Origin of the sequence: Burkholderia sp. Ac-20379, assembly GCF_017104645.1 — a bacterium.
GTDB lineage: Bacteria > Pseudomonadota > Gammaproteobacteria > Burkholderiales > Burkholderiaceae > Burkholderia.
Window position 1 is genome coordinate 1 of record NZ_JAAGPF010000016.1, and the last position, 48,048, is coordinate 48,048.

Annotated in this window: 50 protein-coding genes and 1 tRNA gene; 16 read left to right on the top strand and 35 right to left on the bottom strand. The window is 64.1% G+C overall.

What is annotated here, in order from left to right; translation table 11 throughout:
- From G3N92_RS03765 to G3N92_RS03785, 5 genes are all read left to right on the top strand, one after another.
- A partial coding sequence (locus tag G3N92_RS03765; protein WP_206126112.1) for a hypothetical protein occupies positions 1-251 on the top strand: 251 nt, incomplete at its 5' end.
- Positions 252-443: 192 nt separating this feature from the next.
- Positions 444-1,661 carry a DUF2863 family protein gene (locus G3N92_RS03770; protein WP_206126113.1) on the top strand — a complete coding sequence of 406 codons (1,218 nt, stop codon included), beginning with the start codon at positions 444-446 and terminating at the stop codon, positions 1,659-1,661.
- A gap of 179 nt (positions 1,662-1,840) precedes the next feature.
- Positions 1,841-2,677, top strand: coding sequence for a response regulator transcription factor (locus G3N92_RS03775; protein ID WP_206126114.1), 837 nt, complete (start codon positions 1,841-1,843; stop codon positions 2,675-2,677).
- Between the two features lie 60 nt (positions 2,678-2,737).
- Positions 2,738-3,412 (top strand): energy-coupling factor ABC transporter permease, encoded by a 675-nt coding sequence (locus G3N92_RS03780; protein WP_206126115.1) that lies wholly within the window; start codon positions 2,738-2,740, stop codon positions 3,410-3,412.
- Positions 3,413-3,572: 160 nt separating this feature from the next.
- Positions 3,573-4,202, top strand: coding sequence for a hypothetical protein (locus G3N92_RS03785; RefSeq protein ID WP_206126116.1), 630 nt, complete (start codon positions 3,573-3,575; stop codon positions 4,200-4,202).
- Positions 4,203-4,283: 81 nt separating this feature from the next.
- Here G3N92_RS03785 and G3N92_RS03790 read toward each other — a convergent pair whose 3' ends face one another.
- Both G3N92_RS03790 and yaaA read right to left on the bottom strand, forming a co-directional pair.
- Positions 4,284-5,435: a M14-type cytosolic carboxypeptidase gene (locus G3N92_RS03790; protein WP_206126117.1), complete on the bottom strand. Its 1,152-nt coding sequence runs from the start codon at positions 5,433-5,435 to the stop codon at positions 4,284-4,286.
- A 69-nt stretch (positions 5,436-5,504) separates the two neighbouring features.
- A complete protein-coding gene (yaaA, locus tag G3N92_RS03795) occupies positions 5,505-6,287 on the bottom strand; it encodes a peroxide stress protein YaaA (RefSeq protein ID WP_206126118.1) in 783 nt (260 codons plus the stop codon).
- 57 nt (positions 6,288-6,344) lie between these two features.
- Between yaaA and G3N92_RS03800 the strand changes: the two genes are divergently transcribed.
- Together G3N92_RS03800 and G3N92_RS03805 are read left to right on the top strand one after the other, a co-directional pair.
- On the top strand, positions 6,345-6,836 hold the full coding sequence (locus tag G3N92_RS03800) for a putative toxin-antitoxin system toxin component, PIN family (protein ID WP_206126119.1): 492 nt from the start codon (positions 6,345-6,347) through the stop codon (positions 6,834-6,836).
- Positions 6,837-6,898: 62 nt separating this feature from the next.
- The gene (locus tag G3N92_RS03805) at positions 6,899-8,071 is read left to right on the top strand and encodes a pyridoxal phosphate-dependent aminotransferase (protein ID WP_206126120.1); all 1,173 of its coding nucleotides are present in this window, start codon (positions 6,899-6,901) and stop codon (positions 8,069-8,071) included.
- A 19-nt stretch (positions 8,072-8,090) separates the two neighbouring features.
- On the opposite strand, the gene G3N92_RS03810 is transcribed toward G3N92_RS03805, so the two are convergent.
- Positions 8,091-8,744, bottom strand: coding sequence for a glutathione S-transferase (locus G3N92_RS03810; protein WP_206126121.1), 654 nt, complete (start codon positions 8,742-8,744; stop codon positions 8,091-8,093).
- A gap of 183 nt (positions 8,745-8,927) precedes the next feature.
- Here G3N92_RS03810 and G3N92_RS03815 point away from each other — a divergent pair, with 183 nt between their 5' ends.
- From G3N92_RS03815 to G3N92_RS03830, 4 genes are all read left to right on the top strand, one after another.
- The gene (locus tag G3N92_RS03815; protein WP_206126122.1) at positions 8,928-9,719 is read left to right on the top strand and encodes an enoyl-CoA hydratase; all 792 of its coding nucleotides are present in this window, start codon (positions 8,928-8,930) and stop codon (positions 9,717-9,719) included.
- Between the two features lie 7 nt (positions 9,720-9,726).
- On the top strand, positions 9,727-10,446 hold the full coding sequence (locus tag G3N92_RS03820; protein ID WP_206126123.1) for a histidine phosphatase family protein: 720 nt from the start codon (positions 9,727-9,729) through the stop codon (positions 10,444-10,446).
- Positions 10,447-10,473: 27 nt separating this feature from the next.
- Entirely contained in the window at positions 10,474-11,586 is a 1,113-nt protein-coding gene (locus tag G3N92_RS03825) for a phosphotransferase (RefSeq protein ID WP_206126124.1), read from the top strand.
- 96 nt (positions 11,587-11,682) lie between these two features.
- Positions 11,683-12,903 (top strand): acyl-CoA dehydrogenase family protein, encoded by a 1,221-nt coding sequence (locus tag G3N92_RS03830; RefSeq protein WP_206126158.1) that lies wholly within the window; start codon positions 11,683-11,685, stop codon positions 12,901-12,903.
- 73 nt (positions 12,904-12,976) lie between these two features.
- Here G3N92_RS03830 and G3N92_RS03835 read toward each other — a convergent pair whose 3' ends face one another.
- The 25 genes from G3N92_RS03835 to rpsO form a co-directional block, all read right to left on the bottom strand.
- Complete coding sequence (locus tag G3N92_RS03835; protein ID WP_206126125.1) at positions 12,977-13,480, bottom strand: MaoC family dehydratase; 504 nt, start codon at positions 13,478-13,480, stop codon at positions 12,977-12,979.
- Complete coding sequence (locus tag G3N92_RS03840) at positions 13,477-13,935, bottom strand: MaoC family dehydratase (protein ID WP_206126126.1); 459 nt, start codon at positions 13,933-13,935, stop codon at positions 13,477-13,479. The genes G3N92_RS03835 and G3N92_RS03840 overlap by 4 nt, the downstream gene beginning before the upstream one ends.
- Before the next feature lie 271 nt (positions 13,936-14,206).
- Entirely contained in the window at positions 14,207-14,629 is a 423-nt protein-coding gene (locus tag G3N92_RS03845) for a DUF1178 family protein (RefSeq protein ID WP_206126127.1), read from the bottom strand.
- A 266-nt stretch (positions 14,630-14,895) separates the two neighbouring features.
- On the bottom strand, positions 14,896-15,480 hold the full coding sequence (locus G3N92_RS03850) for an NUDIX hydrolase (protein WP_206126128.1): 585 nt from the start codon (positions 15,478-15,480) through the stop codon (positions 14,896-14,898).
- Positions 15,481-15,516: 36 nt separating this feature from the next.
- The gene (locus tag G3N92_RS03855; protein ID WP_206126129.1) at positions 15,517-15,816 is read right to left on the bottom strand and encodes a DUF2818 family protein; all 300 of its coding nucleotides are present in this window, start codon (positions 15,814-15,816) and stop codon (positions 15,517-15,519) included.
- Positions 15,817-17,289: an NADH-quinone oxidoreductase subunit NuoN gene (gene nuoN, locus G3N92_RS03860; protein ID WP_277396134.1), complete on the bottom strand. Its 1,473-nt coding sequence runs from the start codon at positions 17,287-17,289 to the stop codon at positions 15,817-15,819.
- A gap of 24 nt (positions 17,290-17,313) precedes the next feature.
- Positions 17,314-18,807 (bottom strand): NADH-quinone oxidoreductase subunit M, encoded by a 1,494-nt coding sequence (locus tag G3N92_RS03865; RefSeq protein WP_206126130.1) that lies wholly within the window; start codon positions 18,805-18,807, stop codon positions 17,314-17,316.
- Positions 18,808-18,828: 21 nt separating this feature from the next.
- Positions 18,829-20,871: an NADH-quinone oxidoreductase subunit L gene (gene nuoL / locus G3N92_RS03870; RefSeq protein WP_206126131.1), complete on the bottom strand. Its 2,043-nt coding sequence runs from the start codon at positions 20,869-20,871 to the stop codon at positions 18,829-18,831.
- 17 nt (positions 20,872-20,888) lie between these two features.
- A complete protein-coding gene (nuoK, locus tag G3N92_RS03875; RefSeq protein ID WP_206126132.1) occupies positions 20,889-21,200 on the bottom strand; it encodes an NADH-quinone oxidoreductase subunit NuoK in 312 nt (103 codons plus the stop codon).
- Positions 21,201-21,218: 18 nt separating this feature from the next.
- A complete protein-coding gene (locus G3N92_RS03880) occupies positions 21,219-21,881 on the bottom strand; it encodes an NADH-quinone oxidoreductase subunit J (RefSeq protein ID WP_206126133.1) in 663 nt (220 codons plus the stop codon).
- Positions 21,882-21,995: 114 nt separating this feature from the next.
- Positions 21,996-22,484 carry an NADH-quinone oxidoreductase subunit NuoI gene (gene nuoI / locus G3N92_RS03885; RefSeq protein WP_206126134.1) on the bottom strand — a complete coding sequence of 163 codons (489 nt, stop codon included), beginning with the start codon at positions 22,482-22,484 and terminating at the stop codon, positions 21,996-21,998.
- 16 nt (positions 22,485-22,500) lie between these two features.
- A complete protein-coding gene (gene nuoH / locus G3N92_RS03890) occupies positions 22,501-23,565 on the bottom strand; it encodes an NADH-quinone oxidoreductase subunit NuoH (protein WP_206126135.1) in 1,065 nt (354 codons plus the stop codon).
- Positions 23,566-25,896, bottom strand: a complete 2,331-nt coding sequence (gene nuoG, locus G3N92_RS03895; RefSeq protein WP_206126136.1) for an NADH-quinone oxidoreductase subunit NuoG — start codon at positions 25,894-25,896, stop codon at positions 23,566-23,568. It lies immediately after the preceding gene.
- An 82-nt stretch (positions 25,897-25,978) separates the two neighbouring features.
- On the bottom strand, positions 25,979-27,298 hold the full coding sequence (nuoF, locus tag G3N92_RS03900) for an NADH-quinone oxidoreductase subunit NuoF (RefSeq protein ID WP_206126137.1): 1,320 nt from the start codon (positions 27,296-27,298) through the stop codon (positions 25,979-25,981).
- Positions 27,295-27,780: an NADH-quinone oxidoreductase subunit NuoE gene (nuoE, locus tag G3N92_RS03905; protein ID WP_206126138.1), complete on the bottom strand. Its 486-nt coding sequence runs from the start codon at positions 27,778-27,780 to the stop codon at positions 27,295-27,297. The genes nuoF and nuoE overlap by 4 nt, the downstream gene beginning before the upstream one ends.
- A 166-nt stretch (positions 27,781-27,946) precedes the next feature.
- The gene (locus tag G3N92_RS03910) at positions 27,947-29,200 is read right to left on the bottom strand and encodes an NADH-quinone oxidoreductase subunit D (protein ID WP_206126139.1); all 1,254 of its coding nucleotides are present in this window, start codon (positions 29,198-29,200) and stop codon (positions 27,947-27,949) included.
- Positions 29,201-29,209: 9 nt separating this feature from the next.
- The gene (locus G3N92_RS03915; protein ID WP_206126140.1) at positions 29,210-29,812 is read right to left on the bottom strand and encodes an NADH-quinone oxidoreductase subunit C; all 603 of its coding nucleotides are present in this window, start codon (positions 29,810-29,812) and stop codon (positions 29,210-29,212) included.
- Positions 29,813-29,831: 19 nt separating this feature from the next.
- Entirely contained in the window at positions 29,832-30,311 is a 480-nt protein-coding gene (locus G3N92_RS03920) for an NADH-quinone oxidoreductase subunit B (RefSeq protein WP_004186402.1), read from the bottom strand.
- A gap of 66 nt (positions 30,312-30,377) precedes the next feature.
- A complete protein-coding gene (locus G3N92_RS03925) occupies positions 30,378-30,737 on the bottom strand; it encodes an NADH-quinone oxidoreductase subunit A (protein WP_206126141.1) in 360 nt (119 codons plus the stop codon).
- Positions 30,738-30,890: 153 nt separating this feature from the next.
- A tRNA-Leu gene (locus tag G3N92_RS03930) sits at positions 30,891-30,975 on the bottom strand.
- A gap of 110 nt (positions 30,976-31,085) precedes the next feature.
- Positions 31,086-31,487: a preprotein translocase subunit SecG gene (gene secG / locus G3N92_RS03935; protein WP_206126142.1), complete on the bottom strand. Its 402-nt coding sequence runs from the start codon at positions 31,485-31,487 to the stop codon at positions 31,086-31,088.
- An 84-nt stretch (positions 31,488-31,571) separates the two neighbouring features.
- The gene (tpiA, locus tag G3N92_RS03940; protein ID WP_206126143.1) at positions 31,572-32,327 is read right to left on the bottom strand and encodes a triose-phosphate isomerase; all 756 of its coding nucleotides are present in this window, start codon (positions 32,325-32,327) and stop codon (positions 31,572-31,574) included.
- 136 nt (positions 32,328-32,463) lie between these two features.
- Entirely contained in the window at positions 32,464-33,483 is a 1,020-nt protein-coding gene (locus G3N92_RS03945; protein WP_206126144.1) for an NAD(P)H-quinone oxidoreductase, read from the bottom strand.
- 110 nt (positions 33,484-33,593) lie between these two features.
- A complete protein-coding gene (gene pnp, locus G3N92_RS03950; protein ID WP_206126145.1) occupies positions 33,594-35,729 on the bottom strand; it encodes a polyribonucleotide nucleotidyltransferase in 2,136 nt (711 codons plus the stop codon).
- A gap of 319 nt (positions 35,730-36,048) precedes the next feature.
- A complete protein-coding gene (gene rpsO / locus G3N92_RS03955; RefSeq protein ID WP_206126146.1) occupies positions 36,049-36,318 on the bottom strand; it encodes a 30S ribosomal protein S15 in 270 nt (89 codons plus the stop codon).
- Between the two features lie 308 nt (positions 36,319-36,626).
- Between rpsO and G3N92_RS03960 the strand changes: the two genes are divergently transcribed.
- Positions 36,627-37,127 carry a hypothetical protein gene (locus G3N92_RS03960; protein ID WP_206126147.1) on the top strand — a complete coding sequence of 167 codons (501 nt, stop codon included), beginning with the start codon at positions 36,627-36,629 and terminating at the stop codon, positions 37,125-37,127.
- Between the two features lie 58 nt (positions 37,128-37,185).
- On the opposite strand, the gene G3N92_RS03965 is transcribed toward G3N92_RS03960, so the two are convergent.
- The gene (locus G3N92_RS03965; protein WP_206126148.1) at positions 37,186-37,428 is read right to left on the bottom strand and encodes a hypothetical protein; all 243 of its coding nucleotides are present in this window, start codon (positions 37,426-37,428) and stop codon (positions 37,186-37,188) included.
- Positions 37,429-37,529: 101 nt separating this feature from the next.
- Here G3N92_RS03965 and G3N92_RS03970 point away from each other — a divergent pair, with 101 nt between their 5' ends.
- Positions 37,530-38,201, top strand: a complete 672-nt coding sequence (locus G3N92_RS03970) for a carbonic anhydrase (protein WP_206126149.1) — start codon at positions 37,530-37,532, stop codon at positions 38,199-38,201.
- 64 nt (positions 38,202-38,265) lie between these two features.
- Positions 38,266-39,798 carry a SulP family inorganic anion transporter gene (locus tag G3N92_RS03975; RefSeq protein WP_206126150.1) on the top strand — a complete coding sequence of 511 codons (1,533 nt, stop codon included), beginning with the start codon at positions 38,266-38,268 and terminating at the stop codon, positions 39,796-39,798.
- Between the two features lie 133 nt (positions 39,799-39,931).
- On the opposite strand, the gene G3N92_RS03980 is transcribed toward G3N92_RS03975, so the two are convergent.
- The 6 genes from G3N92_RS03980 to G3N92_RS04005 form a co-directional block, all read right to left on the bottom strand.
- Positions 39,932-41,473 carry a 2-isopropylmalate synthase gene (locus G3N92_RS03980; protein WP_206126151.1) on the bottom strand — a complete coding sequence of 514 codons (1,542 nt, stop codon included), beginning with the start codon at positions 41,471-41,473 and terminating at the stop codon, positions 39,932-39,934.
- A gap of 327 nt (positions 41,474-41,800) precedes the next feature.
- Positions 41,801-42,667 carry a CDP-diacylglycerol--serine O-phosphatidyltransferase gene (gene pssA / locus G3N92_RS03985; RefSeq protein ID WP_206126152.1) on the bottom strand — a complete coding sequence of 289 codons (867 nt, stop codon included), beginning with the start codon at positions 42,665-42,667 and terminating at the stop codon, positions 41,801-41,803.
- Between the two features lie 15 nt (positions 42,668-42,682).
- Complete coding sequence (locus G3N92_RS03990) at positions 42,683-43,327, bottom strand: phosphatidylserine decarboxylase (protein ID WP_206126153.1); 645 nt, start codon at positions 43,325-43,327, stop codon at positions 42,683-42,685.
- A 119-nt stretch (positions 43,328-43,446) separates the two neighbouring features.
- Positions 43,447-44,463 (bottom strand): ketol-acid reductoisomerase, encoded by a 1,017-nt coding sequence (gene ilvC / locus G3N92_RS03995; RefSeq protein ID WP_206126154.1) that lies wholly within the window; start codon positions 44,461-44,463, stop codon positions 43,447-43,449.
- Between the two features lie 90 nt (positions 44,464-44,553).
- Positions 44,554-45,045: an acetolactate synthase small subunit gene (gene ilvN / locus G3N92_RS04000; RefSeq protein WP_013698880.1), complete on the bottom strand. Its 492-nt coding sequence runs from the start codon at positions 45,043-45,045 to the stop codon at positions 44,554-44,556.
- Positions 45,046-45,163: 118 nt separating this feature from the next.
- On the bottom strand, positions 45,164-46,927 hold the full coding sequence (locus G3N92_RS04005) for an acetolactate synthase 3 catalytic subunit (protein ID WP_206126155.1): 1,764 nt from the start codon (positions 46,925-46,927) through the stop codon (positions 45,164-45,166).
- 347 nt (positions 46,928-47,274) lie between these two features.
- Between G3N92_RS04005 and G3N92_RS04010 the strand changes: the two genes are divergently transcribed.
- Together G3N92_RS04010 and G3N92_RS04015 are read left to right on the top strand one after the other, a co-directional pair.
- Entirely contained in the window at positions 47,275-47,838 is a 564-nt protein-coding gene (locus tag G3N92_RS04010; protein WP_206126156.1) for an RNA polymerase sigma factor, read from the top strand.
- The coding region (locus G3N92_RS04015) for a DUF3619 family protein (RefSeq protein WP_206126157.1) at positions 47,835-48,048 on the top strand (214 nt) is incomplete at its 3' end. The genes G3N92_RS04010 and G3N92_RS04015, both read left to right, overlap by 4 nt.

Consider the following 48,048-nt stretch of genomic DNA (forward strand, 5'->3'; position numbering starts at 1 on the left):
TTTTTAAAGAGCATTTCCGAGAGAAGCTTGGCTTCGTTTCGGCGCTGCGTTTTCAGCAGCAGAGAAGCGAGATTATGAAGAACATTTTGAAGCGCGTCAACTACTTTTTTCAGCGCTTCGATCAACATACTGCATCGATCGAGTTCTTCATCAGTTCAAGGATGCTGCCAGCAACTCGGCGCTTCCCTTGTCCTGCCTTGCTTCCCCTCCCGTTCTGCGTTTCCGTCACCGCGAGAGAGGCCGAATTCTAAGGAAGCTTTCCCAATCGCGCAAGAGGGTTCGAGCAATTTTTTTGCATGCTTCGAATTCGCTCATCGACAATACCGCTCCCTACCGCCTCATGCCTACGCACGAACGCACGCTCGTTCGTGCGAACCGCAGCATCCGGCAGGAACGGACTAAAATGGCAGGTTCATCGCACCCACTCTAATTGATCGAGATCTATGCGCCAGCGAACCGCCAAACGCCTTCCCCCCGATGCCGACAAACTGGTCGGCCTGTCGCTCGCGCTGTTCGCGTCCGGCAGCCGCGTTGAAGACCGGTTCTGGGAAGCGAAGCTCGACGCGCTGCTCACCAAGGTGATCCGCAACGGCAATCAAACGACCCTCGACGCCGCGCTCGACCATCTGCAACAGAATCACCCGGACGCCTACGGCGCGCTCGCCGACATGGCCGAAACGCACAGCGAATCGCTGCTGCTCGAACACGAAGGGCAAACGCACGAGGCACTGCTCGTCGCGATACCGATTCTCGCCTGGACGCGCTACATGATTCCGTCCGGCCCGCTCAAGACGGAAATCGCCGATGTGCTGCGCACGCATCTGCAAGCGCATGTGCTGGCGGAACAAACGCACGTCGCGCTCGCGCCGTTCCTCTACAGCATCGATCAGTTGCCGCGCCATCACGTCGAGGCCTACCGCCTCACGCAGCAATTGGCGCAAGCCGCGTTGGCCGGGCAGACGCCGCGCATCAACTTCGGCGACCTGCCCGAGACGTCTCCGATCCTCGCCGACCCGCGCTTTCTGCTCGCCGTCGTCGCCGCGCCCGCCGGCGCGGCCATGTTCCGCTGGCAGGAAGAAGATCAGGGCGCGCGCATCGAGCGCAGCCAATGCCTCGAACAATGGACGAGCCAGGGCGGCGCCAATCTGTCCGCCGCGTTGCCGGGCTGCGAATTCGAATGCCTGCTGCCCGACGCCTACTACTCGGCCTGCCGCGACGCCGACGAGCGCGTGCGCCCGCACACCGTTCGCACCGCAATCCGTTATCTGTTCGACACGATCGGTGCCGCACCGCAGGAACTGCGCGCCGTGGTTGCCGGTTTCGGCGAGCGGCGCATCGACGAATACCGAATCGGTTTCACGCGCCGCGGCAGCAACGACGTGATCTACGGCGTGGTGTGGCCGCTTTACGGCCGCGAGAATGGCGACCTCGCGGCCGAAGACACGATGATCGACGCGGATACGCCGATGGACGGGCCGCTCGAGGAAATCGTCTCGCTGCTCAAGGAAACGGGCGTCACCGACATCCGCCGACATGCCGGCCGCTTCGAGCCGGAGTACTGCGACGACTGCGGCGTTCCGCTCTATGCCGACCCGCTCGGCGAAATTGTCCACGCCGAAATGCCGGAAGATGCATCACCGGCCCAACCGCACTTTCATTGAGCCGACAACGCCTCACCGCTCCGTGCCGTGACAAAGAGCCGCCAATTGGGCGGCTCTTTTTTTACATACTTGCGCTTCTTCCTATGACTTTCAGCTAGGCCGACACGACCCCGGCGTTTTGTCATGATGACCGGGACGATACATCGTCATCCCTCGATAACGCGAACAAGGAGGCAGAGATGAGATTCATGGTGTTGAGTCCAGATGCGGAACGCCGCGACGGCTTGAAGGCATTGCTGCGGCAGATCGATCGACGAAGCGGTTACAGCGACGCGAGGGATTGGCGGCAAGCCATGCGTCTGGTCAAGCAAGGCAGCTTCGACATGATCGTCGTCGATGCGCCGCAGGGGGTGCGCCTCGCCGATCTTCGCGCGCTCTGCGATACGTGCGCGCCGACACCCGTGGCCGTGCTGATCGATGCGACATCGCGCGAGGCGGCGCGAGAACAATTCGCCACGGGCGCACAAGGGCTGGTGCCGCGCAACATGGGCTCGCATCTGGTGATACGCGCGTTTGAAATGGTGTTGCTCGGCGGTTACTACGTCCCGCCCGGAGCGCTCGACCTGATCGGAACACAGGTCGACGGCGCCCGTACCGCGCATATCGTCAACCGTATCCCACTGCGCCGGCGGCCGACGGTCGGCACGCTGTCTCCGCGGCAAGCGCAGATCATGCGCTTCGTCCATATGGGCAATACCAACAAGATGATCGCGCGCACGCTCGGTATCAGCGAGGGCACCGTCAAGATCCATCTGGCCAGTATTTTCCAGCAACTCGGCGCGGCCAACCGCGCCGCCGCCGTCGCCATCTACAATGGCTGGCTGCCGCCGCATCTCGAGGTGCTGGCCACCCAGCCACACGGGTTTCCGCGGCCGGTGCTGGGCGCGCCCGGGGTAACGCCGCTGCGCGCTCATGTGCCTCGCAAAAGGTATCCGATGAGCACCTGCGACGGCCCCAATGCGCCGATGCCGATGGCGGCCGAACCGGCGCCGGCGACGCTGAAACGCAACACCTGACGGCGGGGCGGACGTCGATTCGGTTCCCATTTTTTAGCTTCAACGAGTAATATTAAAACCATGGGTTTCCTGTACACGCCGCTTCCGCTTTGGGTCGCTGCCGGTAGCTGGATCGCTGCCGGGCTGCTGCTCGCGCTCGCGTTGTGGAAACGTCCGTTCAATCGCCTGAAGGATCCAACGCTGCAACACGTCTGGTGCGCCTTGATCGCCACCATCACCGTGTTGTGGGCATCGAATGCATGGCTCGACGACGGTCTGGTCATGCATCTGCTTGGCGCGACGTTGATCGCCACCCTGTTCGACTGGACACTCGCGCTGGTGGCCATGGGCGCGGTCACCGGCATTGCTGCCGTCGTCTTCGATGCAACCTGGCAAGGCATTGGCCTCACCTATCTCGTCTACGGCGCGCTCCCGGTCGCCGTGTCCACGTTGATGCAACGTGCGGCGGCCGCTTGGTTGCCGCACAACCTGCTGACCTTCATCGTCGGTCAGGGCTTCGTCGCGCCGGCCGTCACGATCGGTGCGGTGGCCGCAGCTGCGGCCGGCGTGCAGATCGGGCTGGCCGATGGCTCGACGCTGGTCGTGCCAGCGGGCTACAGCCTGAACACGTTGCTGCTTGCGCTTGGCGAAGCATGGTTCACCGGCATGGCCACGGCGCTGATCGCGATCTACAAGCCGGAGTGGGTCACCACATTCGACGTGCGCCGATACCGGCTCGGTGGGCCGCGGGCGTGACACGCTCGCGATGTGCCAAAGTATTTTCGCGCCATGACATTTCGCATTCAACGTTGAATGGATCGCGGCACGTCAAAAAAATTGCGCTAAGATTGAACTCTTGCCATTCGCCGTGCATCTTACGTGCCCGGCGTCTTCACTCCGCACTCTCAAATTCCTGATGGACAGCTTCCCCGCCCAGCGTCTTTTTGGCGTGTTCGGCAAGCTGGCAGCCTGTGTCGCAGGCCTGTCGCTTGCGCTTTCCGCCCCCGCCTTTGCCGATCTGCTCGATCAGCGCACCGAACTGATCAACAAGTACATCACCGAGATGCACGCCGATCCGCTCGTTGCCGATTGCGCCGCTCACGGCAACTTCATCGCGAGCACCTCGTCGGCATTCGACCACGTCGAATTTCCGCCCAGCGCCTTCGACACCAACAATGCCACGGTCACGCCCTGGAACGATTCGTTCGACGAAGGCAAGCAGCGCGTCAAGGTCGACAATATCGTGACCGTTCAAGGGCTCGGCATTCCGCAGAACGGCGGCGATCCCTCCGCGCTGAAATTCCGCTGCGGCTATGTCGGCAGCCAGATGCTCGCGTTCGGCTGGAACGACCCGGTCCCGCCCGCGAAGCCACGCGTCGAGCGTGCGAGTTCGTCGAAGCAGCGCCTCCACGGCCGGCACGTCAAGAACGTCAAGTCGAAGACGAAAGCCAAGGCCAGCAGCAAATCGACGCGCAAGGCCAGTACGGTCAAGAAGTCGACGGCGTCGAAGAAGGTTGTGAAGAAGAAATCCACGTCGAAGAAGTAAGCGGCGCAAGATTCGCCAGCGAACGAAAAAGGCCGGAATGTTTTGACATTCCGGCCTTTTGCTTTCAGTGCACGCGATCGATCAGGCGAAACGCTGCACGTGATTGAGAATCGGCAACAGCATGGAGGCACCGAGCGATGCGCTGCGCTCGCCGTTCCAGCCCACGCGCTCGTCGGGCAGATTGGCGTTGTCCTTGAACGGCATTTCGAGCGTCAGCGACAGGCAGCCGAACGCGTGCCCGATGTACTTCGAGGCCAGCTTCAGCGCGTCCTCGCGATACTTGCCGGCCGGATAGCCATATTCGTCCTGGAAATCCGGGCTCGCCTGCTTGAACGCGGCGATGAACGCGTCCTGCTCCTCGCGCTGACGATCGGTAAAGCCCGGCAGCATCTCCGAACCGGCCACGAACACGTAAGGCAGATCCTCGTCGCCGTGGATGTCGAAGAACATGTCGCAACCGATCGCATGGATCGCATCGCGAACCACCAGCACTTCGGGGCTGCGCGCCGCATCGGGCGCCATCCACTCGCGATTCAGGTTCGCGCCGACGGCATTGGTGCGCAGGTTGCCGTGCACGCTGCCATCCGGATTCATGTTCGCGACGATATAGAACGTCGCGTGGTCATAGAGCTTGCGCGCCACCGCGTCGCCGGCCCAATCGCCCCAGCCGGCCAGGCGCTTGACGAGCCCCTCGACGAACCATTCGGCCATCGATTCGCCCGGATGCTGGCGCGCGATGATCCAGACTTTCTTCTTCGCGCCCGTTTCGTCGGGCGTACCCAGCACCAGCAGCGACATCGGCCGGCCTTCGGCGGTGCGGCCGAGATCGACCACGTTGGCCTGCGGCATCTGCTGCACCGCGCCGAGAAACTCCGAATGGCGTTCCTCGCCGTACGGCTCGAAATACGCGTAGTAGATGCTGTCGAAATCGGGCGTGTGATCGATCGTCATCACGGTGCCGTCGAATTCGGTCGGCACGCGGAACCAGTTCACACGGTCATAGCTCGCGACCGCGCGGTAACCGCGCCAGCCAGCCGGATAGGCGCTTTCATGCGCGTTCTCGAAACGCATCACGCAGCGCTCGCCGCGTGCGCCGGACAGGCGGAAATAGAACCACTGGGCGAACGTCGACTGATTGTCGCTGCGAATGCGCAAGCGGATCGCATCGGGGCTGTCGCACGACACGACGTCGATCGCGCCGGCGTCGAACTGGGTGGAAATCGAGAGCGTCATCTTGTCTCCTGGGCGCGGCGCCCTCGTGAGACGCCGCAAAAGGTCAAACCGCCGCGGACGGCGCGTGGGTCACGCGTCGAGACGGCGGCGGAACACGTAGGTGGAATCGTTCGATGCCGATGCCTCGAATGCATAACCTTCCTCGGCGAAATCACGCAGCCGCTCGGCCGACGCGATCCGGTTCGTGACCGCGTAGCGCGCCATCAGGCCGCGCGCGCGTTTCGCGTGGAAGCTGATGATCTTGTAGCGGCCGCCCTTCCAGTCCTCGAACACCGGCGTGACGACCGGCGCATCCAGCAGCTTCGGCTTGACCGACTTGAAGTATTCCGTCGAGGCGCAATTCACGAGCACGCGCGCATCGTCGCTGCGGGTGGCGAGCTGGGTGTTCAGCGCACGCGTGATGCGCTCGCCCCAGAACGCGTAGAGATCCTTGCCGCGCGGATTTTCGAAACGGGTGCCCATTTCGAGCCGGTACGGCTGCAGCAGATCGAGCGGACGCAGCAGGCCGTACAGACCGGACAGCACACGCACATGCTGCTGCGCGTAATCGAGATCGGCGGCCGACAGCGAACGCGCGTCGAAGCCTTCATATACGTCGCCGTTGAACGCGAGCACCGCCTGTTTCGCGTTGTCGGCCGTGAACTGGCGCGACCAATCGGCGTAACGCTGGAAATTGAGATGGGCGAGCGGATCCGAAATGTCCATCAGCGAGGCAATCTGCTGGGGCGACAATTTCCGCAATCCATCGATCAACTGAGCCGCGTCGTCGACGAAATCGGGCAGCGTATGCGTCGGGATATGGGGCGGGGTCTCGTAATCGAGCGATTTCGCGGGAGAGAGAACGATTATCATAGAGGCTCGCCGGCACGCGCTAAGGTGCCGTCAGACGAAAACCACCGATTGTAACGAATGCCCAGCTCCAACGCTCCGCGAGACGGGCGCCGCGTCGTGCTCGACTCGAATGTCTGGATCGATATCCTCGTGTTCGACGACCCGGCCGCGCGCCCGATCCACGCCGCGCTCGAAAGCGGCACGCTGGTCGCGCTGATCGACGCGCGCTGCCTGAGGGAACTCGAACGCGTGCTCGATTATCCGCAGTTCGCGCCGCGCCAGATCGACAAATCCGCCGCCCTGGCAGCCGTCGCGCGGCTCGCGCAGCAGGTCGACACCTCCGCGCCCCTGCCCGACGACGCGCTGCCGCTGCCGAAATGCCGCGATCGCGACGACCAGAAATTCCTCGACCTCGCGCGCGCCGCCGCAGCCGATTGGCTCGTCTCCAAGGATCGCGACCTGCTGAAGCTGACGCGCCGCACCGAACGCGATTTCCAGTTCCGGATCCTGCAGCCCGCACCGTTCGCCGCGGCCTGCGGGCTGACGCCGGCCGAACCGGCACCCGCCTGAGCGCACGGCACCGCCGCCCGGAATCCGCCCTTCACCGAATCGAACCGAACGCCCGACCCACGATGAACGCACCGTCCGCCTCGCCCGTCACGCCCGCCGTCGTTTCCCGTCTGCCGCAGGTCGGCACCACGATCTTCACCGTCATGAGCGCGCTCGCCACCGAAAAGGGCGCGGTGAATCTCGGCCAGGGCTTTCCCGATTTCGATTGCGACCCGAAGATCGTCGACGCGGTGGCGAGCGCGATGCGCGACGGCCACAACCAGTACCCGCCGATGACAGGCGTCGCGCCGCTGCGCGAAGCGATCGCTGACAAGATCGAGCAGATCTACGGCCGCCGCTACGACCCGGCCACCGAAATCACCGTGACGGCCGGCGCGACCCAGGCGCTGCTGACGGCGATCCTCTGCGCCGTGCATCCGGGCGACGAGGTGATCGTGGTCGAGCCGACCTACGACAGCTATCTGCCTTCGATCGAACTGGCCGGCGGCAAGCCCGTGTTCGTCACGCTCGACGCGCCCGACTACGCGATCCCGTTCGACAAGCTCGCCGCGGCCGTCACGCCGAAAACGCGCCTGATCCTGATCAACACGCCGCACAACCCGACCGGCACGGTCTGGCGCGAATCGGACATGCGCCAGCTCGAGGAAATCGTGCGCGGCACCGAAGTGTTGATCGTGTCCGACGAGGTGTACGAGCACATGGTGTACGACGGCGCGCGGCACGAAAGCGTCGCGCGCTATCCGGAGCTGGCCGCGCGCAGCTTCATCGTGTCGAGCTTCGGCAAGACCTATCACGTGACAGGCTGGAAGGTCGGCTACGTGGCCGCGCCCGCGCCGCTGATGGCCGAATTCCGCAAGGTTCACCAGTTCAACGTGTTCACGGTCAATACGCCGATGCAGGTCGGCCTGGCGGCGTATCTGTGCGATCCGGCGCCGTACCTGACGCTGCCGGCGTTCTACCAGAAGAAGCGCGATCTGTTCCGCGCCGGGCTGGAATCGACGCGCTTCAAGCTGCTGCCGTGCACCGGCACCTACTTCCAGTGCGTCGATTATTCGGCGATCAGCGATCTGCCCGAAGCCGAGTTCGCCAAATGGCTGACGACGGAGATCGGCGTCGCGGCGATCCCCGTGTCGGCGTTCTATCACGCGCCGCACGAATCGGGCGTGGTGCGCTTCTGTTTCGCCAAGCGCGAGGACACGCTCGCCACCGCGCTCGAACGGCTGTCCAGGCTGTGATCCGAACGGCTCGCCGCCCTCAGCGCCCGGCGGCGGCCGCCTCCAGATAGGCCTTGCGGTCCGCGCTCACGCGCCGGGCAGCCGGCCGCTCGCCGATCAGCTTCGTATACGACTTCCAGTCGATCCCCGCCTCGACGACAAAATCGCGCCCATATACGGCCTTGGTCGCCAGCCCGACGAGCGGCAGGTGAATGTAGGCGGCCACGTCGGCCATGCCGTACGTGTCGCCGAACACATACGGCGCGAATTGCGTCATCTGCCGCAACACCGCCAGCGCACGGCTCAGGCGAGCCTCGGCCTGATGACGAAGATCCTCGCCGACCGTGCTGCCGTAAAACGCCTGCGGATACAGATCGCGCACCACCCATTCGAGATACAGCTCGATGAAGATCGTCAGCTCGCGCACTTTCGCGGCCTCGAACGGATCGGCCGGGTACAGCGCCTTCTCGGGATAGCGCGCCGCCAGATAATCGACGATCGCCTGCGATTCCGACAGCGCCCCCTGCTCGGTACGCAGGAACGGCACCTTGCCGAACGGCGACGCGGCCAGCGCATCGGCGTCGCGCAGCGGCAAGGCGAAAAGCTGCTCCTCGAACGGAATCTCGTGATCGAGCATCACGAGCTTCACCTTGTTGTAGTAATTCGATACCGGCAAACCACACAGCTGCAGCATGGTCGTTCTCCTGTCCTGACTGGGTCGAAACGCGGGCCGGTTCTCGATGCCGGCGGCCCGTCGCGGCGTGCCGAATAGCACGTCCGTGCTAGTCTAAAGCACTTCGCAGACCCAACGACCGGGCGCACGATGCCGACTCGCCGTCGCGCCGGCCACGAGACAGCCCTTCAGGAGACACCCCGCATGAGCGCCGAACTGCTCGCGTCCCGCCCCGTCGAAAGCGACTCGACGCTCGTCCTGACGCTCTCCAACCCCGGCGCGCGCAACGCGCTGCATCCCGACATGTACGCCGCCGGCCTCGAGGCGATGAACACCGCCGAGCGCGATCCGTCGATCCGCGCCGTCGTGCTGACCGGCGCGAACCGCTTCTTCTGCGCGGGCGGTAACCTGAACCGGCTGCTCGAGAACCGTGCGAAGGACCGGGCGGTCCAGGCCGACAGCATCGACCTGCTCGGCGAATGGATCACCGCGATCCAGACGGCTACCAAGCCCGTGATCGCCGCAGTGGAAGGCGCCGCGGCCGGCGCCGGGTTCTCGTTGACGCTGGCCTGCGACCTGATCGTCGCCGCCGACGACGCCAAGTTCGTCATGTCGTACGCACGCGTGGGCCTGACGCCCGACGGCGGCGGCTCGTGGTTCCTGGCGCGCGCCCTGCCGCGCGCACTGGCCACGGAAATCCTGATCGAGGGCAAGCCGGTTGCCGCGAAACGGCTGCATGATCTCGGCGTCGTCAACCGCATCGCGCGCGCCGGTTCGGCGCTCGGCGACGCCGTCGCCTGGGCCGACGAGATCGGCCGCGTGTCACCGAACGCCGTGACGCGCGTCAAGGCGCTGCTTGCCGATGCGCCCGAGCACACGCTGGCCACGCATCTGGTGGCCGAGCGCGATCATTTCGTCGCATCGCTGCACCACGCGGATGCGCTCGAGGGCATCACGGCCTTTCTCGAGAAGCGGCCGCCCGTCTATCACCGCTGATTCCACCATGACCGATTACCGCCTGCCCAAACGCCGCCGCCTCTACCTGATGCGCCACGGCGACGTGACCTACTTCGACAGCACGCAGCAACCGATCGATCCCGACACCGTGCCGCTCAACGACCACGGCCGGATGCAGGCGCGCGCAGCGGGGCGCGCGTTCGCCGCGCAGTCGATCCGTTTCGACCGCGTCGTCGCGAGCGGCCTGAAACGCACCGTCGAGACGGCGTCGCTGGTGCTGGCGGAAACGGGCCAGGCCATCGAGATCGAGACCCAACCGGCCTGGCGCGAGATTCGCGGCGGCCATCCGGCCGACTTGCCCGAGCACGATGTGCAGGCGGCGTTCATCGATGCGCTCGACGGCGTCGTGCCCGAGCACGTCGCGTTTCTCGGCGGCGAGACGATCGGGGAACTGCTCGATCGCGTGTTGCCGGCGCTGGCCGCGCTGCGCGCCGATCCCGATTGGGATACGGCCTTGCTGGTACTGCACGGCGGCGTCAACTGCGCCCTGCTCTCGCATGCCACGCTGCCCGAACAGCGGCTTTTCATCGGCCGCTTCGCGCAGTCCACTGGCTGCATCAATGTGCTCGACGTCGGCGAGCGCCCGCACGACTGGGTGGTACGCCAGATCAACTACACACCGCCCGACGCCCTGCATCGCGACGCGCGCAATACCGTGATGGAAGTGCTCTACCACCAGTTCACCCTGGCGAACGCGGGCCGCTGAGCCCACCCCGCGCCCCCGGAGGCAAGGATGACGCAAGCGCAACACCCGGACACGAATCCGGACCCGAACGATTATTCCGCCTTCGAGGGCACGATGCCCGTCGGCGCGGCGCAGCGCATCGATCTGGCCGCGCTCGACGCCTGGCTCGCCGGCCATCTCGACGGCTACGCCGGCCCGCTGACGATCGAGCAGTTTCGCGGCGGCCAGTCGAATCCCACCTATCGCCTCGTCACGCCGGCGCGCCGCTACGTGCTGCGCGCGAAACCGGCGCCGGCGGCCAAGCTGCTGCCCTCGGCCCACGCGATCGACCGCGAATACCGCGTGATGTCCGCCTTGGCCGATACCGACGTGCCGGTGCCGCGAATGCTCGCGTTCTGCGAGGACGAATCGGTGATCGGCCGCGCGTTCTACGTGATGGCTTACGTGGAGGGCCGCGTGCTGTGGAATCCGGCGCTGCCGGGCATGACGCCGGCCGAGCGCGCAGCCCACTACGACGAGGTGAATCGCGTGATCGCCGCGCTGCATACGCTCGATCCGCAGGCGCTCGGGCTCGGCGACTACGGCAAGCCCGGCAACTATTTCGCGCGGCAGATCGCGCGCTGGAGCAAGCAGTACGCCGCCACCGAGACCGAGCCGATCGAGGCGATGCACCGCCTGATCGACTGGCTGCCGCGCCATATTCCAGCCAGCGATGCCGGGCAGGAACGCAGCGTGATCGTCCACGGCGATTTCCGGATCGACAACCTGATCTTCGCGCCCGACTCCCCGCGCGTGCTGGCCGTGCTCGATTGGGAGCTGTCGACGCTCGGCAATCCGCTCGCCGATTTCGCTTATCACTGCATGACCTGGCACAACGAGCCGGGCCGCTTCCGCGGCATCGCCGGGCTCGATCTGGCGGCGCTCGGCATTCCCGACGAACGGCACACGATCGCCCGCTACCTCGAACGCACCGGCTTCGCGATCGAGGGCGACTGGCACTTCTATCTGGCCTACAACATGTTCCGGATCGCCGCGATCCTGCAGGGGATCATGAAGCGTGTCGCGGACGGCACCGCATCGAGCGGCCGCGCCCTCGACGCCGGCCGTCAGGCGCGGCCGATGGCGGAGCTGGCCTGGCATTACGCGCAGCGCGTGCACTGAACCCGAACCGCCCGCTCGATTACCGCTTCACCCCGCTTCACCCGCTTCCGATTTCCCGTTCCGATGCGATGGATGTCCCACTCCAGCGAGGTTGCGATGGATTTCGATTACTCCCCGACGGTCGACGTGTTGCGCGAGCGGCTGCTCGCCTTCTTCGATCGGCATATCTACCCGAACGAGCGTGCCTTTCAGGACGAAATCGCGCGCAACCGGCAAGACGGCCATGCCTGGCGGCCGGTTGGCCTGCTCGACTCGCTGAAGGACGAAGCACGCGCCGCCGGCCTGTGGAACCTGTTCCTGCCGGCATCCGACCGTGGTGCGGGCCTGTCGAATCTCGACTACGCGCCGCTGTGCGAGATCATGGGCCGCGTGCCATGGTCGCCCGAGGTGTTCAATTGCAATGCGCCCGACACCGGCAACATGGAAACGCTCGAACGCTATGCGACCGACGAGCAGAAGCGGGCTTGGCTCGATCCGCTGCTCGACGGCACGATCCGTTCGGCATTTCTGATGACCGAGCCGGAAGTGGCATCGTCGGACGCCACCAACATCCGCACGCGCATCGAACGCGACGGCGGCGATTACATCGTCAACGGCCACAAATGGTGGTCGTCGGGCGCCGGCGATCCGCGCTGCAAGCTCTATATCGTGATGGGCAAGACCGATCCCGATGCGCCACGCCATGCGCAGCAGTCGATGATTCTGGTGCCGTCCGATGCGCCCGGCGTGACCGTGCACCGCCCGCTGACCGTGTTCGGCTACGACGACGCACCGCACGGCCACATGGAAATCACGCTCGATAACGTGCGCGTGCCGGCCGCCAATCTGCTGCTCGGCGAGGGCCGCGGCTTCGAGATCGCGCAAGGCCGGCTCGGGCCTGGCCGTATCCATCACTGCATGCGCCTGATCGGCCTGGCCGAACGCGCACTCGAACTGATGTGCCGGCGCGTGCTGACACGCGTGGCGTTCGGCAAGCCGGTCGCCGAGCAGACCGTCACGCAGGAACGGATTGCCGAGGCGCGCTGCCTGATCGATCAGGCGCGGCTGCTGACGCTGAACGCCGCCTGGAAGATGGACCGTGCCGGCAACAAGGCCGCGCGCGGCGAGATCGCGATGATCAAGGTGGTAGCGCCGAACATGGCATGCCAAGTTATCGATTGGGCGATTCAGGCCCACGGCGGGGGCGGCGTCAGCGACGATTTTCCGCTCGCCTATGCCTATGCGTCAGCGCGCACGCTGCGCTTCGCCGACGGCCCGGACGAAGTGCATCGCAACGCCATCGCGAAGCTCGAACTGGCGCGCTACACGACAGCGTAAGCGACAAACGGACGCCAAAAGCGGACGCCCAAAACGCGCGCCCTCGCGGCGCGCATCCTGGTTCGCGTCGGCGTCAGAACAGATGCAGGGTGATGAATTCGGCCGCGCAAGCCAGCGCCGGCTCGCCGGTCGAATCGACCTGCACCGCCACCGACCACGCGCATTGCAGGCCGCCCTGCTTGCTGTCGGTGGCCGTCTTGACCGAGAACAGGCCACGCACTTTCGCGCCCACCGGCACCGGCCGCAGGAAGCGCACGCGGTTCAGGCCGTAGTTCACGCCCATGCGCTGCTCGAACTCGATCGCGTCGGTCATCAGCGACGGAATCAGCGACAACGTCAGGAACCCATGCGCGATCGGCGCGCCGAACGGCGATTCGCGCGCAGCCCGTTCGGGGTCGACGTGGATCCACTGATGATCGTCGGTCGCATCGGCGAAGCGGTTTACGCGCGCCTGATTGACGGTGATCCAGCCGCTCGCGAAGCCATCGGCGCCGACCAGCCCGCGCAGTGCCTCGATCGACGCGATACGCGGCCGGGCAGGCTTCGCGTCGGGCCTGGTTTCGGGAGCGCCGCTCATACGGCAGCCTGCGGGTCGCGCAGCCCGAAGATGATCTTCGAACGCACCGTGATGACGGTTTCGCCGTGTTCGTCGGTGCCGACCCATTCGCTCGTCGCGATGCCACGATCGGGGCGGCTCGCCGACACGCGTTTGTCGAGGATGCGCTGCTGCATCGTGATCGTCGCGCCGGCGCGCACCGGCTTGATCCAGCGAATCTCCTCGATGCCGGGCGAGCCCATGCTCGTCGAATCGTGCAATACGTTGCGCACCAGCATGCCCATGAATACCGAACAGGTGTGCCAGCCGCTCGCCACCAGGCCGCCGAACGGCGACGCCTTGCCTGCGGCCTCGTCGAGATGGAACGGCTGCGGGTCGTAGCGTTGCGCGAAGTCGATGATTTCCTCGGGCGTGAACGTGTGTTTGCCAATTTCGGTCAAGGTGCCGACTTCCAGATCCTCGTAGCAGAACGTCATGCTGATCTCTCCTGTTGGATTGTGCGGCTTCGGGCCACATCGTCATATCGAATCACCGGCCGTGCGGAAACGCCGCGCATCGTCGGTTCGGGTCGTGAACGTGCAGTGGAAAAGCGTGTGAGGCAGCGCGCGTGGCCGATTTGCCTCGCGCCACGCTGAAGCGGCGACGCAGAACGCGCCGCCGGCAGAACATCATCCGGATCCATATCGTGTCTCCTGGCCGCTGGCCGTGGGCGGCGCGCCCGGAAGACATGCGCCGATCAGTATCCGATCATTGCAAAGGTTCTTTCAGGGCCGCCGGCACCGGCAGCGACATCACTTCGATGCCTTCCTCGACGAGCGCGCGAGCATCCTCGGGCGAGGTCACCCCGCGGATGTTGCGCGCGGGGGCTTCGTTGTAATGGATGCGCCGCGCTTCCTCGGCGAAGCGCTCGCCCACGTTCTCGGTCTTCTCCAGCACTTCGCGCAGCGCGCGCATCAGTTGCGCCTGCATCTGCTGCGGCTCGGCAGATTTGCCCTGCGTCGCGCCGGACAAGTTCAACCGCGGCGCCGACGGCATCCGGTTGATCTCGGTTGCCCCGCACACCGGACATTCGACCAGCTTGCGGGACAGTTGCGATTCGAAATCGTCGGCGGACGCAAACCAGCCTTCGAAACGATGGCCGTGCGTGCACTGTAAATCGAGGACCTTCATGATGAATCGGGGGCGTTTCGCGAGTGTACGCGCAATCTGGGAAGAAAGAACGATCGTGCTAAATCATGATCGCGTTTGCCGGGGGAGGATCCGGTCTGGCTGGATTGTAGCCTGCGACGAAATTTGCCGCCGAGGCCGGCCAAGAAAGTGCCGAAGATAAAAATGGAGGGGCAAACGCAGATCGATGCGTCGGCCGCCGCGAGCGCCAGCACCGCCGTCTTCCCGCCACTCGGGCACGGAAGACGGCGCAACGACGCGGGTCAGCCCTACTCGGGGGTGCCGAGCGGCCAGGCGCCGGACAGCGCCTTTTCGAGCCACATCGTGCCGATGATCGTCTTCACGTCGCTGATCTGCCCCGTGCGGATCCACTCGAGCAGTTCGGGCACCGTGGCCGTGAAGGTTTCGAGGAATTCGCCTTCGTCGAGTTGGCGCTCGCCGGCCGTCAGGCCCTTGGCGAGGTAGATGTCGATGAATTCGGTCGAATAGGAAATGATCGGATGGATGCGCGTCAGGTAAAAATACTCGCGCGCCGAATAGCCGGTTTCCTCGCGCAGCTCGCGAATCGCACAGGCCAGCGGCCCTTCCTGCGGATCGAGCTTGCCGGCCGGGAATTCGGCCATGACCTTGCCGATCGGATAGCGAAACTGGCTTTCCATCAGCACGCGGCCGTCGTCGAACAACGGGATCACCATCACCGCACCCGGATGACGGATGTACTCGCGCACCGCGTGCTTGCCGTCCGGCAGCCGCACCGTGTCGCGTTTGACCTTAAGGAAATGGCCGTCGAGAATGGATTCGCTTTCGACGCAAACTTCGATCAGTTTGTCATCGTGATTCGGTAATTCGGCCATCGTCGGCTCCATGGTTGGACGCGACAGCCGAAACCGTCAGCGTCGTTTGACGAGATATTGGAACGTGAAGCCGGGGAACGCGAACACCACGAACAGGCTGAACGTGATGGCGTAGAACTGCCAGCCCTGTTCGAAGCGGTTGCCGGCTCGCGATTCGAGCCAGAACCCGAGCAAGCCGACTGCGAAATACAGCACGATCATCTCGGCGATTCGCAGCCAGCCGCTCTTGCGCGGTGCAGTGCCGACCGGAACGAGCGCGAACACCCGTTGATTCACGAACGGCAGGTTGGCGCCCGCGAGCGCCAACAATACGATGAACCAGCCCGCTGCCGACATTTACAGCGGCAGCGTATGGCTGATGGCTTGCAGACAGATTTCCATCAGCCGGCCCGGTGCGAGGCCAAGCACGACCACGGCGACACCGTTGAACAGCAGCACGGCGCGGTTCGTCGCGTCGCTCATGATCGGGTTCGTGTCCTGCGGCGCATCGAAGTACATCAGCTTCACGATACGCAGATAGTAGAACGCGCCGAACAACGAACTGATGACACCGAGGACCGCCAGCCAGGTCAGGCCGGCGTTGATCGTGGCCTCGAGCACGGCCAGCTTCGCGTAGAAGCCCACCGTCGGCGGAATACCGGCCAGCGAGAACATCATGACCATCATCACGAAGGCGAATACCGGGCTGCGCTTGTTCAGGCCCTTGAAATCGTCGAGCGTTTCGGCCTCGAAATCGCGGCGGGCCAGTAGCATGACGATGCCGAACGCGCCGAGCGTCGTGACCAGGTACACGATCGAATAAAACATCGCCGAGCTGTAGGCCGTGGCCGTGAAGGCCGGGCTGCCCTTCACGACGCCCGACAGCAGACCGAGCAGCACGAAGCCCATGTTCGAGATCGCCGAATACGCCAGCATCCGCTTGACGTTGCGCTGGACGATACCGGTGATGTTGCCGACGATCAGCGACAGCGCGGCCAGAATCACCAGCATCTGCTGCCAATCGGCCGCCAGCGGCAGCAGGCCCATCACGAGCAGGCGCAGGCCCCAGGCGAACGCCGCCACCTTCGGGCCGCCGCCGGTCAGCAGCGACATGGCCGTCGGCGCGCCGTGATAGACATCGGGCACCCACATGTGGAACGGCACCGCGCCCAGCTTGAACGCCACGCCAGCCACGATGAAGATCACGCCGAACAGCAGCACGATGTTGTTGATGCGGCCCGACGCCACGGCGTTCAGCACGTCATGCAGTTCGAGCGACCCGGTCGCGCCGTACACCATCGAGATGCCGTACAGCACGAAGCCGGAAGCCAGCGCGCCGAGCACGTAGTACTTCATGGCGGCTTCGCTCGACTGCTCGCCGTCGCGGCGCAGCGCGATCATCGCGTAGAGCGACAGCGACATCAGTTCCAGACCGAGGTACAGCGTCAGGAAGTTGTTGCCGGAGATCATCACGAGCTGGCCGAGCAGCGAGAACATGCCGAGCAGGAACACGTCGCCACGGAACAGATCGCGATCGGCCAGGTAGCGTCGCGAGTAGATCATCGAGGCGGCGAAGCCGAACGACACGGCCGACTTCATCACGCTGGCGAACGAATCGACAACGATCATCCGCGAGAAGAAGTAATACTGGTGCGGATCGAGGGCCTGGACAGCAAACCACACACCGGCGACAACGGACGAGACGACCGCGATCAGATACGTGAGACGTCGGCCGGACTCGCCGGAGATGGTGTCGTTCAGCCACGCCACGATGATGGCGAACATCACGAGCGCGTCGGGCAACAGGACATTCATAGGTGCGTTTTGCATGGTCTTGGGTTCCTCCGCCCACACTTACTGCTGGGCCAGCGGCAGCTTGGATTGCGCAACGTGAGAGAGGAGATTTTCTACGGAAACGTGCATCACGTCGGTGAAGGGCTTCGGATACAGACCCATCAACAGCGTGAACGCGGCCAGCACGGCGAGCATCGAGAATTCGCGGGCGCCGATATCCTTCAGCGTCGTTACTTTCTCGTTGACCACCTTGCCGAAATAGACGCGTTTGTACATCCACAGCGTGTAGCCCGCGCCGAGAATCAGCGTGAAGCCCGCGCCGAACGCGATCCAGAAATTGAACTTCACCGAAGCGAGTATCACCATGAACTCGCCGACGAAGCCCGAGGTACCCGGCAGCCCGCAGTTCGCCATGGCGAACAGCAGCGCGAAGGTCGCGAACTTGGGCATGACGTTCACGACACCGCCGTATTCAGCGATATTCCGCGTATGCAGGCGATCGTACAGCACGCCGATGCAAAGGAACATCGCGCCGGACACGAAACCGTGCGAGATCATCTGCACGATCGCGCCCTCGACGCCGAGCTGGTTGAAGATGAAGAAGCCGAGCGTGACGAAACCCATGTGCGCGATCGACGAATACGCGACGAGCTTCTTCATGTCGGTCTGCACCATCGCGACCAGCCCGATGTAGATGACCGCGACGAGCGACAGCGCGATCACGGCCGGAGCCAGATAGTGCGCCGCGTCGGGCGTGACAGGCAACGAAAAACGCAGGAAGCCGTAAGCGCCGAGCTTCAGCATGATCGCGGCCAGCACCACCGAGCCGCCCGTGGGCGCCTCGACGTGCGCATCGGGCAGCCAAGTGTGGACGGGCCACATCGGCACCTTCACGGCGAACGCCAGGAAGAACGCGCCGAACAACAGCAACTGCGGCGTCATGGCGAGCTTCGCGCTCTGCCAGGCCGCGATATCGAACGTATGCGTCTCGCGGTACAGGTAGATCAGCGCAACCAGCATCAGCAGCGAGCCGGCCAGCGTGTACAGGAAGAACTTGAAGGCGGCATAAACGCGGTTCGGGCCGCCCCAGACACCGATGATGATGTACATCGGGATCAGCGTGGCTTCGAAGAACACGTAGAACAGCAGGCCGTCAGCCGCCGTGAACACGCCGATCATGATGCCGGACAGCATCAGGAACGAGGCGAGATACTGCGAGACGTTCTCGGTGATGACTTCCCAACCGGCGACGACGACGATGACGGTGATCAGCGCCGTCAGTACGACGAACCACATCGAAATGCCGTCGACGCCGAGGTGATACGAAACATTGAATCGCTCGATCCAGACCGCGTTCTCCTGAAACTGGAGTGCCGCGGTACTCGGATCGAAACCGGTGACGAGCGGAATCGTGACAGCAAACCCGAGCAGCGAACCGATCAGCGCGACCCACCGGGCCACGCCGGGCTTCCGGTCCGTGCCGATGGCCAGGATAACCAGGCCGAACACGATCGGAAGCCAAATGGCGGTACTGAGAATCGGAAATGCGGGCATGAGTGGGTTCCTCTCCTTTTCTTATTTGCCGCCGAGCGTAACAAACAGGGTAAGGAGACCCAACATGCCGATGATCATCGCGAACGCGTAGTGATAGATGTAGCCCGACTGCAGGAAGCGAATCACGCCCGCGAACCAGTTCACGACGCGCGCGCTTCCGTTGACGACTCCATCGATCACAACGACATCGCCCTCTTTCCACAAGCCCCGGCCAACCGCGACCGAGCCCCGGGCGAACACGATCTCGTTGATCTTGTCCATGTAGTATTTGTTATCAAGCAGCGTATAGATCGGACCGGCCGCGCGGCGGATCGACGCCGAAAGGTCCGGGCGCTTCACATACAGGAACCAGGCAACGACGACGCCAGCCAATGCGAGCCAGACCGGCAGGCCCGACACCGAATGCAGGCCCATCGCGGCCCAGCCCTGGAACTCACCGGCCATCTCGGCAAGCGCCGGGTGGTTCTGGCCGATGTAAATCACCTTGTCGAACGCAACGCCGTGCTGGAAGAAATCGCCGTACAGCATCGGACCGATCGCGAACGCGCCGATCACGACCGACGGAATGGCGAGCAGCACCAGTGGCACCCAGACGACCCACGAGCTTTCGTGCGGCTCGTGCGCGTGATCGTCGTGACCGTGCGCGTCATGCGCATGCGCGGCGGCCTGCCCCATCGGCGAATCGGGATGCTTCGGCTTGCGGAAGCGCTCTTCGCCGTGGAACACGAGGAAATACATGCGGAACGAATACAGCGCGGTCACGAACACGCTGGCGATCACCGCGAAGTAGGCAAAGCCCGAACCCGGCAGATGCGAGAGCTTCACCGCATCGATGATCGAATCCTTCGAGTAGAAGCCCGAGAAGAACGGCGTGCCGATCAGCGCGAGCGAACCGATCAGCGACGTGATCCAGGTGATCGGCATGTACTTGCGCAGGCCGCCCATGTTGCGGATGTCCTGGTCGTGATGCATGCCGATGATGACCGAGCCTGCGGCAAGGAACAGCAGCGCCTTGAAGAACGCGTGCGTCATCAGGTGGAACACGGCGACCGGATAGGCCGACACGCCGAGCGCGACGGTCATGTAGCCGAGCTGCGAGAGCGTCGAATACGCCACGACGCGCTTGATGTCGTTCTGGATCACGCCGAGGAAACCCATGAACAGCGCGGTGATCGCACCGATCACGGTGATGAACGACAGCGCCGCGTCGGACAGCTCGAACAGCGGCGACATGCGCGTGACCATGAACACGCCGGCCGTCACCATGGTGGCCGCGTGGATCAGCGCCGAGATCGGCGTCGGGCCTTCCATCGAATCGGGCAGCCAGACATGCAGCGGGAACTGCGCCGATTTGCCCATCGCGCCGATGAACAGGCAGATACAGGCCACCGTCAGCAGGCCCCAGTCGGTGCCCGGGAAATGCATCGCCGCGAGTTCGTTGCTCTTCGCGAACACTTCGCCGTAATTCATCGAGCCGCCGTATGCGAGCAGCAGACCGATGCCGAGCAGGAACCCGAAATCGCCCACGCGGTTGACGATGAACGCCTTCATGTTGGCGTAGATCGCACTTTCACGCGTGAAGTAGAACCCGATCAGCAGGTAGGACACGAGGCCGACCGCTTCCCAGCCGAAGAACAGCTGCAGGAAGTTGTTGCTCATCACGAGCATCAGCATCGAGAACGTGAATAACGAGATATACGAGAAGAAGCGCTGATAGCCGTCTTCTTCCTGCATGTAGCCGATCGTGTAGATGTGCACCATCAGCGACACGAAGGTCACGACGACCATCATCATCGCGGTCAGCGAATCGACGAGGAAGCCGACTTCGAGCTTGAGCGGGCCGACCCGCATCCATTCGTAGACGGTGGAATTGAAGCTCGCACCGCCGAGCACCTGCTGGAACACCAGGGCCGACAGAATGAACGAGATCAGGACGCCGAGGATCGCCACGCGATGCGCGCCCTTGCGTCCGACGGTATTGCCGAACAGGCCGGCGACGATCGAGCCGGCGAGTGGCGCCAGCGGAATCGCCAGCAGCGTGGTTTCATTGAGTGTGGTCGACATAGCAGACTCGCCTGAAATTAGCCCTTGAGCTGGTCGAGATCCTCGACATTGATGGTGTCGAGTTTGCGGAACAGCGTCACCAGAATCGCGAGGCCGATTGCCGCTTCCGCTGCTGCAACCGTGAGCACGAAGAAGACGAAGATCTGCCCGTGCACGTCACCCAGATAATGCGAGAACGCGACGAAGTTCGTATTGACGGCGAGCAGCATCAGTTCGATCGCCATCAGGATCACGATGATGTTGCGGCGATTCAGGAAGATGCCGACGATGCTCATCGCGAACAGGATCGCGCCGAGCACCAGGTAATGGGCAAGAGTCAGGTTCAACATGATTCGGTTCTCCTCCGCTCAGCTCTTGGGCGCCGCGGCGGGATCGGCCTCGGCGGTTGCCGGTTCCGGCGGCGGCGGGACTTCGGCCGCCATCTTCACGATGCGCACGCGATCCTCGCGGCGCACGCGCACTTGATCGGACACGCGCTGGCGCTTGCGTTCCTTGCCGCGGCTGGCCGTCAGCGAAACGGCGGCGATGATCGCCACCAGCAGCACGAGGCCCGCGATTTCGAACGCGAAGATGTAATCGGTGTAGATCACCTTGCCGATCAGACGCGTGTTCGACATGTTGGCGAGCGCGCCCGAGGCGATGTCGCGCACCGGCTGCGACGTCGCGCCGTAGCCGCGCCAGAGGATCAGCGCCGTCTCCACGACGATGATCGCCCCCACCACCGTGGCCATCGGCACGAAGCGGCGGAAATCGCGGCGCAGCACGTCGGTATTGATGTCGAGCATCATCACGACGAACAGGAACAGCACCATCACCGCGCCGACATAGACGAGCACGAGCAGGATCGCGAGGAATTCGGCCTCGAGCAGCATCCAGATCGCCGCCGCGTTGAAGAACGCGAGAACGAGGAAGAGCGCGGAAGCCACAGGGTTGCGCGCGGTGATCACCTTCAGCCCCGAGATCACCAGCAGCAGCGAGAAGATGTAGAAAAGTACGGTCGTGAAGTCCATGGTTACCGGTTCATCGTTTAGGCCTTGGTCAGGCACGGTTCTCGGGCACTGCGGCGTGCCGCGCACCGTTGCCGCGGCGCTCGGGCCGGCCCACACGGGCCGGCCGGTCATGCATCATCGATACGGCGCGTCGGCGGCCTTCGCGGCCGCGATGTCCTTCTCGTAGCGATCGCCGACCGCGAGCAGCATTTCCTTCGTGAAATACAGGTCGCCGCGCTTCTCGCCGTGGTACTCGAGGATCTGCGTCTCGACGATCGAATCGACGGGGCAGCTTTCCTCGCAGAAACCGCAGAAGATGCACTTGGTCAGATCGATGTCGTAGCGCGTCGTGCGGCGCGTGTTGTCGGCGCGCACCTGCGATTCGATCGTGATCGCCATCGCCGGGCACACCGCTTCGCACAGCTTGCACGCGATGCAGCGCTCTTCGCCGTTTTCGTAGCGGCGCAGCGCATGCAGCCCGCGGAAACGCGGCGAGATCGGGGTCTTCTCTTCCGGGAACTGCACCGTCACCTTGCGCTTGAAGGTGTAGCGGCCCGTCATCGCGAGCCCTTTCACGAGCTCGGTCAGGAAGAAGGTCTTAAAGAAATGTTGGATTGCCGTCATGATGGGATCCGCCCTCTCAATTCCAGATATTCAGCGGCGACATCATCCAGAAGCCGACCACGACCACCCAGATCACGCAGATCGGCAGGAAGATCTTCCAGCCCAGGCGCATGATCTGGTCGTAACGGAAACGCGGAAACGTCGCGCGAACCCAGATGAAGACCGACAGCAGCATGAAGATCTTCAGCACGAGCCACACCACGCCCGGGATGAAGTGCAGGAAGCTGAACGGCGCGTCCCAGCCGCCGAGGAACAGCGTGGCCGCGAGCGCCGAGATCACGATCATGTTGATGTACTCGGCGAGGAAGAACAGCGCGAAGCCCATCCCCGAGTAGTCGACCATGTGACCCGCCACGATTTCCGATTCGCCTTCCACCACGTCGAACGGGTGGCGGTTCGTTTCCGCGATGCCCGAGATGAAGTAGATGACGAACACCGGCAGCAGCGGCAGCCAGTTCCAGGACATGAAGTTGATGCCGTGATGCGCGAAATAACCGTGCTGCTGCGAGATCACGATGTCCGAGAAATTCAGGCTGCCGGCCGTCATCAGCACCAGCACGAGCGCGAAGCCCATCGAGATTTCGTAGGACACCATCTGCGCCGCGGCGCGCATCGCGCCGAGAAACGCGTACTTCGAGTTCGACGCCCAGCCGGCGAGAATCACCGCGTAGACGCCGACCGACGAAATCGCCATCGCATACAGCAGGCCGGCATTGACGTTGGCCAGCACGGCGCCGGCCTGGAACGGGATCACCGCCCACACCGCGAACGCCGGCACCACCGTCATGATCGGCGCGATCATGTAGAGCCAGCGGCTGGCCGCCGTCGGCTGGATCACTTCCTTGAGCAGCAGCTTCAGCACGTCGGCGATCGGCTGCAGCAGCCCGCCCGGGCCGACCCGGTTCGGGCCGAGACGCACGTGCATCCAGCCGATCAGCTTGCGTTCCCAGAGAATCAGATAGGCGACGCTCAGCAGGATCACGACGCAGACGACGAGGATCCGCACGAGCGCCCATACGGTCGGCCATGCCGCGCCGAGCAGCTCGGTACCGCCCGAATTGATCGTATCGAACAAGCTCATTTACGCCTTCTCCACCACGAGTTCACCGGACAGGCCGCCGAGCACCGCGCCGGCGGAGGTGGCCGCCGACACACGCACGACCGTTGCGGCCAGGTTCGCGTCGAGCACGGCAGGCAGTTCGACCGAGCGGCCGCCCTGGCTGATGCGCACCGCGTCGCCGTTCTGGAGGCCGAGGCGCTCAAACAGCGCAGCCGGCAAGCCGGCCGAATGCGCGGCTTTCGCCGCCACCGTCAGATGCAGCGCACCGGCACGGCGCGTCAGCGGATCGGCGTGATAGATCGGCACGTCGGCCAGGCGTTCGAGCGAGCCGCTGGCCGCTTGCGCAACCGCGCGGGCCGGCGCCACGCCGGTTGCGTTCGACAGACGCGACGAGAGATCGCCATCGCCGAGCGCGGCGAGCCGCACTTCGTCGGACGTTTCGTATTCGAAATTCGGCAGGCCGAGCAGGCTGCCGAGCACGCGCAGCACCTTCCAGCCCGGGCGGGTATCGCCGAGCGGACGCACCACGCCGTTGAACGACTGCGCGCGACCTTCGGCGTTGACGAAGGTACCGGCCGTTTCGGTGAACGGCGCGATCGGCAACAGCACGTCGGCGTAATCGGCGCCGAACTTGAACGGCGACATCACGACGACCATTTCCGCCTGATCGAGCGCGGCACGCGCGGCAACCGGATCGGCCGTATCGAATTCGGGTTCGACGTTGAGCAGCACGTAGCCCTTGCGCGGCTGAGCGAACACGTCGCGCGCGTTCAGGCCGCCCTCGCCCGGCAGCGCGCCGACGAGGTGAGCGCCCACCGTGTTGGCCGCTTCGGTCAGGAAACCGAGCGTGGCGCCGCTATGTTCGGCGATCCACTGCGCAACCGCGTGGATCTGCGCGAACTGCGGATGACGCACCACGGCGTTGCCGAGCAGCACGACGCGGCGTTCGCCGATCGTGAGCGACTTGGCGACCGCCTGGGCTTCGGCCGAGGCTTCGATGCCGGCCAGCGAGTCGGGCAGCGCCGCACCGCTTGCCTGCGCGACGGCGGCAGCGATGCCGGCCAGCGTGTCGAGCCATGCCGACGGCGCGGCGACGATGCGCTTCGACGTCGGGATCAGCGCGTCATCGCTGGTGGCGTGCAGCATGTGAACCTGCGCGCCGGTCTTGGCGGCCTGACGCAGGCGTGCGGCGAACAGCGGATGATCGCGGCGCAGCGTCGAACCGACCACGAACGCGGCATCGATATTCGACAGATCGGCGATCGGCATGCCGAGCCACGGCGCCCCCGAAACGGGCGCGGAGAAATCGGTCTGGCGCAAACGGAAATCGACGTTCGGCACCTTGAGCTCGCGGGCGAGCTGCGCGACGAGGAACAGTTCCTCGACCGTGCTGTGCGGGCTGGCGAGCGCGGCCAGCGCATTCGCGCCATGATCGGCGGCGATGCCCTTCAGGCCCTTCGCGACATATTCGAGCGCGGTTTGCCAGTCGGTTTCGACCCATTGACCGCCCTGCTTCAGCATCGGCTTGGTCAGACGCTCTTCGCTGTTGAGGCCTTCGTACGAGAAGCGATCCTTGTCCGAGATCCAGCACTCGTTGACGGCTTCGTTCTCGAGCGGCAGCACGCGCATCACGCGGTTGTTCTTGACCTGCACGACGAGGTTCGCGCCGACGGAATCGTGCGGGCTCACCGACTTGCGGCGCGACAGTTCCCAGGTACGGGCGCTGAAACGGAACGGCTTGCTCGTCAGTGCGCCAACCGGGCACAGATCGATCATGTTGCCGGACAGTTCGGAATCGACCGTCTTGCCGACGAACGTCGTGATTTCCGAGTGCTCGCCGCGGCCGAGCATGCCGAACTCCATCACGCCGGCGACTTCTTCGCCGAACCGCACGCAACGCGTGCAGTGGATGCAGCGCGACATCTCTTCCATCGAGATCAGCGGGCCGACGTTCTTGTGGAACACGACGCGCTTTTCCTCGCGATAGCGCGACGCCGACTTGCCGTAGCCGACCGCCAGATCCTGCAATTGACACTCACCGCCCTGATCGCAGATCGGGCAGTCGAGCGGGTGATTGATCAGCAGGAATTCCATCACGGCCTGCTGTGCCTTGACGGCCTTGTCCGAGTGCGTGCGCACGATCATCCCGGCCGACACCGGGGTGGCGCAGGCCGGCACGGCCTTCGGCATTTTCTCGACATCCACGAGACACATGCGGCAGTTGGCCGCAACAGACAGCTTTTTGTGGTAGCAGAAGTGAGGAATATACTTGTCGGCCTTGTGCGCAGCCTGGATCACCATGCTGCCCTCGGGCACCTCGACCTTCTTCCCGTCTATCTCAAGTTCAACCATGATGATGTATGGTCCTTAACCTTTAGCGCTCGCTCGCGCTCTCGCCCGTCGGGGCGCTGATGTTTCGCAATCGGGTTTCGCTTCAGGCCGCCACGGCGGACGGCGCATGCGAGTGACTGCCGACCATGCAATGCTTGTGTTCGACGTGATACGCGAATTCGTCCCAGTAGTGCTTCAGCATGCCGCGCACCGGCATCGCCGCGGCGTCGCCGAGTGCGCAGATGGTGCGGCCCATGATGTTTTCGGCCACCGAGTTCAGCAGTTCCAGATCTTCCTTGCGGCCTTCGCCGTTTTCGATCCGCTTCACGACCCGATACAACCAGCCGGTGCCTTCACGGCACGGCGTGCACTGACCACACGATTCTTCATGGTAGAAATACGACAGACGAAGCAGCGCGCGCACCATGCAGCGCGTTTCGTCCATCACGATCACCGCGCCGGAACCGAGCATCGAGCCGGCCTTCGCGATCGAGTCGTAATCCATGTCGGTTTGCATCATCTGCTCGCCCGGGATGACCGGCGCCGACGATCCACCCGGAATCACGGCCTTCAGCTTGCGGCCACCGCGCATCCCGCCGGCCAGTTCGAGCAGCGCCGAGAACGGCGTGCCGAGCGGCACCTCGTAGTTGCCCGGACGCTCGACGTCGCCCGACACCGAGAAGATCTTGGTGCCGCCGTTGTTCGGCTTGCCGATCTCGAGGTAGGTCTGCGGGCCGACCGTCAGCAGGAACGGCACGGCGGCGAAGGTTTCCGCGTTGTTGATCGTAGTGGGCTTGCCGTACACGCCGAAGCTCGCCGGGAACGGCGGCTTGAAGCGCGGCTGGCCCTTCTTGCCTTCGAGCGATTCGAGCAGAGCCGTTTCCTCGCCGCAGACATACGCGCCATAGCCATGGTGCGCATGCAGCTGGAACGAGAAATCCGAACCGAGAATGTTGTTGCCGAGCAGGCCTGCGGCACGCGCTTCTTCGAGCGCCGCCTCGAAACGGCGGTAGACCTCGAAGATCTCGCCGTGGATGTAGTTGTAGCCGGCCGTGATGCCCATCGCGTAGGCGCCGATAGCCATGCCCTCGATCACCGAGTGCGGGTTCCAGCGCAGGATGTCGCGATCCTTGAACGTGCCCGGCTCGCCTTCGTCCGAGTTGCAGACGAGGTATTTCTGGCCCGGGAACTGACGCGGCATGAAGCTCCACTTCAGGCCGGTCGGGAACCCCGCACCGCCGCGGCCGCGCAGGCCCGATGCCTTGACATCGGCGATCACCTGCTCGGGCGGAATTTTTTCTTCGACGATCCGGCGCAGCTGGGCGTAACCGCCGCGCGCGACGTAATCTTCGAGACGCCAGTTCTCGCCGTTCAGGTTGGCGAGGATCAGCGGTTTGATGTGACGATCGTGGAGGGACGTCATTTCGAAAGCTCCTCAAGCAGCTGGTCGATCTTGTCGCGGCTCATGAAGCTGCACATCTTGTGATTGTTGAGCAGCAGGACGGGCGCATCGCCGCACGCGCCGAAACATTCGCCTTCCTTCAGCGAAAACTTGCCGTCGGGCGTGGTTTCGCCGAAGTCGATACCGAGCTTCTGCTTCAGATATTCGGCCGTGGCCTCGGCGCCGCCATGCGGGCCAAGCTGGCACGGGAGATTCGTACAGAGCGTGAGCTTGTGTTTCCCAACCGGCTTGAGCTCGTACATCGTGTAGAACGTCGCGACCTCCTGCACGGCGACGGCCGGCATGCCGAGATAGTCCGCGACGAACTGCATCAGTTCGGGCGCAAGCCAGCCGTGCTCTTCCTGAGCAACGGCCAGCGCCGACATCACGGCGGACTGTTTCTGATCGGCGGGATACTTCGCGATCACGCGATCGATTTCTTTCAGGCCTTCAGCTGAGATCATTTTCAGACACGACTCTTTCAATTCCTACCGAACGAACAACCTGCCGCGGGAACCGGAACGGCAGACCTGGCGCTCACTGTTGACTGCCTGCAAACGCACACCGGGACGGAGCGCACGTTGCAAGGCCTTGCTGCTTGCTGCCCGTTCTACGCGGGCAGCATGACGATCAGCGGTCGATTTCGCCGAACACGATGTCCTGCGTACCGATGATCGTGACCGCATCGGCAATCATGTGGCCGCGCGCCATTTCGTTGAGCGCGGAGAGATGCGCGTAACCGGGTGCGCGAATCTTCAGCCGGTACGGCTTGTTCGCGCCGTCGGACACGAGATAGATACCGAACTCGCCCTTCGGGTGCTCGACCGCTGCGTAGGCTTCGCCTTCCGGCACGTGGAAGCCTTCGGTGAACAGCTTGAAGTGGTGAATCAGGTCTTCCATGTTCGACTTCATGTCGACACGTTTGGGCGGCGTAACCTTGTGATTGTCGGTCATCACCGGCCCCGGATTCTTCCGCAGCCACTCAATACACTGTTTCGCGATGCGGCAAGACTGGCGCATTTCCTCGACACGCACGAGATAGCGATCGTAGCAATCGCCGTTCACGCCCACCGGGATATCGAAATCGAGCTTGTCGTACACCTCGTACGGCTGCTTCTTGCGCAGATCCCACTCGATGCCCGAACCGCGCAGCATCGCGCCCGTCAGGCCGAGCTGCAACGCGCGCTCGGGGCTGACGACGCCGATCCCGACCAGACGCTGTTTCCAGATCCGGTTGTCGGTCAGCAGCGTTTCGTACTCGTCGATGCACTTCGGGAAACGCGTGAAGAAATCGTCGATGAAGTCGAGAACCGAACCCTGGCGCGCCTCATTCATCTTCGACAGCGCCTTCTCGTTGCGAATCTTCGACGCCTTGTATTGCGGCATTGCGTCAGGCAGATCGCGATAGACGCCGCCCGGCCGGTAGTAGGCCGCGTGCATGCGCGCGCCCGACACGGCTTCGTAGACGTCCATCAGATCTTCCCGCTCGCGGAACGCGTAGAGGAACACCGCCATCGCGCCGACGTCGAGCCCATGCGAGCCGATCCACATCAGGTGGTTCAGCACGCGAGTGATTTCGTCGAACAGCACGCGGATATATTGCGCGCGCTCGGGCACATCGATGCCGAGCAGCTTTTCGATCGCCAGCACGTAACCGTGCTCGTTGACCATCATCGACACGTAGTCGAGACGATCCATGTACGGCACGGACTGGATGAAGGTCTTGTTTTCGGCGAGCTTTTCGGTGCCGCGATGGAGCAGGCCGATGTGCGGATCGGCGCGCTGGATCACTTCGCCGTCGAGCTCAAGCACGAGGCGCAGCACGCCGTGCGCTGCCGGGTGCTGCGGACCGAAGTTGAGCGTGTAGTTCTTGATGTCAGCCATACCGCCCTCTTAATGTTTCAGGCCGCCGTAGCGATCCTCGCGGATCACGCGCGGCGTGATTTCCCGCGGCTCGATCGTCACCGGCTGGTAGACGACGCGCTTCTCTTCCGGGTCGTAACGCATTTCGACGTAGCCCGACAGCGGGAAGTCCTTGCGGAACGGATGGCCGATGAAGCCGTAGTCGGTCAGGATGCGGCGCAGGTCGGGATGGCCTTCGAAGACGATGCCGAACAGGTCGAACGCTTCGCGCTCGTACCAGTTCGCCGAATTCCAGATGTCGACCACCGACGGCACGATCGGCAGATCGTCGTCGGGCGCGAACACGCGCAGGCGCAGGCGCCAGTTGTTCGTGATGGAGAGCAGTTGCAGAACCGCGGCGAAACGCGGGCCGTCGTAGGCGCCATCGCCGTAGGTTTGATAGTCGACGCCGCAAAGGTCGACCAGTTGCTCGAAGCCGAGCTTGCGGTCGTCGCGCAGCAGCGTCGCGACTTCGAGATAGTCGCGCGCACGCACGACCAGCGTCAGTTCGCCAATGGCCTCGGTCAGGCTGACCACACGCTCGCCGAGCGCGGTCTCGAGGTTGGCTTTGAGGGTCTCGATTTTGCTTGCCATATTGTGGGTGCTCGGGACTTTATTGACGGGCGATGGTGCTGGTCCGGCGGATCTTCGCTTGTAGCTGAATCACGCCATAGACAAGCGCCTCGGCTGTCGGCGGACACCCTGGCACGTACACATCGACGGGCACGATACGATCGCAACCGCGCACGACGGAATAGGAATAGTGATAGTAGCCGCCGCCGTTGGCGCACGACCCCATCGAAATCACCCAGCGCGGCTCGGCCATCTGGTCGTAGACGCGGCGCAATGCCGGCGCCATTTTGTTGCACAGCGTGCCGGCGACGATCATCACGTCGGACTGACGCGGGCTCGGACGAAACACGACGCCGAAGCGGTCGAGATCGTACCGGGCTGCGCCCGCATGCATCATCTCAACCGCGCAGCACGCCAGACCGAATGTCATCGGCCAGAGGGACCCCGTGCGCGTCCAGTTGATCAGTTTGTCGGCCGTGGTGGTGACAAACCCTTCCTTCAAGACCCCTTCGATACTCATTGCTTTCCACTCCTGACAGGCGGCGGAGAGTGGCCGCCTCACGCAAACCGGTGATTGACCCGCCCATTATTCCCAGTCGAGACCGCCCTTTCTCCAGATGTAGGCGAAACCCAGCAGGAATTCGAGCAGGAAGATCATCATGGCCATGAAACCGGGCCAGCCGATGTCGCGAAGGGCGACACCCCAAGGAAACAGGAAAGCGGTTTCGAGATCGAAAATAATGAACAGGATAGCGACGAGGTAATAGCGCACGTCGAACTTCATGCGCGCATCCTCGAAAGCCTCGAAACCGCACTCGTACGGTGAGTTCTTTTCGCTGTTGGGCTTGTTGGGACCGAGGACCTTCCCGATGCCGACCAGTGCCACCCCTAATCCAAGGCCTACGATGAGGAACAGCAAGACGGGGTAATAGGCAGCGAGGTTCAAGGCAATCCTCTATCGGTTAGTTCTGATCGGAGCGAAGCATATCACCTTCCGAGCAAAGGGTCATTTCGGACTGCATGCTATTGCGAGGCAAAGCAAAACGGGAGCCTGAAATGAAAAATGCCAGCCGCTGAAGCAGGCTGGCATTACAAAACTTGGTGCCGACGGCGAGACTCGAACTCGCACAGCTTTCGCCACTACCCCCTCAAGATAGCGTGTCTACCAATTTCACCACGTCGGCACTGCGGCAATTGCCCGGGAAATCCAAATCCGTTCAATCGCGACAAGAGTTAAATTATAGCCCGATTTTTTCGAACTGATCAACCACTATTTTCTAATTTTCCGGCTTTTTTACTTCGGAACGTCTTGGCTCGACGTCGACGCCGGCACCGCGGCCGAGGCGCCCGACGTTGCGGCCGGAACCGACGCGCCGGAAGCCGTTGCAGGCTGGGACGCGGCAGCGGCCGAGGCCGGCACGGCCTGGCCGCCGAGCAGGCCGATCGACGGCGCCGACTTGTACGAACCGAGATACGTCAGCGCGAGCGTCGAAATGAAAAACACAGTTGCCAGGATTGCCGTAGTGCGCGACAGAAAATTCGCCGAGCCGGTCGCACCGAACAGGCTGCCCGACGCGCCGCTGCCGAACGCGGCGCCCATATCGGCACCCTTGCCGTGCTGAAGCAGCACCAAGCCAATCACGCCAAGCGCGGACAGAACCTGCACCACGATAATCAAGACTTTCAGAAAAGACATCTCATTCACCCGAATTGTGGGATCGCCGCGCACACCCCGTGCGCCATCCCGGATTCACAAACACATGGCGGGTTGCCGCGCCGTTTATTGCGCCGCGCGGCAAATCGCCAGGAAATCATTGCTCTTCAACGACGCGCCGCCGATCAGGCCGCCGTCGATATCCGGCTGACCGAACAGCTCGGCCGCATTCTCCGGCTTCACGCTGCCGCCGTAGAGCACCGATACGTGCCCCACATCCTTCGCCTCGAGCCGCGAGCGCAGGAACGCGTGCACCTGCTGCGCCTGCTCCGACGTGGCGCTCTTGCCCGTGCCGATCGCCCAGACCGGCTCGTAGGCCACCACGATGCGCGCGGCCTCGTCGGCCGACAGCACCGCCAGCACGGCGTCGAGCTGCTCGCCGACCACCTGCTCGGTGGCGTCCGACTCGCGCTCTGCCAGCGTTTCGCCAACGCAGACGATCGGCGTCAGGCCTGCCGCCAGCGCGCGCTGCGCCTTCACGGCAACCAGATCGCTCGACTCGCCGTGGTACGTCCGGCGCTCCGAATGGCCGACCAGCGCATACTTCGCGCCGAATTCGGCGATCATCGCCGCCGCCACTTCGCCGGTATAGGCACCCTGCTCGTGCGCCGACACGTCTTGCGAGCCAACTGCCACGCGGCCGCCCGCCAGCAATTCGCCTGCCTGCGCCAGATACGGAAACGGCACGCAAACGCCGATCTCGACGTCGGCCGGCACATCCTTGGCGCCCGCGAGCACGTCGTTCAGCAGCGTGCGATTGCCGTCGAGACGGCCGTGCATTTTCCAGTTACCGACTACCCGCTTCACTCGTTCTGTGGACATCGTTTCTCGTATCTCGAACTGAATCTTCGTCGTAACGCCCGCCCGGCCGGCGAGCTCGCAACTATGGCTGAACCGGTTGGACGAAGCAAACCGGCGATTTTACTTCGACGGGCAAGAACCGGTCAAACCGGAAATGTCAAGCGCTTGCACCCCAATCGAGCACGATCTTGCCGATGTGTTCGCTGCTTTCCATCAATGCATGCGCCTGCGCAGCCTCCTCGGCCGGCAGCACGCGATAGACCACGGGCCGCACGGTGCCGTCCTCGATCAACGGCCACACGGTTTCCTTCAGTTGCGCGGCGATCCGCGCCTTGAATTCGACGGCGCGCGGGCGCAGCGTCGAGCCGGTGATCGTCAGGCGCCGGCGCAGAATCTCGCCCAGGCTGACTTCGGCCTTCGCGCCGCCGAGCAACGCGATCACCACCAGCCGGCCGCCGTCGGCCAGCGCGCTCAATTCGCGCGGCACGTAAGGCCCGGCCACCATGTCCAGAATCACGTCGGCGCCACGATCGTTGGTCAGCGACTTCACCACGTCGACGAAATCCTCGGTCTTGTAGTTGATCGCGCGTTCGGCGCCGAGCGCCTCGCACGCCCGGCATTTTTCATCGGTACCGGCCGTCGCGAACACGCGATAACCCAGCGCGTGCGCGATCTGGATCGCCGTCACGCCGATCCCGCTCGAGCCGCCCTGCACCAGCAGGGTTTCCTGCTCGCCGCCTTCGCCACGGCCGAGCAGCCCGCGATCGAACACGTTGCTCCAGACCGTGAAGAACGTTTCGGGCAGGGACGCCGCCTCGATATCGGTCAGACCGGCCGGCACGGGCAGGCACTGCGCCAGCGGCGCCGCGACGTACTCGGCATAGCCGCCGCCGGCCAGCAGCGCGCACACGCGGTCGCCGAGCTTGAGCCCGAACGGGTTCGCGGCCCCTTCGCCGAACGCCCCGCCGACGATCTCGCCCGCCACCTCCAGACCCGGCAGATCGGAGGCACCGGGCGGCGGCGCATAGGCCCCCTTGCGCTGCAGGACGTCGGGCCGGTTGATGCCGGACGCCGCCACCTTGATCAGCACTTCACCGCGCTTCGGATCCGGCCGGGGCCGCTCGACGAGCTTGAGCACGTCGGGCGCGCCGAATTCGGTGATTTCGATCGCCTTCATTTGGGTCGCTCCAAGATAGGGACGGGCCTGCGCCGATTCACGACGCAGGCCCGTCCATCCTGCAGGAAAAACGGCCGGCCCGCTGGTGCGGGCGGCCGCTTTCGTCACGCTTACTGCTGCGGCGCGTCGCCTTGGCCTGCTTCGTTCAGCAGTGCCTTGGCCGACAGACGCACACGGCCCTTCTCGTCCACCTGGATGACCTTGACCTTAACGACCTGGCCTTCCTTCAGGTAATCGTTGATGTCCTTCACACGCTCGTTGACGATTTCCGAGATGTGCAGCAGGCCATCCTTGCCCGGCAGCAGGTTCACAATCGCGCCGAAGTCGAGGAGCTTCAGCACCGCGCCTTCGTAGACCTGACCGAGTTCGATTTCGGCCGTGATCTGCTCGATGCGCTTCTTCGCTTCGGCCATGCCTTCGCTGCTCGTGCTCGCGATGGTCACGACGCCGTCGTCGGAGATGTCGATCGTGGTGCCCGTTTCTTCGGTCAGCGCGCGGATCACCGAACCGCCCTTGCCGATCACGTCGCGGATCTTTTCCGGATTGATCTTGACGGTGATCATGCGCGGTGCGAACTCGGACATCTGCGTGTTCACGCCCGCCACGGCTTCCTTCATCTTGCCGAGGATATGCAGACGGCCGTCCTTGGCCTGGGCCAGTGCGACCTGCATGATTTCCTTCGTGATGCCCTGGATCTTGATGTCCATCTGCAGGGCCGTCACGCCGGCTTCGGTACCCGCAACCTTGAAGTCCATGTCGCCGAGGTGATCTTCGTCGCCGAGGATGTCGGTCAGCACCGCGAACTTGTTGTCTTCGAGGATCAGGCCCATGGCGATGCCGGCGACGTGCGCCTTCATCGGCACGCCGGCGTCCATCAGCGCCAGGCAGCCGCCGCAGACCGAAGCCATCGACGACGAACCGTTCGATTCGGTGATTTCCGACACGACGCGGATCGAGTAGCCGAATTCCTCGGCGCTCGGCAGGCAGGCGACCAGCGCGCGCTTCGCGAGGCGGCCGTGGCCGATTTCGCGACGCTTCGGCGAGCCGACGCGGCCCGTTTCGCCGGTGGCGAACGGGGGCATGTTGTAGTGGAGCATGAAGCGCTCGCGGTATTCGCCTTCGAGCGCGTCGATGATCTGCTCGTCGCCCTTGGTGCCGAGCGTGGCCACCACCAGCGCCTGCGTTTCGCCGCGCGTGAACAGCGACGAACCGTGGGTGCGCGGCAGGACGCCGCTGCGGATTTCGATCGGGCGGACCGTGCGCGTGTCGCGGCCGTCGATGCGCGGCTCGCCGTTCAGTATCTGCGAGCGGACGATCTTGGCTTCGATGTCGAACAGGACGTTGCCGACCGTCGCCTTGTCGGCGGCCGTCGTGCCGGCGGCGGCCGCATCGGCTTCGAGCTTGGCCGAGGTGGCGGCGTAGACTTCCTTCAGCTTGGCCGAACGGGCTTGCTTGTCGCGGAGTTGGTAAGCAGCCAGCAGGCCGCCTTCGGCCGCTGCCGTGACGGCGGCGATCAGCGCCTCGTCCTTCGGCGCAGCTTGCCAATCCCACTCGGGCTTGCCGCCTTCGCGCACCAGCTCGTGGATCGCGTCGATGGCCGTTTGCATTTGTTCGTGACCGAACACCACGGCGCCGAGCATTACGTCTTCCGGCAGTTGGTCGGCTTCCGATTCGACCATCAGCACGGCACGTTCCGTACCGGCGACCACCAGATCCAGACGCGAGGCCTTGAGCTGCGCGCGCGTCGGGTTCAGGACGTACTGGTCATCGATGTAGGCCACGCGCGCGGCGCCGACCGGGCCATTGAACGGCAGGCCCGACACGGCCAGCGCAGCCGACGCGCCGATCAGCGCGGGGATGTCGGCCGGCACTTCCGGGTTGATCGACAGGACGTGGATCACGACCTGGACTTCGTTGTAGAAGCCTTCCGGGAACAGCGGGCGCAGCGGACGATCGATCAGGCGCGAGGTCAGCGTCTCGTGCTCCGACGGGCGGCCTTCGCGGCGGAAGAAGCCGCCCGGGATCTTGCCGGCGGAATAGGTCTTTTCGAGGTAGTCGACGGTCAGCGGGAAGAAATCCTGGCCCGGCTTGGCCGACTTGGCGCCCACGACGGTCGCCAGCACCACGGTGTCTTCGACGTCGACGATCACGGCGCCGCTCGCCTGACGGGCGATTTCGCCCGTTTCAAGACGAACCTTGTGCTGGCCCCACTGGAATTCCTTCACGACTTTGTTGAACAGAGACATGGTCGATCCTTGATGTGTTCATTGATGGCATGCGCCGCGCGGGATTGCGAACCGCATGCGCGGCGGCGGTGCGACCTGGCAGGACGGGAAGGAGGTGTGTTTTTTATGCCATTCCAGTGCGCGACTGGCGCTTGGCGGCAACCGCCGCACTGGAATGACACAAAGCTCCACCCGGCGACCAGGCCGGCGGGCGGCGCGTCCGGCTACGGACGGGCGCCCTCGGTACGGACAACGGCGAAACGCGACGTACCGCTGAAAAACAAAATGCCTGTATCAGCGGACTGACACAGGCATTTGCGAGAGGCGAACGTCGCCCCGCTTACTTACGCAGACCCAGCTTCTCGATCAGCGCGCGATAGCGGTCGGCATCCTTGCCCTTCAGGTAGTCGAGCAGCTTGCGGCGGCGGCTCACCATGCGCAGCAGGCCGCGGCGGCTGTGGTGATCCTTCGCGTGCGACTTGAAGTGACCCGTCAGCTCGACGATACGCGCGGTCAGCAGCGCAACCTGGACTTCGGGCGAACCCGTGTCGTTGGCGCCACGCGCGAAATTAGCAACAACTTCCGACTTCTTGATATCTGCAACCGACATGTGATTTCCTTTCTAGCGAACAGGCGGACACGGAAGAATGGCCGTGCCGTGATGGCTGCCGAATTGACAACCGGCGGGCATTGTAGCACAAGTCATCTGCCCGTCTAAGCCCCCGTCACAGCCCTGTCATCCGGCAGCCGGCGCGCGGCTGTCGCCCGGACATCCGGACAGCATTCCTTACAGTCGGGATGCAACGCACATTCAGGATGCGGATCATACCGGAGCGCGCCGCCCGGCTTGCGTGCGCGGCGCGTGACTTGATGCCCGGGCGGTGATACAACAGCGCATCGCATTCGACGGAGACCCGCATGTTTCGACGACTTCCCGTAGTGCTTGCCGTGGCGGCCACCCTGCTGGCCGGCTGCGCGCAACCGTGGCAGCGCTATCAGGCGGGAGAAGACCAATCGGCGCTGATCGCCCGTCTCGGCCCCCCGGCCGAAATCTACGACCTGCCCGACGGCGGCAAGCGCCTGATGTGGCCGACCCAGCCGATGGGCGAAACCACGACCGCCGCCGACGTCGACGCAGCCGGCAAGGTGCGCAGCATGCGCCAGGCACTGCAGCCGAACGAGTTCTATCGCGCCGAAATCGGCAAGTGGAAGAAGGCCGACGTGCTCGTCAATTTCGGCCGCCCCGAGGAAACCGCGTACTTTCCGCTGATGAAGCGCGAGGTGTGGACGTATCGCTATCTCGAGGACAACGTCTGGTACATGCTCTACAGCTTCTACTTCGACGATCAGGGCATCCTGCGCCTCACGCAAAAGACGCCCGACCCGCTGCACGACCCCGACCGCCGCGTGGCGTTCTGAGCGGCGGCGTCAAGCCTACAAAAAGCTGTCAATTTCAACAGGATTCAATCAGGCCATTTCAGCCAACCGGCGAAATGGCCTTTTTATTTACTTCTTCACATCGCAATGAAATCGGAAAAATAATCTTTACGTTATCAATCGAGTTTGCAGATTTTTCCGACCAAAGTCCTTGATGGTCGCCGCTTTTGCGAATTCGCCATGCACCATCGATCAGCCATTTCTTTTCCGAAATGGTGCAAATCGGATTCGCATTCCCGTAATTTGAAACAGAATGTTTCAGCGCCGCCGCGCATCCAGACAAACCCCTAATATTCCTTCCAACTAGCTTTCAATTCGGAAAGCGTGGCCGAACGTGTTGCTGTCCGCGCCGTTCATATTTCGTCCATTTGCAGAGGATTCCTGATGAATCGCGCCAAAAGCCTGCTTGCTGCCAACGTCGCCTGGGCGAGAGAAACCGCCGAGCGCGTGCCCGGCTTCTTCGATGCGTTGTCCCAGGGACAAAACCCGCGCGTGCTGTGGCTCGGCTGCTCCGACAGCCGCGTGCCCGCCGAATCGATCACGCACAGCGCGCCGGGCGAACTGTTCGTTCACCGCAACATCGCCAACCTGTTTCATCCCGACGACGACAACAGCGTCAGCGTGCTCGAATACGCGGTGCGCGTGCTGAAAGTGGACCACGTGATCGTGTGCGGCCATTACGGCTGCGGCGGCGTGCGCGCCGCGTTGCTGCCGCCGCCGGCCGATCTGCCGCACGTCGCGCGCCGCATCGCGCCGCTCTGCGCGCTCGCGGCCCGGCACCGCAATTCGCTCGACGCGCTGCCCGCCGACACCGCCGCGAACCGGCTCGCCGAACTGAACGTGCTGGAGCAGGTGCAACGGCTGCGCGAGCATCCGATCGTGCGCGACGGCACGCCCGCACCGCTCGTGCACGGCTGGATCTTTTCGTTGTCGGACGGCCTGCTGAACGTGCTGTCGTCGGGCTACGAATCGCCCGGCGCCGCCTCGCCGCAGGCAGCCGAATCCGACGCCCACGCCGATACCGGCACCCCGCGCGGCACGCTGAAGGCCGCCTGAATCCCGCGCGGCCGGGCTCGTGCCCCGGCCTGCGCGTCCGCCCTCTCGCTCTCCCCCTCCCATCATGACTCTACGCAACGTCTTCTCCACGTTTCCGCGCGACTTCGTCGCCGGCACCGTCGTGTTTCTCGTCGCGTTGCCGCTGTGCCTCGGCATTGCCAACGCGTCGGGCGTCGAACCGTTCGCGGGCCTGATCTCGGGCATCGTCGGCGGCCTCGTGGTCGCGTTCCTGAGCGGCTCGCCGCTGTCCGTCAGCGGGCCCGCGGCCGGCCTGGTGGTGATCGTCATCGACGGCATCGCCCAACTCGGCAGCTTTCCGGCCTTCCTGCTCGCCGTGGTGCTGTCGGGCCTGCTCCAGCTCGGCCTTGGCATGGTGCGCGCCGGCCAGTTGGCGGCCTACGTGCCGTCGCCCGTCATCAAGGGCATGCTGGCCGCAATCGGCCTGCTGCTGATCGTCAAGCAGGTGCCGTTCGCGCTCGGCCTGCACGGCGGCACCGCCGCGTTCAGCGCCCACGCGATCGGCGCGGCCGTCATCGCGGTGGCCTCGCTCGCGCTGCTGATCGCCTGGGATCTGCCCGCGCTGCGCCGCTTCGCGCTGGTGCGCAACGTGCCGGCGCCGCTCGTGGTGGTGGCGATCGGCATCGTCGCGACGCTCGCGCTGAACACGCTGCTGCCGGGCCTCGCGCCGCCCGCCGAACACCGTGTCGCGCTGCCGGCGCTCGACTCGCTGGCGTCGCTCGGCGGCGCGCTGCAGGCGGTGGAATTCGGCCCGCATTTCGCGCAACTGTGGAACCCGGACGTCTGGCGCGTGGCGATCACGCTCGCGATCGTCGCCAGCCTCGAAACGCTGTTGTCGCTCGAGGCGGTCGAACAGATCGACCCGAAACGCCGCCCGCCGCTGCCGAACCGCGAGCTGAAGGCGCAAGGCGTGGGCAACCTGGTGGCCGGCGCATTCGGCGGCCTGCCGATCACGTCGGTGATCGTGCGCAGCTCGGTGAACGTGCATGCGGGCGCGCAAAGCCGGATCTCGGCCGTGGTGCACGGCGTGCTGCTGCTCGTCAGCGTGTTCCTGCTGACCGAACTGATCAACCTGATCCCGCTCGCCACGCTCGCCGCGATCCTGATCCACACCGGCTTCAAGCTCGCCAAGCCGAAGCTGTTCCAGGCCGTCGCGAAACAGGGGCCGGCCGCGTTCATTCCGTTCGTCGCGACGATCGCCGGCGTGCTGGCAGTGGATCTGCTGTTCGGTATCGCGCTCGGCATCGTGATCAGCGTGCTGGCGGTGGCGCTGGCGAACCTGCGCAGCCCGGCCACGCTCGCACGGCACGACGATCATTACCTGCTGACGTTCCGCAAGGACGTCTCGTTTCTCGGCAAGGTGCAGGTCAAGCATTACCTGCGGCAGATCCCGGACCGCGCGATCGTGATCATCGACGCCACGCGCGCCGACACGATCGACCACGACGTGCGCGACCTGATCGACGCGTTCATCGCCGATGCGCCGGCGCGCGAGATCCTGGTCGACTACCGGCAGCCGCTGCGCGCGAACGCGAATCGCTGGTCGTTCTCGATGCCGCGCAATCCGGGCAGCACGTAACCGCACCGGCCAACGGCCTCTGCGCCGCCGGCCATGCCAAAACCAAACGCCCCGCGGGCCGTCAGGCCTCGCGGGGCGTTTTACATGCGTGGTTCGGTCTCGGGCCAGCCACACGGGCCAGCCCGGGCAACCATCACGAACGTTGCGGATTGAGCTTGTCGACGTCCGAATGCAGCTTGTTCAGCGCCGACAGATAAGCCTTGGCCGATGCCGCGACGATATCCGGATCGGTGCCGACGCCGTTGACGATCCGGCCGCTCTTCGACAGCCGCACCGTCACTTCGCCCTGCGCCTGCGTGCCGGTGGTGATCGCGTTGACCGAGTACAGCAGCAGCTCGGAGCCGCTGCCCACTTCGGATTCGATCGCGTTCAGCACGGCGTCCACCGGGCCGTTGCCGCGTGCCTCGCCCTTCACCTCGCTGCCGTCCACGGCGAACACGACCTTCGCCTCCGGCTGCTCGCCCGTTTCCGAGCGCTGCGACAGCGAGACGAACTTGTAGTGCTCGCGCTCGACCACGGCCGCCTCTTCCGAAACGATCGCGATGATGTCCTCGTCGAAAATCTCCGACTTGCGGTCGGCCAGATCCTTGAAGCGCATGAACGCGGCGTTCAGTTCGGTTTCGCTGTCGAGCGAGACGCCCAGTTCCTGCAGGCGCTGCTTGAACGCATTGCGGCCCGAGAGCTTGCCGAGCACGATCTTGTTCGCGGTCCAGCCCACGTCTTCCGCGCGCATGATTTCGTAGGTGTCGCGCGCCTTCAGCACGCCGTCCTGGTGAATGCCCGAGGCGTGCGCGAACGCGTTGGCGCCGACCACGGCCTTGTTCGGCTGCACGACGAAACCGGTGATCTGCGAAACGAGCTTCGACGCCGGGACGATCTGCGTCGTGTCGAGGCCGACGTCGAGACCGAAGTAATCCTTGCGCGTCTTCACGGCCATCACGATTTCCTCGAGCGAGGTGTTGCCTGCGCGCTCGCCGAGACCGTTGATCGTGCATTCCACCTGACGCGCGCCGCCGATCTGCACGCCGGCCAGCGAGTTCGCCACGGCCATGCCGAGGTCGTTGTGGCAGTGCACCGAGAAGATCGCCTTGTCCGAATTCGGGATGCGTTCACGCAGCGTCTTGACCAGGTTGCCGTACAGTTCCGGCACGCCGTAGCCGACCGTGTCGGCGATGTTGATGGTGGTCGCGCCCTCGGCGATCACGGCTTCCAGCACGCGGCAGAGGAAGTCCATGTCGGAGCGGCTGCCGTCTTCGGGCGAGAACTCGACGTTGTCGGTGAACTTGCGCGCGAAACGCACGGCCATGCGCGCCTGCTCGAACACCTGGTCCGGCGTCATCCGCAGCTTCTTCTCCATGTGCAGCGGCGACGTGGCGATGAAGGTGTGGATCCGGAAGCTCTCGGCCGGCTTCAGTGCGTCGGCGGCCCGCTGGATGTCCTTGTCGTTGGCGCGTGCCAGCGAGCAGATCGTGCTGTCCTTGATGAGGCCGGCGATCGTGTGGATCGCGTCGAAATCGCCGTTCGAGCTGGCCGCGAAGCCGGCTTCGATCACGTCGACCTTCATCCGTTCGAGCTGCTTGGCGATACGGATCTTTTCTTCCTTCGTCATCGACGCGCCGGGCGATTGTTCGCCGTCACGCAAGGTCGTGTCGAAAATGATCAGCTTGTCTGTCATGGGGAGGCTCCAGGGGGATCTTGTAGATGAACCAAAAAACGATGGAGTTCGCGCCACCGCTGGCGACGCTCTACAACAGACGAGGCTTGACGGAGGGCGAAACCGGTCAGCGCGGCAGGCGCGCTAGCGCTAGTGCGCGTAGGGGCGCACCGGCTTGAAGGAGGGAGAGGCGGGAAAATGCGGTCATGGCGGTGAATATAGCGGCATTCGGGCAGGCGTGCAATCGGGCCGCGTACCGGGCCGGGACGGCCAATGAAAAACGGCGACCGATGACGGTCGCCGTTGGTGCGATGCGCTGCGCACGGGAGCACGCCCCGGAAACCGGCGTCAGTGCTCGCGTTGCGACGATCTGGCCGGATTGGCCCGGCCGCGGATCGCCATATAGCCCCAGAACACATAGCCGGACAGCCCGTAGAGCACGAACAGCCCGAACAGCATCAGCGGCGGATCGGACGACACCAGCACGAACGCCACCACCACCAGCAGGATCGCCGCGAACGGCACGCGGTGCCGCACGTCGAGCGCCTTGCCGCTGTAGAACGGCGCGTTCGACACCATCGTGACGCCCGCGTAGATCGTCAGCACGAACGCCACCCACGGCAGCCAGCCGAGCTTGAGCGGCACGCGGTTGTCGGTGGCCAGCCAGACGAAGCCGGCGATCAGCGCCGCGGCGGCCGGGCTCGGCAGCCCCTGGAAGAAGCGCTTGTCGACCGAGCCGATGTTCGTGTTGAAGCGCGCGAGCCGCAGCGCGGCGCCCGAGCAATAGACGAACGCGGCGAGCCAGCCCCAGCGGCCGAGATCCTTGAGCACCCACTCGTACATCACGAGCGCCGGCGCGACGCCGAACGACACCATGTCGGACAGGCTGTCGAACTGCTCGCCGAACGCGCTTTGCGTATGCGTCATGCGGGCGACGCGGCCGTCCATGCCGTCCAGCACCATCGCCACGAAGATCGCGATCGCGGCGATCTCGAAGCGCACGTTCATCGCCTGCACGACGGCGAAGAAGCCGCAGAACAGCGCGGCCGTGGTGAACGCGTTCGGCAACAGGTAGATGCCGCGCGTGCGCAGGAACTGCTGGCGCGCGGCGCGGCGCGGTTCGGCGCCGGTATCGGCGCCGAGCACTTTGTTGTGCCGGAACGAGCGCGGCAGGGATTTGCCGTTGCGCGGCCGGCGGGGTTTGAATGCTGCCATCGAGCCTCCTGCCGCTTACAGCGGCAATTCAGCAAGAATCGTCGACGATGCGGAGACCTTTTCGCCGATCGTCACGCGCGCGCGGCTGCCGACCGGCAGATACACGTCGACGCGCGAACCGAAGCGGATGAAGCCGTAGCGCTGGCCGCGCGTGAGCGGCTCGCCGCTGCGCACGTAGCAGAGAATGCGCCGCGCCACGAGGCCGGCGATCTGCACCGAGGTGACGATGTGGTTGCTGCCGGTGTGGATCACGACCGCATTGCGCTCGTTCTCGGTGGACGCCTTGTCGATCGCCGCGTTCAGGAACGCGCCGGGGAAATACTCGACCTTGGTGATCGCGCCATCGACGGGCGAGCGCTGCGAGTGCACGTTGAACACGTTCATGAACACGCTGATCTTCAGCGCTTCGCGGTTCGCGTACGGATCGTGCGCGGTTTCCACCGCGACGATGCGGCCGTCGGCCGGGCACAGCACGGCATTGGCCTGGGTCGGGATCGGGCGCGGCGGGTCGCGGAAGAACTGCACCACGAAGGCGAGCAGCAGCCAGAACGGCCAGGCGAGGCCGAACCCCGCGACTGCATGGATCAACAGCGCGACGACGGCAGCGATCGCGATGAACGGCCAGCCTTCGCGCGCGATGATCGGATGAGGGTAGTTCATGGTGACGTTCGGTGAAGTGCAAAGACCCGTAGCATAACAAAAGCCGCCCTCGGCACTGCGGCCTTCGGGCGGCTTTTCGGAGCGGCCCCCGAAAACCGGGGCCGTCGTTCGGCGAACGCTTAGTTCTTCGACTGGTCGACCAGCTTGTTCTTCGCGATCCACGGCATCATCGCGCGCAGCTTCGAGCCGACTTGCTCGATCTGGTGCTCGGCCGTCAGGCGGCGGCGCGATTGCAGCGTCGGTGCGCCTGCCTTGTTTTCGAGGATGAAGCTCTTGGCGTACTCGCCCGTCTGGATGTCCTTCAGGACAGCCTTCATCGCCTTCTTGGTTTCTTCCGTGACGACGCGCGGGCCCGTCACGTATTCACCGTACTCGGCGTTGTTCGAGATCGAGTAGTTCATGTTCGCGATGCCGCCTTCGTAGATCAGGTCGACGATCAGCTTCAGTTCGTGCAGGCACTCGAAGTAGGCCATTTCCGGCGCGTAGCCGGCTTCGACCAGCGTTTCGAAACCGGCCTTGATCAGGTCGACGGTACCGCCGCACAGCACGGCTTGTTCGCCGAACAGATCGGTTTCGGTTTCTTCGCGGAAGTTCGTTTCGATGATGCCGGCACGGCCGCCGCCGTTCGCTGCCGCGTACGACAGCGCGACGTCGCGCGCTGCGCCCGACTTGTCTTGATGCACGGCGATCAGGTGCGGCACGCCGCCACCTTGCGAGTACGTGCCGCGAACCGTGTGGCCCGGGGCCTTCGGCGCGATCATGATCACGTCCAGATCCGCACGCGGGATCACTTGGCCGTAGTGGACGTTGAAGCCGTGTGCGAAGGCCAGCGCGGCGCCTTGCTTGGCGTTGGCATGGACTTCGTTTGCGTACACTTCGGCGATCTGCTCGTCCGGCAGCAGCATCATGACGACGTCGGCGCCCTTCACCGCTTCGGCGACTTCCTTGACCGTCAGGCCGGCGTTCTCGGCCTTGCTCCACGACGCGCCGTTCTTGCGCAGGCCGACCGTCACGTTCACGCCGCTTTCCTTCAGGTTCAGCGCGTGTGCGTGGCCTTGCGAGCCGTAACCGATGATCGTGACTTGCTTGCCCTTGATGAGGGAGAGGTCAGCGTCCTTGTCGTAGAAAACTTTCATGATCATTCCTTCGCAAATTCAGTGAGTTCGTTCAATGGGTACTGCTACCGGGGCATGACGGCGCACCCGGCTCCGTTCGATACGGCGGCGTCAAACCTTCAGGATGCGCTCGCCGCGACCGATGCCCGAGCTGCCGGTCCGCACGGTTTCGAGAATCGCGCCGGCGTCCAGCCCCTGGATGAATGCGTCGAGCTTGTCGCTCGCGCCCGTCAATTCGATGGTGTAGGTCTTTTCGGTCACGTCGATGATGCGGCCGCGGAAAATGTCCGCCATCCGCTTCATTTCTTCGCGCTCCTTGCCTACTGCCCGCACCTTGATCAGCATCAACTCGCGCTCGATATGCGCGCCGTCGGTCAGGTCCACGACCTTCACCACCTCGATCAGGCGATTCAGATGCTTCGTGATCTGTTCGATCACGTCGTCGGAGCCGATGGATACGATGGTCAGACGCGACAGCGAATTGTCTTCGGTCGGCGCCACCGTCAAGGTTTCAATGTTGTAGCCACGTGCCGAGAACAGGCCGACCACGCGCGAGAGCGCGCCCGGTTCGTTTTCCAGCAGCACGGAAATGATGTGTCGCATGTTCGCTTCTTCCCGATGAGGTCTCGACTAATCCAGTTCGAATGCACGCTGCGCGCCGCCCGGCGCCGCCCGCTCTTTGTGGAAGCGGGTGCGCGGGGCGCGACGCGCGAACGCGCCGTTACAGATCTTCCGATCCGAGCAGCATCTCGGTGATGCCCTTGCCGGCCTGAACCATCGGCCAGACGTTCTCGGTCGGATCGGTCTGGAAGTCGAGAAACACGGTGCGATCCTTCAGACGCAGCGCTTCCTTCAGCGCCGGCTCCACATCGGACGACTTTTCGATACGCATCCCGACGTGGCCGAACGCTTCGGCGAGCTTCACGAAATCAGGCAGCGCATCCATATAGGAATGGGAATAGCGCTTCTTGTATTCGATCTGCTGCCACTGGCGAACCATGCCGAGGTAGCGGTTGTTGAGCGAGATGATCTTGACGGGCGTGTCGTACTGCTTGCAGGTCGACAGTTCCTGGATGCACATCTGGATCGAGCCTTCGCCCGTGATGCACACCACGTCGTCGTCCGGATGGGCCATCTTGACGCCCATCGCGGCCGGCAGGCCGAAGCCCATCGTGCCGAGGCCGCCCGAGTTGATCCAGCGGCGCGGCTTGTCGAAGCGGTAGAACTGCGCGGCCCACATCTGGTGCTGGCCGACGTCGGAGCACACGTAGGCTTCGCCGTTGGTCAGCTTCCACAGCGTCTCGACGACGTGCTGCGGCTTGATGATTTCGCTTTCGCGGTCGAACTTCAGGCAATCCTTCGAGCGCCAGCCCTCGATGTCCTTCCACCATTGCGCGAGCGCTTCGGTGTCGGGGCCATGCTCGGCCGTCTGCAGTTGCTCGATCAGTTCCTTCAGCACTTCCTTGACGTCGCCGACGATCGGAATATCGACCTTGACGCGCTTGCTGATCGACGACGGATCGATATCGATATGGATGATCTTGCGCGGACGCGACGCGAAGTGCGCCGGATCGCCGATCACGCGGTCGTCGAAACGCGCGCCGATCGCGATCAGCACGTCGCAGTGCTGCATCGCCATGTTCGCTTCGTACGTGCCGTGCATGCCGAGCATGCCGAGGAACTTCGAATCGGAGGCGCGGTAGCCGCCCAGGCCCATCAGCGTGTTCGTGACCGGGTAGCCGAGCAGATCGGCGAACTGGTTCAGTTCGCGCGCCGCGTCGGCCAGGATGATGCCGCCGCCCGTGTAGATATACGGACGCTTGGCCGACAGCAGCAGCGAGACGGCCTTGCGGATCTGGCCCGAATGGCCCTTGGTGACCGGGTTGTACGAGCGCAGCGACACGCTCTTGACCGGTGCGTACTCGCACGGCGTTTTCGACACGTCCTTCGGAATGTCGATCAGCACCGGGCCGGGACGGCCGGTACGCGCGATGAAGAACGCCTTCTTGACCGTTTCGGCCAGGTCGCGCACGTCCTTCACGAGGAAATTGTGTTTGACGCAGGGGCGCGTGATGCCGACCGTGTCGCATTCCTGGAACGCGTCCAGGCCGATTGCGGCGGTGGGCACCTGCCCGCTGATCACCACGAGCGGGATCGAATCCATGTAGGCGGTGGCGATGCCGGTGACGGCATTCGTGACGCCCGGGCCGGACGTGACGAGACACACGCCGACGTTACCCGTCGATCGTGCGTACGCATCCGCCGCGTGCACTGCCGCCTGTTCGTGGCGCACGAGCACGTGCTGGATCTTTTCCTGCTTGTAGAGTTCGTCGTAGATGTAGAGAACCGAGCCGCCGGGGTAGCCCCAGATGAATTCGACGTTCTCGTCGGCCAGTGCCTGCATGAGCACGGTGGCGCCGATCGAGTCGCTCGAGGGGGCTGGAATGGGTTCCGACGTGGAGAATTCCGCGCTGGGCATGTTCATATCGACCTTTCGAATTTTCGGCAAAAAATTGATCGGGTGCTCTCTGCCGAACTTGTGATCCGGGTTCAAGCGGCGCGTCCAGTTGACAAGCTGGCTTCTTGGGCCAGCCTCAATTGAGACCATCACTTATGTTGCGAACCAGCGACGATATAGTGTCGCCGTCAAGCGGTCAAGAAAAAAATCCCGCCGCGTCGCCAGCGCCGCACCGCGGGCAGCGGCCGCCGGCGCTCCCGCCCGCCGCTGCGACGCCATGCAAGGTGCCGGCCGGCTCGAAAATTTGTTAGCATCCGCCCCGTTTACGAAATTTTTCGTCCTACCGCCCCCTCGAGCGCAGACCTTTTCACGGAATGGCATCAGACAAGGAACTCGCCGATTTTCTGACGAGCGTCGAACGGCGCGCGTTCAAGCAGGCCGCCTACGCCGTGCGCGACGACGACGCATCGCTCGACATCGTGCAGGACGCGATGATCCGGCTCGCCGAGAAGTACGGCGACCGGCCGCCGGCCGAGTTGCCCCTGCTTTTTCAGCGGATCCTGCAAAACGCGATCCACGATTACTTCCGCCGCCAGAAGGTTCGCAACACCTGGGTCAGCCTCTTCTCGTCGCTCGGCGGCAGCGACGACGAGGACTTCGACCCGCTCGAAACGCTCGATACGGCCGACAACGGCAACGGCATCGAGAGCAGCGAAACCCGCCTCGAACGGGAGCAGGTGCTCACGCTGATCGACGACGAAATCCGCAAGCTTCCGGCGCGTCAACGGGAAGCCTTCCTGATGCGTTATTGGGAGGATATGGATGTCGCCGAAACAGCCGCCGCCATGGGTTGTTCCGAAGGCAGCGTCAAGACGCACTGCTCACGGGCCACACACGCATTGGCACAAGCGCTCAAGGCCAAAGGAATCACGCTATGAGCTCCGCTCCCGAACTCAAAGAACTCGAATTTGCCCTGAAGATCCGCCGCGCGCTGGACGAACGCGCCACGGATCTGCCCCCGTCCGCCACCGACCGCCTGGCCGCGGCGCGGCGGGCCGCGCTCGCGCGCAAGAAACCCGACGCCGGCATCGTGCTGGTGCCGGCGCTCGCGGGCAACGTGGCAGGTGGCTTCGGCCTGCTGCCCGGCC

Excerpts from the sequence above, each read along its gene's own strand:
- G3N92_RS03770 (WP_206126113.1), top strand. The coding sequence starts at position 444 with ATGCGCCAGCGAACCGCCAAACGCCTTCCCCCCGATGCCGACAAACTG.
- G3N92_RS03775 (WP_206126114.1), top strand. The coding sequence starts at position 1,841 with ATGAGATTCATGGTGTTGAGTCCAGATGCGGAACGCCGCGACGGCTTG.
- G3N92_RS03780 (WP_206126115.1), top strand. The coding sequence starts at position 2,738 with ATGGGTTTCCTGTACACGCCGCTTCCGCTTTGGGTCGCTGCCGGTAGC.
- G3N92_RS03785 (WP_206126116.1), top strand. The coding sequence starts at position 3,573 with ATGGACAGCTTCCCCGCCCAGCGTCTTTTTGGCGTGTTCGGCAAGCTG.
- G3N92_RS03790 (WP_206126117.1), bottom strand. The coding sequence starts at position 5,435 with ATGACGCTCTCGATTTCCACCCAGTTCGACGCCGGCGCGATCGACGTC.
- yaaA (WP_206126118.1), bottom strand. The coding sequence starts at position 6,287 with ATGATAATCGTTCTCTCTCCCGCGAAATCGCTCGATTACGAGACCCCG.
- G3N92_RS03800 (WP_206126119.1), top strand. The coding sequence starts at position 6,345 with ATGCCCAGCTCCAACGCTCCGCGAGACGGGCGCCGCGTCGTGCTCGAC.
- G3N92_RS03805 (WP_206126120.1), top strand. The coding sequence starts at position 6,899 with ATGAACGCACCGTCCGCCTCGCCCGTCACGCCCGCCGTCGTTTCCCGT.
- G3N92_RS03810 (WP_206126121.1), bottom strand. The coding sequence starts at position 8,744 with ATGCTGCAGCTGTGTGGTTTGCCGGTATCGAATTACTACAACAAGGTG.
- G3N92_RS03815 (WP_206126122.1), top strand. The coding sequence starts at position 8,928 with ATGAGCGCCGAACTGCTCGCGTCCCGCCCCGTCGAAAGCGACTCGACG.
- G3N92_RS03820 (WP_206126123.1), top strand. The coding sequence starts at position 9,727 with ATGACCGATTACCGCCTGCCCAAACGCCGCCGCCTCTACCTGATGCGC.
- G3N92_RS03825 (WP_206126124.1), top strand. The coding sequence starts at position 10,474 with ATGACGCAAGCGCAACACCCGGACACGAATCCGGACCCGAACGATTAT.
- G3N92_RS03830 (WP_206126158.1), top strand. The coding sequence starts at position 11,683 with ATGGATTTCGATTACTCCCCGACGGTCGACGTGTTGCGCGAGCGGCTG.
- G3N92_RS03835 (WP_206126125.1), bottom strand. The coding sequence starts at position 13,480 with ATGAGCGGCGCTCCCGAAACCAGGCCCGACGCGAAGCCTGCCCGGCCG.
- G3N92_RS03840 (WP_206126126.1), bottom strand. The coding sequence starts at position 13,935 with ATGACGTTCTGCTACGAGGATCTGGAAGTCGGCACCTTGACCGAAATT.
- G3N92_RS03845 (WP_206126127.1), bottom strand. The coding sequence starts at position 14,629 with ATGAAGGTCCTCGATTTACAGTGCACGCACGGCCATCGTTTCGAAGGC.
- G3N92_RS03850 (WP_206126128.1), bottom strand. The coding sequence starts at position 15,480 with ATGGCCGAATTACCGAATCACGATGACAAACTGATCGAAGTTTGCGTC.
- G3N92_RS03855 (WP_206126129.1), bottom strand. The coding sequence starts at position 15,816 with ATGTCGGCAGCGGGCTGGTTCATCGTATTGTTGGCGCTCGCGGGCGCC.
- nuoN (WP_277396134.1), bottom strand. The coding sequence starts at position 17,289 with ATGCAAAACGCACCTATGAATGTCCTGTTGCCCGACGCGCTCGTGATG.
- G3N92_RS03865 (WP_206126130.1), bottom strand. The coding sequence starts at position 18,807 with ATGCCCGCATTTCCGATTCTCAGTACCGCCATTTGGCTTCCGATCGTG.
- nuoL (WP_206126131.1), bottom strand. The coding sequence starts at position 20,871 with ATGTCGACCACACTCAATGAAACCACGCTGCTGGCGATTCCGCTGGCG.
- nuoK (WP_206126132.1), bottom strand. The coding sequence starts at position 21,200 with ATGTTGAACCTGACTCTTGCCCATTACCTGGTGCTCGGCGCGATCCTG.
- G3N92_RS03880 (WP_206126133.1), bottom strand. The coding sequence starts at position 21,881 with ATGGACTTCACGACCGTACTTTTCTACATCTTCTCGCTGCTGCTGGTG.
- nuoI (WP_206126134.1), bottom strand. The coding sequence starts at position 22,484 with ATGACGGCAATCCAACATTTCTTTAAGACCTTCTTCCTGACCGAGCTC.
- nuoH (WP_206126135.1), bottom strand. The coding sequence starts at position 23,565 with ATGAGCTTGTTCGATACGATCAATTCGGGCGGTACCGAGCTGCTCGGC.
- nuoG (WP_206126136.1), bottom strand. The coding sequence starts at position 25,896 with ATGGTTGAACTTGAGATAGACGGGAAGAAGGTCGAGGTGCCCGAGGGC.
- nuoF (WP_206126137.1), bottom strand. The coding sequence starts at position 27,298 with ATGACGTCCCTCCACGATCGTCACATCAAACCGCTGATCCTCGCCAAC.
- nuoE (WP_206126138.1), bottom strand. The coding sequence starts at position 27,780 with ATGATCTCAGCTGAAGGCCTGAAAGAAATCGATCGCGTGATCGCGAAG.
- G3N92_RS03910 (WP_206126139.1), bottom strand. The coding sequence starts at position 29,200 with ATGGCTGACATCAAGAACTACACGCTCAACTTCGGTCCGCAGCACCCG.
- G3N92_RS03915 (WP_206126140.1), bottom strand. The coding sequence starts at position 29,812 with ATGGCAAGCAAAATCGAGACCCTCAAAGCCAACCTCGAGACCGCGCTC.
- G3N92_RS03920 (WP_004186402.1), bottom strand. The coding sequence starts at position 30,311 with ATGAGTATCGAAGGGGTCTTGAAGGAAGGGTTTGTCACCACCACGGCC.
- secG (WP_206126142.1), bottom strand. The coding sequence starts at position 31,487 with ATGTCTTTTCTGAAAGTCTTGATTATCGTGGTGCAGGTTCTGTCCGCG.
- tpiA (WP_206126143.1), bottom strand. The coding sequence starts at position 32,327 with ATGTCCACAGAACGAGTGAAGCGGGTAGTCGGTAACTGGAAAATGCAC.
- G3N92_RS03945 (WP_206126144.1), bottom strand. The coding sequence starts at position 33,483 with ATGAAGGCGATCGAAATCACCGAATTCGGCGCGCCCGACGTGCTCAAG.
- pnp (WP_206126145.1), bottom strand. The coding sequence starts at position 35,729 with ATGTCTCTGTTCAACAAAGTCGTGAAGGAATTCCAGTGGGGCCAGCAC.
- rpsO (WP_206126146.1), bottom strand. The coding sequence starts at position 36,318 with ATGTCGGTTGCAGATATCAAGAAGTCGGAAGTTGTTGCTAATTTCGCG.
- G3N92_RS03960 (WP_206126147.1), top strand. The coding sequence starts at position 36,627 with ATGTTTCGACGACTTCCCGTAGTGCTTGCCGTGGCGGCCACCCTGCTG.
- G3N92_RS03970 (WP_206126149.1), top strand. The coding sequence starts at position 37,530 with ATGAATCGCGCCAAAAGCCTGCTTGCTGCCAACGTCGCCTGGGCGAGA.
- G3N92_RS03975 (WP_206126150.1), top strand. The coding sequence starts at position 38,266 with ATGACTCTACGCAACGTCTTCTCCACGTTTCCGCGCGACTTCGTCGCC.
- G3N92_RS03980 (WP_206126151.1), bottom strand. The coding sequence starts at position 41,473 with ATGACAGACAAGCTGATCATTTTCGACACGACCTTGCGTGACGGCGAA.
- pssA (WP_206126152.1), bottom strand. The coding sequence starts at position 42,667 with ATGGCAGCATTCAAACCCCGCCGGCCGCGCAACGGCAAATCCCTGCCG.
- G3N92_RS03990 (WP_206126153.1), bottom strand. The coding sequence starts at position 43,327 with ATGAACTACCCTCATCCGATCATCGCGCGCGAAGGCTGGCCGTTCATC.
- ilvC (WP_206126154.1), bottom strand. The coding sequence starts at position 44,463 with ATGAAAGTTTTCTACGACAAGGACGCTGACCTCTCCCTCATCAAGGGC.
- ilvN (WP_013698880.1), bottom strand. The coding sequence starts at position 45,045 with ATGCGACACATCATTTCCGTGCTGCTGGAAAACGAACCGGGCGCGCTC.
- G3N92_RS04005 (WP_206126155.1), bottom strand. The coding sequence starts at position 46,927 with ATGAACATGCCCAGCGCGGAATTCTCCACGTCGGAACCCATTCCAGCC.
- G3N92_RS04010 (WP_206126156.1), top strand. The coding sequence starts at position 47,275 with ATGGCATCAGACAAGGAACTCGCCGATTTTCTGACGAGCGTCGAACGG.